This window comes from Streptomyces sp. NBC_00887, from assembly GCF_045207585.1.
The window spans coordinates 1-53,405 of record NZ_CP108791.1 but is presented as its reverse complement, the minus strand read 5'-3'; the positions used below and the strand labels follow the sequence as shown (position 1 = coordinate 53,405).

The 53,405-nt window shown below is 68.1% G+C and carries 43 protein-coding genes and 14 pseudogenes; 29 read left to right on the top strand and 28 right to left on the bottom strand.

What is annotated here, in order from left to right; genetic code table 11:
* Positions 1–511: GNAT family N-acetyltransferase (locus OG844_RS47085; protein WP_331726406.1), on the bottom strand; the 511-nt coding region annotated here is incomplete at its 3' end.
* A gap of 389 nt (positions 512–900) precedes the next feature.
* Between OG844_RS47085 and OG844_RS47080 the strand changes: the two genes are divergently transcribed.
* Complete coding sequence (locus tag OG844_RS47080) at positions 901–1,422, top strand: pyridoxamine 5'-phosphate oxidase family protein (RefSeq protein WP_331726404.1); 522 nt, start codon at positions 901–903, stop codon at positions 1,420–1,422.
* Positions 1,407–2,516, top strand: coding sequence for a serine hydrolase domain-containing protein (locus tag OG844_RS47075; protein ID WP_406396544.1), 1,110 nt, complete (start codon positions 1,407–1,409; stop codon positions 2,514–2,516). The genes OG844_RS47080 and OG844_RS47075 overlap by 16 nt, the downstream gene beginning before the upstream one ends.
* Positions 2,517–2,554: 38 nt before the next feature.
* On the opposite strand, the pseudogene OG844_RS47070 reads toward OG844_RS47075, so the two are convergent.
* Positions 2,555–2,675 (bottom strand): annotated as a pseudogene (locus OG844_RS47070) (IS5/IS1182 family transposase); the annotation flags it as partial.
* A gap of 232 nt (positions 2,676–2,907) precedes the next feature.
* Here OG844_RS47070 and OG844_RS47065 point away from each other — a divergent pair.
* Positions 2,908–3,393, top strand: a complete 486-nt coding sequence (locus tag OG844_RS47065) for a hypothetical protein (RefSeq protein WP_331726402.1) — start codon at positions 2,908–2,910, stop codon at positions 3,391–3,393.
* A 344-nt stretch (positions 3,394–3,737) separates the two neighbouring features.
* Here the strand turns inward: OG844_RS47065 and OG844_RS47060 are convergent.
* Positions 3,738–4,256, bottom strand: a pseudogene (locus tag OG844_RS47060) (GNAT family N-acetyltransferase).
* 441 nt (positions 4,257–4,697) lie between these two features.
* Between OG844_RS47060 and OG844_RS47055 the strand changes: the two are divergent.
* Positions 4,698–6,065 (top strand): MFS transporter, encoded by a 1,368-nt coding sequence (locus OG844_RS47055; RefSeq protein WP_406396542.1) that lies wholly within the window; start codon positions 4,698–4,700, stop codon positions 6,063–6,065.
* Positions 6,066–6,359: 294 nt separating this feature from the next.
* On the opposite strand, the gene OG844_RS47050 is transcribed toward OG844_RS47055, so the two are convergent.
* Complete coding sequence (locus tag OG844_RS47050; RefSeq protein WP_331726398.1) at positions 6,360–7,262, bottom strand: hypothetical protein; 903 nt, start codon at positions 7,260–7,262, stop codon at positions 6,360–6,362.
* 138 nt (positions 7,263–7,400) lie between these two features.
* Here OG844_RS47050 and OG844_RS47045 point away from each other — a divergent pair.
* A pseudogene (locus tag OG844_RS47045) lies at positions 7,401–8,152 on the top strand (transposase family protein).
* A gap of 179 nt (positions 8,153–8,331) precedes the next feature.
* Here the strand turns inward: OG844_RS47045 and OG844_RS47040 are convergent.
* Positions 8,332–8,811, bottom strand: a pseudogene (locus OG844_RS47040) (diadenosine tetraphosphate hydrolase).
* Positions 8,812–10,035: 1,224 nt separating this feature from the next.
* On the opposite strand from OG844_RS47040, the gene OG844_RS47035 reads away from it, so the two are divergent.
* Both OG844_RS47035 and OG844_RS47030 read left to right on the top strand, forming a co-directional pair.
* Entirely contained in the window at positions 10,036–11,769 is a 1,734-nt protein-coding gene (locus OG844_RS47035; RefSeq protein WP_406396540.1) for a hypothetical protein, read from the top strand.
* A gap of 32 nt (positions 11,770–11,801) precedes the next feature.
* Positions 11,802–11,954 carry a hypothetical protein gene (locus OG844_RS47030; protein ID WP_406396539.1) on the top strand — a complete coding sequence of 51 codons (153 nt, stop codon included), beginning with the start codon at positions 11,802–11,804 and terminating at the stop codon, positions 11,952–11,954.
* Positions 11,955–13,138: 1,184 nt separating this feature from the next.
* Here the strand turns inward: OG844_RS47030 and OG844_RS47025 are convergent.
* The 4 genes and pseudogenes from OG844_RS47025 to OG844_RS47010 all read right to left on the bottom strand — a co-directional run bounded on the left by OG844_RS47025 (position 13,139) and on the right by OG844_RS47010 (position 16,737).
* The gene (locus OG844_RS47025) at positions 13,139–13,738 is read right to left on the bottom strand and encodes a hypothetical protein (RefSeq protein WP_406396537.1); all 600 of its coding nucleotides are present in this window, start codon (positions 13,736–13,738) and stop codon (positions 13,139–13,141) included.
* A 272-nt stretch (positions 13,739–14,010) separates the two neighbouring features.
* A pseudogene (locus tag OG844_RS47020) lies at positions 14,011–14,329 on the bottom strand (transposase); the annotation flags it as partial.
* Between the two features lie 139 nt (positions 14,330–14,468).
* Positions 14,469–14,963, bottom strand: a complete 495-nt coding sequence (locus tag OG844_RS47015; RefSeq protein WP_331726390.1) for a GNAT family N-acetyltransferase — start codon at positions 14,961–14,963, stop codon at positions 14,469–14,471.
* 460 nt (positions 14,964–15,423) lie between these two features.
* Positions 15,424–16,737 carry a hypothetical protein gene (locus OG844_RS47010; protein ID WP_331726388.1) on the bottom strand — a complete coding sequence of 438 codons (1,314 nt, stop codon included), beginning with the start codon at positions 16,735–16,737 and terminating at the stop codon, positions 15,424–15,426.
* Between the two features lie 685 nt (positions 16,738–17,422).
* On the opposite strand from OG844_RS47010, the gene OG844_RS47005 reads away from it, so the two are divergent.
* Entirely contained in the window at positions 17,423–17,872 is a 450-nt protein-coding gene (locus OG844_RS47005) for a spore-associated protein (RefSeq protein WP_331726386.1), read from the top strand.
* 873 nt (positions 17,873–18,745) lie between these two features.
* Here the strand turns inward: OG844_RS47005 and OG844_RS47000 are convergent.
* From OG844_RS47000 to OG844_RS46990, 3 genes are all read right to left on the bottom strand, one after another.
* On the bottom strand, positions 18,746–19,324 hold the full coding sequence (locus OG844_RS47000; RefSeq protein WP_331726384.1) for a dihydrofolate reductase family protein: 579 nt from the start codon (positions 19,322–19,324) through the stop codon (positions 18,746–18,748).
* 649 nt (positions 19,325–19,973) lie between these two features.
* Positions 19,974–20,195 (bottom strand): hypothetical protein, encoded by a 222-nt coding sequence (locus OG844_RS46995; protein WP_331726381.1) that lies wholly within the window; start codon positions 20,193–20,195, stop codon positions 19,974–19,976.
* Positions 20,196–20,640: 445 nt separating this feature from the next.
* A complete protein-coding gene (locus OG844_RS46990; RefSeq protein WP_331726379.1) occupies positions 20,641–21,345 on the bottom strand; it encodes an SDR family oxidoreductase in 705 nt (234 codons plus the stop codon).
* Positions 21,346–21,424: 79 nt separating this feature from the next.
* Between OG844_RS46990 and OG844_RS46985 the strand changes: the two genes are divergently transcribed.
* Positions 21,425–21,784 carry a helix-turn-helix domain-containing protein gene (locus OG844_RS46985; RefSeq protein WP_331726408.1) on the top strand — a complete coding sequence of 120 codons (360 nt, stop codon included), beginning with the start codon at positions 21,425–21,427 and terminating at the stop codon, positions 21,782–21,784.
* A 132-nt stretch (positions 21,785–21,916) separates the two neighbouring features.
* Here the strand turns inward: OG844_RS46985 and OG844_RS46980 are convergent.
* The 3 genes and pseudogenes from OG844_RS46980 to OG844_RS46970 all read right to left on the bottom strand — a co-directional run.
* A pseudogene (locus OG844_RS46980) lies at positions 21,917–22,051 on the bottom strand (AAA family ATPase); the annotation flags it as partial.
* A gap of 53 nt (positions 22,052–22,104) precedes the next feature.
* Positions 22,105–22,485: an FKBP-type peptidyl-prolyl cis-trans isomerase gene (locus tag OG844_RS46975; protein WP_331726377.1), complete on the bottom strand. Its 381-nt coding sequence runs from the start codon at positions 22,483–22,485 to the stop codon at positions 22,105–22,107.
* 254 nt (positions 22,486–22,739) lie between these two features.
* Positions 22,740–22,962, bottom strand: a pseudogene (locus OG844_RS46970) (hypothetical protein); the annotation flags it as partial.
* A 317-nt stretch (positions 22,963–23,279) separates the two neighbouring features.
* Between OG844_RS46970 and OG844_RS46965 the strand changes: the two are divergent.
* Together OG844_RS46965 and OG844_RS46960 are read left to right on the top strand one after the other, a co-directional pair.
* Positions 23,280–23,678: a hypothetical protein gene (locus OG844_RS46965; protein ID WP_406396533.1), complete on the top strand. Its 399-nt coding sequence runs from the start codon at positions 23,280–23,282 to the stop codon at positions 23,676–23,678.
* 52 nt (positions 23,679–23,730) lie between these two features.
* Positions 23,731–23,832: pseudogene (locus tag OG844_RS46960) on the top strand (IS5/IS1182 family transposase); the annotation flags it as partial.
* A 35-nt stretch (positions 23,833–23,867) separates the two neighbouring features.
* On the opposite strand, the gene OG844_RS46955 reads toward OG844_RS46960, so the two are convergent.
* Entirely contained in the window at positions 23,868–24,293 is a 426-nt protein-coding gene (locus tag OG844_RS46955) for a hypothetical protein (protein ID WP_331726413.1), read from the bottom strand.
* A gap of 312 nt (positions 24,294–24,605) precedes the next feature.
* Here OG844_RS46955 and OG844_RS46950 point away from each other — a divergent pair.
* Positions 24,606–24,932 (top strand): annotated as a pseudogene (locus tag OG844_RS46950) (transposase); the annotation flags it as partial.
* Between the two features lie 336 nt (positions 24,933–25,268).
* Here OG844_RS46950 and OG844_RS46945 read toward each other — a convergent pair.
* Positions 25,269–25,385, bottom strand: a pseudogene (locus OG844_RS46945) (serine/threonine-protein phosphatase); the annotation flags it as partial.
* A gap of 347 nt (positions 25,386–25,732) precedes the next feature.
* Between OG844_RS46945 and OG844_RS46940 the strand changes: the two are divergent.
* The 5 genes from OG844_RS46940 to OG844_RS46920 all read left to right on the top strand — a co-directional run bounded on the left by OG844_RS46940 (position 25,733) and on the right by OG844_RS46920 (position 31,305).
* Entirely contained in the window at positions 25,733–25,984 is a 252-nt protein-coding gene (locus tag OG844_RS46940; RefSeq protein WP_406396546.1) for a DUF3253 domain-containing protein, read from the top strand.
* 213 nt (positions 25,985–26,197) lie between these two features.
* The gene (locus tag OG844_RS46935) at positions 26,198–26,539 is read left to right on the top strand and encodes a hypothetical protein (protein WP_331726371.1); all 342 of its coding nucleotides are present in this window, start codon (positions 26,198–26,200) and stop codon (positions 26,537–26,539) included.
* 318 nt (positions 26,540–26,857) lie between these two features.
* Positions 26,858–28,558, top strand: coding sequence for an alpha-glucosidase (locus OG844_RS46930; RefSeq protein WP_331726369.1), 1,701 nt, complete (start codon positions 26,858–26,860; stop codon positions 28,556–28,558).
* A gap of 57 nt (positions 28,559–28,615) precedes the next feature.
* Complete coding sequence (locus OG844_RS46925; RefSeq protein WP_331726367.1) at positions 28,616–29,614, top strand: TIGR03885 family FMN-dependent LLM class oxidoreductase; 999 nt, start codon at positions 28,616–28,618, stop codon at positions 29,612–29,614.
* Entirely contained in the window at positions 29,611–31,305 is a 1,695-nt protein-coding gene (locus OG844_RS46920; RefSeq protein WP_331726365.1) for an alpha-amylase family protein, read from the top strand. The genes OG844_RS46925 and OG844_RS46920 overlap by 4 nt, the downstream gene beginning before the upstream one ends.
* Positions 31,306–31,374: 69 nt before the next feature.
* Here OG844_RS46920 and OG844_RS46915 read toward each other — a convergent pair whose 3' ends face one another.
* Positions 31,375–31,974, bottom strand: a complete 600-nt coding sequence (locus OG844_RS46915) for a snapalysin family zinc-dependent metalloprotease (RefSeq protein ID WP_331726363.1) — start codon at positions 31,972–31,974, stop codon at positions 31,375–31,377.
* Between the two features lie 578 nt (positions 31,975–32,552).
* On the opposite strand from OG844_RS46915, the gene OG844_RS46910 reads away from it, so the two are divergent.
* Positions 32,553–33,698 carry an SMI1/KNR4 family protein gene (locus tag OG844_RS46910; RefSeq protein ID WP_331726361.1) on the top strand — a complete coding sequence of 382 codons (1,146 nt, stop codon included), beginning with the start codon at positions 32,553–32,555 and terminating at the stop codon, positions 33,696–33,698.
* Positions 33,699–33,891: 193 nt separating this feature from the next.
* On the opposite strand, the gene OG844_RS46905 is transcribed toward OG844_RS46910, so the two are convergent.
* From OG844_RS46905 to OG844_RS46890, 4 genes and pseudogenes are all read right to left on the bottom strand, one after another.
* Positions 33,892–34,371: a hypothetical protein gene (locus OG844_RS46905; protein WP_331726359.1), complete on the bottom strand. Its 480-nt coding sequence runs from the start codon at positions 34,369–34,371 to the stop codon at positions 33,892–33,894.
* A gap of 542 nt (positions 34,372–34,913) precedes the next feature.
* The gene (locus OG844_RS46900) at positions 34,914–35,303 is read right to left on the bottom strand and encodes a hypothetical protein (protein ID WP_079403197.1); all 390 of its coding nucleotides are present in this window, start codon (positions 35,301–35,303) and stop codon (positions 34,914–34,916) included.
* 124 nt (positions 35,304–35,427) lie between these two features.
* A pseudogene (locus OG844_RS46895) lies at positions 35,428–35,595 on the bottom strand (IS5/IS1182 family transposase); the annotation flags it as partial.
* An 89-nt stretch (positions 35,596–35,684) separates the two neighbouring features.
* Positions 35,685–35,999, bottom strand: coding sequence for a hypothetical protein (locus tag OG844_RS46890; RefSeq protein ID WP_406396532.1), 315 nt, complete (start codon positions 35,997–35,999; stop codon positions 35,685–35,687).
* Between the two features lie 334 nt (positions 36,000–36,333).
* Between OG844_RS46890 and OG844_RS46885 the strand changes: the two genes are divergently transcribed.
* A complete protein-coding gene (locus OG844_RS46885) occupies positions 36,334–36,993 on the top strand; it encodes a DUF4328 domain-containing protein (protein WP_406396530.1) in 660 nt (219 codons plus the stop codon).
* Positions 36,994–37,063: 70 nt separating this feature from the next.
* On the opposite strand, the gene OG844_RS46880 is transcribed toward OG844_RS46885, so the two are convergent.
* Positions 37,064–37,606, bottom strand: a complete 543-nt coding sequence (locus tag OG844_RS46880; protein ID WP_406396529.1) for a hypothetical protein — start codon at positions 37,604–37,606, stop codon at positions 37,064–37,066.
* 476 nt (positions 37,607–38,082) lie between these two features.
* Between OG844_RS46880 and OG844_RS46875 the strand changes: the two genes are divergently transcribed.
* Positions 38,083–38,244: a hypothetical protein gene (locus OG844_RS46875; protein ID WP_331726339.1), complete on the top strand. Its 162-nt coding sequence runs from the start codon at positions 38,083–38,085 to the stop codon at positions 38,242–38,244.
* Here the strand turns inward: OG844_RS46875 and OG844_RS46870 are convergent.
* The 3 genes and pseudogenes from OG844_RS46870 to OG844_RS46860 form a co-directional block, all read right to left on the bottom strand.
* A complete protein-coding gene (locus tag OG844_RS46870) occupies positions 38,228–38,665 on the bottom strand; it encodes an FhaA domain-containing protein (RefSeq protein WP_331726337.1) in 438 nt (145 codons plus the stop codon). The two genes, OG844_RS46875 and OG844_RS46870, sit on opposite strands and share 17 nt — an antisense overlap.
* 23 nt (positions 38,666–38,688) lie before the next feature.
* A complete protein-coding gene (locus OG844_RS46865; protein WP_351169038.1) occupies positions 38,689–38,835 on the bottom strand; it encodes a hypothetical protein in 147 nt (48 codons plus the stop codon).
* A gap of 465 nt (positions 38,836–39,300) precedes the next feature.
* Positions 39,301–39,495, bottom strand: a pseudogene (locus tag OG844_RS46860) (transposase); the annotation flags it as partial.
* Between the two features lie 110 nt (positions 39,496–39,605).
* Here OG844_RS46860 and OG844_RS46855 point away from each other — a divergent pair.
* From OG844_RS46855 to OG844_RS46835, 5 genes and pseudogenes are all read left to right on the top strand, one after another.
* Complete coding sequence (locus tag OG844_RS46855) at positions 39,606–40,433, top strand: helix-turn-helix domain-containing protein (protein ID WP_331726335.1); 828 nt, start codon at positions 39,606–39,608, stop codon at positions 40,431–40,433.
* A 723-nt stretch (positions 40,434–41,156) separates the two neighbouring features.
* Complete coding sequence (locus tag OG844_RS46850; protein WP_331726333.1) at positions 41,157–41,945, top strand: hypothetical protein; 789 nt, start codon at positions 41,157–41,159, stop codon at positions 41,943–41,945.
* A gap of 722 nt (positions 41,946–42,667) precedes the next feature.
* A pseudogene (locus tag OG844_RS46845) lies at positions 42,668–42,928 on the top strand (M23 family metallopeptidase); the annotation flags it as partial.
* Positions 42,929–43,069: 141 nt separating this feature from the next.
* Positions 43,070–43,537: pseudogene (locus OG844_RS46840) on the top strand (peptidoglycan-binding domain-containing protein); the annotation flags it as partial.
* Between the two features lie 347 nt (positions 43,538–43,884).
* The gene (locus tag OG844_RS46835; RefSeq protein ID WP_331726331.1) at positions 43,885–44,637 is read left to right on the top strand and encodes a helix-turn-helix transcriptional regulator; all 753 of its coding nucleotides are present in this window, start codon (positions 43,885–43,887) and stop codon (positions 44,635–44,637) included.
* A gap of 127 nt (positions 44,638–44,764) precedes the next feature.
* Here OG844_RS46835 and OG844_RS46830 read toward each other — a convergent pair whose 3' ends face one another.
* On the bottom strand, positions 44,765–45,919 hold the full coding sequence (locus OG844_RS46830; protein WP_331726329.1) for an ISL3 family transposase: 1,155 nt from the start codon (positions 45,917–45,919) through the stop codon (positions 44,765–44,767).
* A gap of 186 nt (positions 45,920–46,105) precedes the next feature.
* Complete coding sequence (locus OG844_RS46825; RefSeq protein ID WP_331726327.1) at positions 46,106–49,879, bottom strand: helix-turn-helix domain-containing protein; 3,774 nt, start codon at positions 49,877–49,879, stop codon at positions 46,106–46,108.
* Positions 49,880–50,105: 226 nt separating this feature from the next.
* Between OG844_RS46825 and OG844_RS46820 the strand changes: the two genes are divergently transcribed.
* The 4 genes from OG844_RS46820 (at position 50,106) to OG844_RS46805 (ending at position 52,881) form a co-directional block, all read left to right on the top strand.
* On the top strand, positions 50,106–50,225 hold the full coding sequence (locus tag OG844_RS46820) for a lasso RiPP family leader peptide-containing protein (RefSeq protein WP_331726325.1): 120 nt from the start codon (positions 50,106–50,108) through the stop codon (positions 50,223–50,225).
* A gap of 264 nt (positions 50,226–50,489) precedes the next feature.
* The gene (locus tag OG844_RS46815) at positions 50,490–52,205 is read left to right on the top strand and encodes an asparagine synthase-related protein (RefSeq protein WP_406396526.1); all 1,716 of its coding nucleotides are present in this window, start codon (positions 50,490–50,492) and stop codon (positions 52,203–52,205) included.
* Positions 52,202–52,462 (top strand): lasso peptide biosynthesis PqqD family chaperone, encoded by a 261-nt coding sequence (locus OG844_RS46810; protein WP_331726321.1) that lies wholly within the window; start codon positions 52,202–52,204, stop codon positions 52,460–52,462. Before OG844_RS46815 ends, OG844_RS46810 begins: the two co-directional genes overlap by 4 nt.
* The gene (locus tag OG844_RS46805) at positions 52,459–52,881 is read left to right on the top strand and encodes a lasso peptide biosynthesis B2 protein (protein ID WP_331726319.1); all 423 of its coding nucleotides are present in this window, start codon (positions 52,459–52,461) and stop codon (positions 52,879–52,881) included. Before OG844_RS46810 ends, OG844_RS46805 begins: the two co-directional genes overlap by 4 nt.
* Positions 52,882–53,405: the final 524 nt, after the last annotated feature.

Sequence of the window (53,405 nt, the reverse complement as noted above, 5' to 3'; positions counted from 1 at the left end):
GGATGGCCGCCGCATCCGCGGAGAGATCGATGGTGAAGGCCACCCGATCGAGTCCGGGGCCGTCGTAGTCCGGCGTCACCGCTGAGGCCGCGAAACCGAGCCGCGTGTGAAATGCCCGCGACGCGACGTTCTCCGGGCTGGTGATGCAGTGCACGTAACGGCGCCCATGGGACTGAGCGAGCGCGAAGAAGGCCCGGTAGAGGGCGCTCCCGATGCCTTGACCATGCAGCGCCGGGTCGACGCCGGCGAAGTGCACATACGCGGTATCAGGCTGTGTCTGCGACAGGAAGCCGACCAGGAAGGCGCCTACCTCTCCACTGTCGTGTTCAACCAGGAAACTGGTGGTGGTGAAATGCTGGAAGTACAGCTGGGGCAGAAGCAACGCCCGTTCCGTCGACCCTGCCGTCCCTTTGAGGCCACCCCACCAACGGTCCAGTACGGCGAGTACCCGGAAATGGTCTTCGTTGGCGAGGTGCCGAGCCGTCAGGCCGGCGGGAAGATCGTCGATCATCTGTTCAGTGTGTCATCCGCCCGACGCGCTGCGCAGACCTGGCTGGAAATGGACATCAACTCACGAACCGCCTTCTGAGGACTCGTGGCGTTGGTTGCGGCGTCGGAATGCTGTTGTGCGACAGAATCGGCTGTGGCGGCTGTGGCGGCTGTGGCGGCGAGCTGCTGAATGGCCGGCCGCAACGACGGATTGCACAGAGCCCTAGGTTGCGAGCCCGTGAGCGACGGGGCAACGGCTGGTTCGTGCACGCGCAGACCGATGAGTTTCCTGGCGAGTTCAGGTCGTCATGAAGACCGCACGTAACACCTACCGGAGGGCATGACGGGCCGACTTGTTGGCGCTGATTCACGAGTGTCGGTTGGCCGAGCATGCTTCATCGAGGATGTGACATGTTGGACAGCGAACCGGAAGCCGTGCTGGGGCCGTTCTCGTCCCCCAACGCGCGAGCGACGTCGTGGGCGTCGGCGTTGGCGGTCCTCGGTGAGGCGGAGGTGTTTTGGCTTTCTACGGTGCGGCCTGACGCAGGCCCTCACGTGACGCCGTTGTTGGCGGTGTGGAGTCTGGGTGGCATGTGCTTCACCACGGGCGGTCAGGAGCGCAAGGCGCGAAACCTTGAACGTAATCCCCGCTGCGTCCTGACGACCGGGACGAATGCCTTGACCGGTGTGGACGTTGTCATCGAGGGTGTCGCAGCCGTGGTGGATGAGCGCTCCGAGCGTGAACAGGCTGTCGCGGACTTCGAGCGGAAGTACGGCGCGCATCTGACCAACCCGGCGGGTTCCTGGTACGGGTTGGGCGACGCCGTCATCGCCGGCGACACCAGGCTGTATCGAGTTGCGCCGACTGTCGGATTCGCTTTCGGCAAGCTGCCGACGTCCAGCCAGACTCGCTACACGTGGCCGAGCCGGTGACAGGGGTGCCCCCACTGCAGCAAAGGGTCCAGAGTGTCCTCGATGAACTCGTCGACACCGGAGCCGAAACCGGCTTGCAGGTTGCCGTTTACCACCACGGGGCTCTTGATGTCGACGCGGTCGCCGGTGTCGCCGACGGCATGACCGGGCGCAAGGTGACTCCGGAGACCCCGTTCTTCAGCTTCTCTGCCGGCAAGGTCATGACCTCGCTGATCGCTCATCTACTCGTCAGTAACGGCGCTGTCGGATACGACACGCCAGTGGTCGACCTGTGGCCGGAGTTCGGTGCCCACGGCAAGGCGACGGTGACTCTTCGACACGTCCTGACCCACTCGGTCGGCGTGCCCGCGATGCCTCGGGGTATCTGCCCTGCCGACCTGACCGACTGGTCACGGGTCTGCACCGCGATCGCCGACGCGGAGCCGCGGTGGCAACCCGGGACCAAGACGGGGTACCACTCGTTCACCTTCGGCTTCCTCGTCGGCGAAGTCGCACGCCGGGCCACGGGCAAACCGATGCGGCAACTCCTGAACGAGTGGATCGCCGTGCCCTTAGGCCTCCAGGGTGACCTGTACTTCGGTGTACCCCGAACCGACTTGCCCCGACTGGCACGACTCGAAGACTCCGCACCGCGTCCCGTCGCCCCATACGACGGCGATGCCATTCTTGCGCCCTGGGAAATGCAACCGACCGCGGCCATGGGCAACAGCCACGACATTTTGCAAGCGGACATCCCGTCGGTCGGCACCTTCACCGCGCGGGGAATCGCTGCCATGCATGCCGCGGTGCTCGACGGTCGGCTCATGGATTCACACCAGCTCGAGGAGGTGACGGCGGTGGCCTTCGAGGGCACCGACCAGGTCTTCGGCAGCCAGGCACGGCTGGGCCTGGGCTATCCACTCGGCCGCATCGGTACTCGGCCGGACGAGGCACCCACCACATTCGGCTGGATCGGTGGTGGCGGCAGCTACGTCTATGCCGACAGCGTCACAGGCACCTCCTTCGCCATGACCAAGACACGTCTCACACCCCACTTCAACACCGCGCAACGACTCGCAGACGTGATCACAGCCGGGGCCGACCCACACGCTTGAGTATCGACACCAGAGGCTGTGCCGTACGGGGCTTGAGGTTATGAGGTGAGGGGCAGATTGTGTAGGCGGGTGGTGCCGAGCACGGCCTGGTAAACGCCGTCGCCTTTGAGGGCGCCAGGCACCCAGGATTTTCCAGTTCTTGAGCCGGGACGCCTTGTGGTTCCATCTGGGCTTGGGCCCTTGCGGTGGATGGTGCGGCTCCGATCGGCTGCCTGCCCGAACCCTGGACTCTCCGCTTACCTGGGGCAGCCGTGAGGGAGTCGGCAATATCGCTGTTCCGGACGCTGCGGATGCGTCCGGAAGGTGGCAGAGGTTCACCATCTGCCCAGGGCAGTTGCTCCTGGAGGTAAGTCGCTGTCGTGTTCGAGTAGTGCAGCCGTAGGATCACGCCATGACTGCCCATGCCCCGCTCACCCGAGAGTCGTTCCGGCGCCTCCATCCGATCGGCGCGCCCCGGCCGGTGTCCCAGTTGCCGGATCGTGTCTGGACTGACGAGGACTGGGACCGGATCCAACGCGGATATCGAGCCCGGGACATGGATGAGAAGTGGAACGTCTTCGTCGAAGGCGATGTCCTTTTCATGCACCGGAGTTGGACCGGTCACGGCGTCTATGAGGCGTCCTTCGCCCCCGTGATCGGTGGGGGCAGGAGGATCACTTCCGTTGTGGTGGAGGCTGATGTGAAGCGCTATCGGAGGACGGGTGACGAGTACGACCGTCTGATGATGGAACTGATCATCAGCGCGATCATCCTTGGAGAGCCCGCCGCCGACCTCCGGGCCGGCCTCGTGGAGTTGACTGCCCGGGCGTCAGAGAGAAGCGATCTTCCCGCGGGCGTGGTGGAGCACAGTGTTCTGGGCTTGCGCTCGGGATCGTAGGCTCCGCAGCCTGGCGAGTGTTCACAGAAACCATGTGTCCTTGTCGACCGTCCACTCGACGTGCTTGGTTGCTGCGCCGGCGGACCGCTGTTCCCCCCGAGTGGGCTCCGGATCTGGGCCAGCCAGGGGCCCCAGGGAAATTTTGCGACCCTGACCAGTTCGACCAGCATCGTTCGATCATGCAGCCTTCGGGTGTCTGCCGGAACCTGTGAAGTTTCGGCACTGCCTGGCGCAGGTTCGCCGTATGCGCTTTGGCGGAGGTCTTGTTCGAGGCCATGGAGATGGATCCCTTTTGCAGCGCGTCGGGTATCAGGTCATTGGAATTGGTCGGGCGGCAGGTCCGCCTACTCGGTAGTCCAGTTCCTTGACTCGATTCGGTAAAGCAGACTGGGCTGCCCGCCCCCATCCAGCCATGTTTTCGCTCGCACTGCCCCGATTTTCTGAGCGCCACACTGCAAGCGAATGTTCCCAGGCGCGATGAGGGAAACCACACTCCCGACAAAACGAAAGGCGTGCCGCAGCATCAGGTACTTGATTTCTCCGTTCCACGCCCCGCCCCAGTGCGATCGGGCCAGGAACGTCCAGCCATCTCGACCTCGTCCCGTTCCTCGTCATAGCCGTGGTATCGAGAGGAACCGATGATCCGCCCGTCCACGACGTCGACCACCGTCAACGCACCATCAGACTCCACCGCTTCCTGGAAAACCTCCTGAAGGGAGCCTCCCGGTGCCTTTCCCTGTCCGGGCGCTGTTCCCAGATCAGCGGATCCGCCGCCGAGGCCCGCATACCTGAGAGCCGTCCTCCCGGAGCGGCCGGACGCCGACCAATTCACCACAGAGGCTCGGCTGAGGAGCAAAGGGCATCTTCTTACTCTACGTCACCAAGGCGCCCGAGCAGGTCATCACCACCGCCAAGTTCGATGTCCAACGGTCATCTGATGGAACCGAAAGCAGCTACTCCGCAGGATTCACGGGCAAAGGATGAACAGTCAGCAGGTGGGCGATGATTTCGGCGTGGCTGCCGCCGAAGTCCGGATAGGCCAGGGTTGACTCGTTCAGTACCCCAGAGTGCCTGCCCGGCCCTTGGGCGACAGATTCACGCACCCGTCGGCGGCGAACGGAGGCCGTGGCGGTGAAGAAGACCGGCCGGCTCTCGATGAACTTCCGCAGCCTGCCGCCGATGCTCTCGTGGGCCTTTCCAATGAAACGCCGCGTTGCAGACCGTCCTGCTGCAACTAGGACTACAGACGCCGGGGCTCCCCGGTACGGGGTGTCGTGACTCTCTCTTGCGAAGGTGGGATGGCGGTGGCAAGGCCCCGGTCCGTGGTGCCGCTGCTCGCGGTCTGCGCGGGCTACTTCATGGTCATCCTGGACGTGACCATCATCAACGTCGCCGTTCCCGTCGTCGGCCGGGAGCTGTCGGCCTCGCTCACCGCAATCCAGTGGATCACCAACGGCTACACGCTGGCTTCCGCCGGCCTGCTGCTCACCGGCGGCGCGCTCGGGGACCGGCTGGGCAACCGCCGGATCTTCTGCACCGGGGTCATGGTGTTCACTGCGGCCTCGGCCGGCTGCGGGCTGGCCCAGCACACCGGAGCCCTGGTCGCCGCCCGGCTGCTGGAGGGAGTCGGCGCGGCACTCATCGTGCCCGGCTCGCTCGCCCTCCTCCAGCAGGCCTACCCCTCGCCCGCCGAGCGCTCCCGCGCCTTCGGACTCTGGGGCTCGATGGCCGGCATCGCCGCCTCCGCAGGCCCTCTCCTCGGCGGACTCCTCGTCACCACCGTCGGCTGGCGATGGGTCTTCTTCATCAATCTGCCCATCGGATGCGCCTGCCTGCTGCTGACCTTGCGCCACGTAGCCCCCTCGTCCCGCCAAACCGGCCGCTCCCTGGACTGGCCGGCCCAAGGCGCGATCTTCGCCACGGTGGCTCTGCTGACCGCCGTCCTGAACGAGGCCGGACGACGCGGCTGGACAGACCCACTGATCCTCACCGGTGCCGGCCTGTGTGTGCTGGCCGCCGCCCTGTTCGTCCTGCGCGAGCACCTGGCCCGCACTCCCGTACTGCCGCTGCGACTGTGGCGCTCCCGTGCACTGAGTGGTGCGGCCGGGATCGGCCTGTTGTTCAACTTCGCCTTCTACGGCATGATCTTCACCGCCAGCCTGTACTTCCAGCAGCATGAGGGTCTGAGCGCACTGCGCACCGGCCTCGCCCTCTTCCCCGCAGTCGCCATGACGATGTTCGCCTCCATCCTGTCCGGGCGCCTCGCACGACGCACCGGACACCGCCCGCTGGTGGTCTCCGGCATGCTGCTGGCAGCTGCGGGCCTGGCCGGCTGGGCAGCCGCCGGGACGGACCCGGGCTATCCGCTGCTCGTCGCACCGATGATGGCGGCCGGATTCGGCACTTCCTTCGCCCTCACCGGCTCGACCACCACGGTCATGACAGCCGCACCCGAAGGCTTCTCCGGTACCGCCTCCGCCCTGTTCAACACCACCCGTCAAGTAGGCAGCGCCGCAGGCGTCGCACTGGGCGGCTCACTGCTCGCCGCGACCGGTGACTTCACAGCGGGGCTGCGAACCAGCATGGTCATCGGCGCGCTCGCTTATCTGGCAGCCGCCGCCCTCGCGCTCTCCTGCATCCCGTCGCAGGAGACCCACCACACCACCGGCTGAAGTACCGCCGACCAGTCACCGACGCGACAGCAAGCCAACCCACTCGGAGTTCCCGGTCACTCAACGTGAACACCTCCAAAGACATTCCTAGGCCGCCTTGCCGAAGCCGATGTCGCCGCTACAACCGCCCTGGCACAGTGAGCCTTTCCAACCTCATACCTGTACTGCTCATCGGCCTGCTGGCGACTGAACCGATCTGTAGCGGGGTCGTGACCAGCAGATCCGCAGTCTGTCTCGGCGGCCCAGTCGCTTCGCCGAGCATGGTCAGCGGCTGACAGCCGGGTTAGCAAGGGCTTAGCCCTCCGGCAGCTCCCATGAGGCGAACCAGTGGGGGAACGGTCCGGCGGAGGGCGGGAAGGCGAACGGCGGGGTGCGGTCGGTGAGCAGGCGCAGCACGAACTCGCCGGTGCCGCAGTCGAAGCGCTGCCACTCACCGTCCAGGTACTGCACCAGAACCGGCCAGTCGTCGGGATCGGCCGGTCCGGTCAGCCAGTGGAAGGTCAGCTCCTGCTCGGAGGTCCCCCATATGAGTACGCCGCCGGGCGCGGGGTGGACCGGGTATGGCCGGTACAGGTGGGCGTACCGCGCCATGTCCTGGCCCCAGGAGACTAGATCCGTGCCCAGCGCACCCGGCACCAGCAGGTCCAGGTACTCGTCGAAGCTGCCCGCGCCGAAGGCGTCGACGATGTTTTTGTAGTCACCGGGCAGCGCGGTGCCCAGCGCTGCCTCCGTCGCGGCCCAGTCGACGCCGCACCGATCGGGCTCCGTCCGCCCGGTGGCCTCCCGCAGCAACGCCACCCACCCGACCCCGGGCGGGCGGGTGAACGCGCGCCGGGCGAGGATCACGACGCGGCGCGGGCCATCGGCTGTGGCCGTCACGCCGTATCCGAACCAGTGCTCGGCCAGCACCCACCCGCGCAGCTCCAGCAGCCCGCCCTCCCCGCCGATGGGGAGCCCACCCTCCCCGCCCACCGGCGGACCGTCGGGCACCCCTGCCGCCCTACCCCCGACGACCCACGCACGTACCGGCAGACCCGCCCCGTCAACCACCTCCGCAGCGACGCGCTCCAGCTCGGCCAGATCCTCCGCGTCACTGGGCACACAGACATGCCCTGCCCCATGAATGGGCAGCGGGCAGTGCAATTCGGGCGCGCGCCAGGCGTCGTTCAGACGGGCGCGCAGAGCTGAGGCGTCCACGCGGCGAAGTGAACAGCACGGCACTGACATTGAGCCTTTTCAACCTGCATCAGCAGTACGCCGTTGGGCTGACAACAGGATGAAGCCCCTGGTAGGTGGGTTCTCAACCAAGATCACCAGTCTGTCAGGAGCTTACGCGTGCTTGTCTACCCGTCCGGTATCGACCTGTCCAGCCGCACTCTGCAGCACCTATCCGCCTCCTCGCAGGCCACCGTCTACGGATCGGCTCCCGCTGGCGTCGCCTGACCTGTGGCCGGCAGGCCGTGCTCGTCCTGGCCCACCTGCGCTGCGGCGACACCTACGCGCGCCTCGCAGCGGGCTTCCGCATCGGGATCGCCACGGCCTACCGCTACATACGCGAGGCCGTCGACCTCCTGGCCGCTCGGGCGCCCACGCTGGAACAGGCCATGGAGACCGTGCGGAAGAAGGCGTACGTGATCCTCGACGGCACCGTACTGCCGATCGACCGCATCGCCGCCGACCGCCCGTACTACTCGGGGAAGAAGAAGCACCACGGGATGAACGTGCAGGTCCTCGCGGATCCAGCCGGCCGTCTGATCTGGGCCTCGGACGCGCTACCCGGGGCCGTGCACGATCTGACCGCGGCCCGGACCCACGGCATTCCCGCCGCCCTCGCCGCCGACGCCACCAAGTGCTGGGCCGACAAGGCGTACCAGGGCGCAGATCCTGCGGTCCGCGTCCCGTTCCAAGGCAAGAATCTGCACGGCTGGCGCCAGCGTCACAACCGCGATCACGCCAAGATCCGCGGCCTCGGCGAACGTGCCATGGCCACCCTCAAATGCTGGCGTCTCCTGTGGAAGCTCCGCTGCAGCACCACCCGGATCACTGCCATCGTCCGAGCCGTAGTCGCCCTTGAACTCGCCGCCTGATCAAGACGAAAATGGCTCAGTGGCTCGCCAGGCCCCCCGGCACCACCTCGGCGACCCTGCAGGACGGAACAACGTGAACCCCGGACGTACGGCGCGCCCCAGCCAGCATCGTCCCGCTCGGACGCCTCCAGTGAGCTTCGGTTGACCGTCACCGATCACCGATCACTGGGCCCACAACGTCAACTCGTCGAGCGCAGCTGGTCCAGTTCGCTGCCGATCGCCTCCCGCAGCACGTCATGACGGGGACCGAGCCTGAACACCTGGTCAGTTCACCGTTCACGCGGATAGAGCCACACAGGCTTTCCCACCACATCGGCCGGCTCCCACTCGTACCGCGGCCAGACATACGCATGCAAGAACGGATCCGTATTCCCCAGGATCTCCAGGTTAATCCGCCGGAAAGTCGGGTCCAGCCGCCGACAGGCACGCTCGACCGCTTCACCGAGCTGGTCCATGTCAGACAGGAACGACAGCCGCTTCGACTTCCGCAGGTCCGACAGCCGCTGTACATCTGGTTCGTCCACGAGCAGAACCGAGTATCCCGGCAGGAACTGAACATCCCCGATCACCGCGAACCCCGACGTCAACCGCCGCAATACGGTCGGGTTCTCACCCCTGAGCGCAGTCCCGACCCGATCCACCCGCCAGTCACCAGTCATGGCCAAAACCTATATAGCGGTGATCAAGGATCGCTCTTCGCTTCCCCATCCTCCCCACGCAGTTCGCTCATCCAGGTCGCCGGGAGCCGCCGAGCGAGCGCAGGGCCTTGTCACACGTCGGACACCGAAACCTACTGACGCCCGCCGGGTAAGACGACTGACCGGGACGAGAGGGAGAGTACGAGTGCCGCTCCATCCCCTCCGTGGACATACCGCAGAACGTCTTGCCACCGGGGTCCCCAGGGACGTCAGGATCAGCCGGGGCGGCATGCACGGCCTCCGCACGCGTCACCGCTTCCCCGGGCCCGAAATCGTCACCCAGCGCCTTTCGCAGCTCTGTGAAAACGGTGATCTTCATGCATCCACTGTCCGGCCGTCCTGCAGAACCCGCACGGCGAGCGCCTGGTGCCGGCGTGAGCGGGTGCGTGAGCGGGTGCGGGTGCGGCGCGGAGTCGGGCCTACGGTTGCGAGAGACTGGTGAGGGGACCGGGTAGCGACACGCCGTGGTGAGTCTTGGGCTCTCACCACGGCAGGCATCGAGTGGCTGGTGGCCTGTTGCTTCCGGAGCGGTGGGGGTCGTCCCGGAAGCCACAGAGGGCTGGCGCCGTCCAGCGGCTGGGCTGGCTGAGGTAGCAACCGTCCTCATCTTCCCGCCCGGCGGAGTGCCAGTGGTGCAGACGCGCGAAAGGCCGATGCGCACATCACCGCACCGGCCCCGGCGAAACTGCTACCCGCCACGGCGTGGCCAAAGTTCCGCATGACCGTGTCGGGTTGGTCAGGCTCCATGCGCGACCACCGGAGTGTCAGATTCGACTCCGCCATCGTCATCCGATGACCGTCGTTTGCTCTCATCCTGGCTTCGACAAGCGCTCCCGGGTGCACCTGATCACCCCCGCACCGTGCGCTTCCGCTGCTGGCAGCGCGACGGAACGCGGGCATGGGTGCTGACCGCGCTACAAGTCCTCGCGGAAACACCCGAGATCCGTTGGGGGCGGTCCGTAGCGGTCTCCGGGGCACGAGAGGGAGCAGCGGTACGCGGAACGGTGGCATGGCCCATTCCATTCTGGAGCCGACGCAGAGTCCGTGCTGCACCCATGGGGCCGACTCGAGCTGCCTGGGCGGGACCGAACGACACGGCAGCCCATGACGTGTACGCAGTTGAGGGCCGGCTGCGTCTGGGGCGAGGGCCTTGTCCCTCCGCGAGTCGGCGGGGATCATGATCGCGTGCACCACCGAGAGGAACTCCACGAACTGCTCCTATGCGCCGGACTCACGGTCGTCGAGGACGTGCGCCCGGGCAGCCTGTTCCCGCCGGAGGCCGGCTGGCGGATCGCGCGGGGGATCCCGGCGCCGGACGGTGCGGCCCGGGAAGCGCTCGACGCCGCGTGGTGGTGCCGCCTTGCAGATGCCGACGGTGAGTTCCTGGTGGCCGTCCTCGGACATCGGATCGGCGGCAACGACTCCTGGTGGACCCGGGTCCGCTACGCCGACGGCGGTGTGCCGGGGCTGACCGGCGACCCTGGGTTCGTGGCGCTCTCCCCCGACGGGCAGGTGCTGCTGTCGGAGGTGCCCAGCGTGGAAGGGCCTCGGGTGACGGCCCTTGACCGACTGCCGGAGCGGCTGGATGAGGCTGCCGCTGCTGCCGGGAGCGAGACGGAGGCCGAGCGCGCCGAGGTGTGGGCTGCGGTGCCCGGCCGGCCGGCATGGCCTTTGCACTGGGCGGAGGGGATCGGGTTCAACCCGGCCGCGCCGGACGAGCTGCTGATCCGGCTGCTGGATGTGGAGGTCGGCTTCCTGCACGGTTGCGACCGGCCTGCCGTACTCGACGCCGCCGTGTCGCATACTGATCCCCGGGTGCGCTCGAGGCCCGCGGACACCTTCCGGCCCAAGCTCACGTCCGACCAATGGGTACGCCTGATCCGCGCCGAGCCGTCGCCGGGCCGGCGCGTGCCCTGGGCCGAGAATGCCTGCGCCTGGGGCGTCGAACTTCCCGGTGACCTGTACGACGACCTCCTCGCCGGCCCGGCCCGCGCTCAGGCCGCCGAACTCCCAGGGCTCCCCGCACACCACCTCCCCGGCCTCGCGGCCGACGCCGATCCCCGGGTGCGGGCAACTGCCTGCGCCCGATGGGAAGACCTTGCCGCGCCGCTGCGAGCGCGACTGCTGGCAGACACCGATGGCGCGGTGCGTACGGCGGCTCTGCTCGCCCACCACACCCGTGTCCCCATGCCTCGCGAGGTCTTTGCCGCGCTGCCCGCGCCACGGCGGGCACTTGATCAGTGCCGTCTCTCGCCCGTGCTGGAGGCGGAGCTGGTCCGGGACGGGGATGCGGAGGTACGCCGAGCGCTGGCCGCCAACCCGCGGCTCAGTGCACACAGCGTCGCCGTCCTGGCGGAGGATCCATGCGACGACATCCGCTCGGCCGTGGCACTGCGGCCCGACCTCGACGAGGAGAAGCGTGCCGCAGTGCGCTACGACTTCGACGTGACGCCGATGTCGCGCACTCTGCCCTGGGTCGAGGGCCTGCACGGTGACGCCGACGCGATGCGTCGCCTCGCCGTATCGTCCCATCCGCTCATCCGCCGAGCGTGGCCCGTGCCCGGCATCTTCCACCGGACGTCGTGGAGCGTCTGGCGCGGGACGAGGACCGCACGGTCCGCCTCTTCCTGGCCGAATCGTGCGAGGACGCGTCGGCCGAGATGCTGCTGGAGGTCTGGCGCTGGTGGGACGGAAGCTTCACTCACCCCGACCGCCCCCGCAGCCACCCCAACTTTTCTCGTACGGGCCTGCTGCGCTACGTCGGCGACCCCTGTGGGCGGATGCGCCGCCTGGCCCTGGACGATCCGGAGTCCATGCCTGCCGACGTCGCAAGTTTCGCCCGCGACCCAGAAGCCGAGGTGCGCCGCCGAGCAGCCGAGGACCCCCGGCTGTCACCGGCCGACGCGGTGCGGCTGCTGAACGACCCGTCGGCTGAGGTCCGCGGGACCGCTATGCGCAATCCAGGGCTTCCGGCCCGCGTCCTTGCCGCGCTGCTGCACGACCGCGACACGGCATGCGCGGCGGTCATGAACCCGGGGATCCCGGTCTCTGCCCTGTACCGCATCCTGGCCGAGGCGGCGGAAGCAGTGGCAGCCCGGCGCTGAACGCCGCCGCCTTCATTGCAGAGCGAAGCAACATTCGTTCTGCGATGCCAAAGCCGGTGCCTGGGGCAAAGCCGTTCAGCCTCACCGACGAACCCCTGTGGCCCAGCTGTAGCGGCAGTCGTCCGCTGACTTTGCCGTCAGTGTTGCCATCAAACTCCGTAGGGCCCTTATCGACAGCGATGGCTCAGCGAATTGAATCACAGCGAACCACTTGATACTGGAGGCGCCGGAGGAACGAGCTTCATTTGTCCGTCGTGCAGCTTGATATCGCCAGAAATCGCAGATTGCAGTGCCTTCGAGCCTACCCGATACTTGGCCTGGAGAATATGATCACCCGCGCAGGGGCCCAGTCGGCACAATTTGTTGCCGGTGAGGCGGAAAAAATATCCCAGATGTCGCCGATGAACGCGTTCATCTCTGGTGCAGTGGCACCATCCATGGTCGCCGCCCAGCGGCCGGCCTCGAGGCGGTCACCCTCCCTGACTCGACTACGAATCCACTGAACTACCGGGCCGGCTTGAGGGCCCCGAACCGACCCGTTACTACGTACTTCAACGGGCAGGATTGGATAGATCACAGGATTCCAAATCGAGGCAATCGTCCCAGTCTTAGTTAGAGAATCGCGTACAGGCGGAGAATCTGGGGAGTCCCAGGCGACAGAGCCGTCGAGGACCTGGATCTCTGGGTGACTGCGACGCAGAGCCGTGAGGAGCTCTTCCTCGTCTTGAGGCAGGAGGAGGATGGGGGACTGCCTACTTCGAGCCGCAAAGTTTTCCGCAGATAGAGGGCCGCCGAGCAAAATTGTCCATGCCGCAATTGAGGAATGCCAGTTCCCGGAAGTGTCCCACAGGCCTGAGCCGTTGCATCGCCCTCCACCAGGTCGCGGCCGAGGGGCATTCCGTCGGCTGGAGGCCACAATTGTTGTACAGCGTGACAGAGGAGCTTTTGCCGGGAACCAAGGCGTATTCGGCAGTCAGGCTCGAGAGTTCGGCTAGTTCGTCGCCTCTCAATCAGCAGGATCCCTATTTGCTCTTGACGGTCTGCTCGTCGGATGCCGGTCTACGAAACCGGATCCTCACCAGGCAAGACCTGGGCCACGGAAAAAGGGCGCGGCTGACCCGCTGCGCCCCGCCCCGGCGGTGGGGGAGTGGCACCCTTGCGGTATTCAGGGAGCCCGTGAGGGCTCAAGGCGACGTGGGGTGCTTTGCGGAGCCGGATGAACGGTCTGGAGCGGTCCGGGTGTGGGCGGCGGCTGCTGATGAGGAGGTGAGGACGAGGAAACTGCTGAACGCGTAGAGCATGGCTGGGCCGGCGCTGAAGATGCGGAGTTGGCTTTTCAGCGCTTCGTAGTACTCGGGTTCGGTGAGTTTCACTCTGGTGCTGTGCTGAGGGTGCGCGGTCTTGTCCCAGTGGGTGTAGTAGTAGCCCGCCGCGTCTGCTTGCGCATCCTTGGCCGTGCTTGCACCGGTTGCGAAGCCAAGTGCGGCAAGGATGATGATCGACACGTAGGTGATCTTGAGGGCGAGTGGCACTACCAGGACATACCGAATGAGCTGAATGCCGTTGTTCCAGCCCATCAGCTGCGCACTGGATCCGCTGATGTGGGCCCGGACGAGCGCGACGATGAAGACCGGGAACAACGCGACGAACAAGCCCACTACGAGCCACCTCGGCGCGGTGTAGTCGCCGGGCAGCCAGGTCGAGGCCATACACAACAGAGCGAACCCGCAGAGGACCAACGCCAGCCCGAAATGAACCCTGTAGCTGCCTCGCAGCTCCCCCATGCCGGTTTCCTCCCGCAGCTCCTGAATCGGTGCACCATAGCCTGGAGCGTCTCCAGGTCGAAGTTGGCCAAGCAGGTGACCTCTGGCTCGCGGATCTCCAGCCGGTCAATGCCCGAGTCCTGCGCGAAGGCGGCGATCGCCTCCAAGTAAGCCACTTCGACCGGCCCATGGTCGCTCACCGTGTTGTCGGCACCGCTGTAGCGGCCGTGCTCGTCGCGGTCGACGGGGTTGTATCTGGTCATTCGGTGGGCGAAGGACGGCGACACGCTGCTCCCGGCGCTGCCGGTGTACTGGCGCTGACGCCGACGGTGTGCGTGCCCTCCTTCACGTCCCCGGTCTCGTCGATCACCAGCACTGCACGCTCGTCGTGCAGATGCTCCAGGACGTACTCACGCACGTCATCACGCACGGCGTCGGCATCCATCGGGACCGGCCGAGCAGGTGCTGCATGCCGTCCGGAGTGACCTCTCCGGCCCACTCGGTGATGCTCCAGCAGTTTTTGCGTGGCAGGTCCGACAGCAGCCCCAGCACCAGGTCCCCCACCCGACGCCGGTGTTCAACCCGGGTGAACCGGCCGGCTATCCGACTCATCAGGCCCTCGAACCCTTCCTGCCAGCAGGCAGGGGCAACGCTGTGACCTGCGGCCACCGCAAGATCGTTAGTCTTCACACACCGATGATCAGCGGTGGCCGGAGTCTTCCCGTAGCCAACCCACGAGCAAGATCAAGGTCTATGGCTGGAGGCCGCGCTGGTACCAAGTGCCTGACTTGCCGCCGAGATCGGCCGGGGTGGCAGGGCCAACCGGAACGAACCCGGCCTTGGCCAAGACTTTCTGGGACGCGGCATTGTCGTGGGAGGTGGCGGCCCGCAGTGTGCGCAGGCCATGCCTCGCGGTCGCCATCCCGCACAGCTCCCGGACGGTCGCGGTCGCCACGCCGCGGCCGGCGACCCGCTCCGCAACCCGGTAGCCGAGTCTGGCAATGCCGTCCTCCAGGTCGTACAGGTTGAACCTGCCGAGTAGCGAGCCGTCCTCGGCGACGAGCACGTAGAAGGCGCAGATGCCGGCCTCCTGCTCGGCCAGCGAGGCGTTGTACCGGTCGGTGAACTGGTCGAAGAACTCGTCGCCGCGGTCGGGGACCGAGGCAGCGAAGTAGGAGCGGTTCGCCAACTCGAAGGCCAGGACCGCCGGGGCGTGGCCGGTATGCAGCCGCTTCAGATCGGGCATCGGCCGACTGTACCCAGATCATGCGCTGAGGCCACCTGAGGTTCCGCCAGCGGCAGACAGCCCCAAGACAAGGGCACCTAGAGATCTACGGCTGGACTACTAAACAGCATCCTCATGTCTCAAGGGGGCGACGACAGGTGCAGCCCGCGCCAACCGCTGGCGTCGCCTTCACCAGGAGGCAGGCCGCTTGCGGATCACCCTGAACCGGCGATAGCGCCACACCCGTTGCGCTTGTTGGAGCCGCCCGTAGTCCCACTGAGCTGCGGAGAGCCGTTCCGGCCCGCCTCGCGCCACAGTCGTTCACCTGGATACTTTGGGGTATTCGCACGTCGGCGCATGGGGATGGCACCTGTGCTCGAGTCTCGGTGTGAGCGAGCGCAGTAGATGGCCCGTCTGGCCAAGTACACGCTCACTTTTGCGCGAAGGGGGAGGCCGGGTACTCGCCCGTGGTCTGAAGGGCTCAGATGCGGTACGTGCCTGCGGGTACACCTTCGACAACCCCGTACGGGGTCAGGGCGATGACGCCGACACCACGCGAGACGGTCTGCGGGCCGATGCTGAGAGGGCTGCCCCCAAGATGTTTGGCGATCTCGGGTGCGAGATCGAACGCAGCCCGTTTCCATTCGTCCGCATCGTCCTCGGATTCCAGCGCGGGGTCCCCTATGGGCTGGAGGCCGAGTTCCTCTCGGCGAGTCCGCTCGAACGGCAGGGGATCGCCCAGGGTCAGCAGTTCATCCTCGCCTTCGCCGGTCTCGCAGTAGCGTCGGATCACCTTGCCGTGTTCGGTGACGAGCCAAGCGGAGCCGTCGCCCTGAGCGCCGTAGTAGTACGCCTCGGCGCGTCCGTAGCGTGAGCTGAGCAGAGTGCAGAGCCTCAGGACGTCCTCCTCCCGCTCTGCGTCGCAGGGGTCGCACCACGCGCCGAGCACGAAGGTCCAGCCGTCGAGTTCAGGGGTGACGAAGACCCTGGTGAAGCCGTCGTGACCACCCGGACCGGCGTCGTGGCCGTCAGAGTCCACGATGTCGTTGCCGAGCGCGAAGGTCACCGGTCTCGGATCCGTCAGTCCCAGGGTGGTGATGATCCCGGCCTGATCCCCGCTCGGAACCGCGATCCAGTGATTCCAACATGCCCACAACGCCGTCGGCCGGTCATTCGCGAGTTTCACGCGGATAAGCCGCTCGATTGCCGCCACGTCCTGTGCAGGCAGCACGGTCTCACCGCCCAGCGCCGCGAGGACGGACAGCGCCCCTGCACGCTGCCGGCCGGGGCCCGCCCGTCGGACCTGCTGGAGGAGAGGAACAAGGCTTGCCTTGATCTCCTGGCCACGGATCATCAAGGTGTCCTGCGCCTCTTGGGCGACCTCAGGATCGGTATCGCCGAGCAGCGGCAACAGAGCGGGAACGGTCGACAGGCCGGCCCCGTCGCAGAGCCGGATCCCGAGCACCGACTGGCGGCGGACAAACGGCGAGGGATGCGCCATCGCGGTGGCGTACTGATCGAGGAACCCCGCGCCCAATCGTGTGTACACGAGGCCGACCTTGTCTCGCACCTCCACAGTAGGCGCGTCGAGGAGTCCTTGGACCAGGTGGTCGAACGCCGCGCCCCCGATGCGCTGCAGCACGGGAGCGGCCTCCCGCCATTCCACGGGCGACGATTCATCCGCCAGCTCACGCACAATGGCCTTCGCCGCCGCCTCCCCGCCCCTGGCCAATACTTCCGCCGCTGCAACGCGCCGGTCCGGGCAAGCCAAGTCCCTCACCAAGCCGACATTCATCAAGCCCTCCCAGTGTTCTTCCGCCCGATTACGGCATGGTCGCGCATGGGTACGACAACGCCACCGCCGCGCGGCGTCACCCACATGTTTCACCACGTTCGGAGCGCCCCGGCCCCGGCTCCGTACGGTCGCGCTGCACCTTGCGGTGGGCCCGGCTCGACAGATGGCGGGGCCTCCCCGCCGTGAGGCATGGAGCAATGCGTGCGCAGGTCAAGCAGAACGCTCCGACCGGCCAACCATCGCGCTCGGACGTTCCGTCCGATGGCTGTTTGGCGGTCGCCGTTCTTGAGGTGGATTATCCGGGTGAGCGGGATCCGTATGTGGAGGGGCGGGGGCTGCTTCTGGTGCCTGCGCTCTTTTGCCGGCGGTGGCCTATTGCTTTGGTTGATGTGTCTTTGCGGCCGGTGCTTTGGTCCGGGCCCGCCTCGCCCGTGCCGTGCGGACGGCCCCGGTACCGGCTTCGGTCCGGCCGGGTGCCGGCTCGTCTCGTCTCGCCCGTGCTGTGCGGGCCGCTTCGCCTCGTATCGCTTCCTGCCCGGGGGGGGGGCTTCTCTGAGTGCTGTGGTCGGGTGGCTCTGTGCGTGGTGTGTGGGTGAGTTCGGCATGGACGCGGCACAACCATCCGGACGGCTCGTGGGTCACATCAAGTGTGAGCAAACCGCTCTCCGAGGCACAAGGGGGAAATATGAGAATGACGCGCAGTATCGCAGCTGCTGGGGCTTTGACTGCTCTGGCGGTGGGTGCTACGACCGCGCTCGGTACGACTGCCTTCGCCGCACCGAATGTCACGCCGCGGACTGTGTGCGGCAGCGCCTACAAGACCGTCAACTCGGTTCCCGTGGGCTCGCTGGGCACCGTGTACCTGACGTACAACTCCACGAACGGCAAGAACTGCGTCGCGACGATCCGCAACAACCCCGGCGCCGTGAAGAACATGTCGACGTACATCTACGTCCCCGCGACCGATGAGTGGGCCGGCGACTACGGGGACTTCACCTCGTACGCCGGACCGGCCTACGTCTACGGCAGGGGCTACTGCGTCAGCTGGGGCGGCAACATCGACAACATCTACGTGTCGGTGGAGAACTCCAACTGTGCCGCCCTGAGGGAGCGCCGGGTCACCGAAGTCCGCTGACCCGTCACTGCACCGCGCTGTGAATCCCCGCGCCACCGCCACCCGCAGTCCGGCCCCGGCGAACACCGCGGCTGACGGCTGGTCGGCTGACGGCTGTCAGGCCGGCAGGTGTGAGCCGGAGGCGGCGGTGCGGGACTTCGCAGTGTGCCGGGCCGCCGCCCGCCGATACCGGCCCGGCAGTACCCCGGGAGGTGCCGCAGTCAGGGCCGCCCCACGGCCCACAGCCGCCCCCCGCCCCACCCCGTTGCGGTTCTCGGTATGCCGCTGCGCCGGAGTGAGCTCGAACCTGATGTGTCATCACACGCGGATCTGACTGCGCGGCCATCGTGTCGTCCCCGGATCCGAACAAGACCAAGGACCGATCCACGCGTCCCTCCTGAAGGCCGGCCTCGGCCCAAGGTGACGTTGCGTCACCTGGGACCGACTCTGTTGATCTCCCTTTTCGCGGAATGTCCACCGGAGCCGCGCCATCCCGCCCCTGCGCACGGGGCGCCTCCGACCCTCTGCGCCCAACTCCCTGAGCCCTTCTGCGTACGGGTCTCTGTGCTGGATTCCTCTGCCACCGAAAGGTTCGACGCCGAACACGGCGTCGCCGCCACCGGCGCAGGCGCCGCCCCGCACCTCTGCGCAGGCGCTGCTCCGCTCCTCCGCGCACGGGGCGGGTCCGCCCCCTGCGCACGGGTCTCGGCACCCGCCCCGTGTGCCCGGCCTTTTGTGCTCGGCGCTGTCGGCTGACTGTCGGGCGGCCGCCCCGTGACCAGGGTGGTCTGCCGCTTGTCACCGGGAGTACCGTCGCTTGGCCCGGTTGCGGAATGGCCTCCCGGCGGGGATTGGTTTCGTGGGTGGGGGCTGGTTTCCCGGGTGGGCCGCGTTTTAGATGTGGAGGGTGGGCCGGTAGAGGAGTTCTTGGATGTTGCTGTCGAGTGTCCGGTGTTCGGTCAGTTCGAGGTCGAAGTCGGCGCCGTCTTTGAAGACGGGGTCGAGCCCGGTTCGACCGGTGATCACTGGGAAGAGTGTCACCTGGACATGGTCGACCAGGCCGGCGGCCATCAGGGCCCGATTCATCGACAGGCTGCCGTGGGAGCGCAGCGGCACCTTCGATTCTTCCTTCAGCCGGGCGACGATATCGACTGCGTCGCCGCTGACCACGTTCCCGTCCGGCCAGTCGAGGGGCCCGTCCAGTGTGGTCGATACCACCGTCGCGGGCAGGCTTCTCATCCGTGTGACCCATGGGTCACGCACTTCGGACTCCTCGGTGCTGGAGGCGAGCATCCGTGTGAACAGCCGGTAGGTGTTCGCTCCGAACACCATCCGCTGCTCCTGGGCGTACAGGGCGAGGCGGTGAGCCAGGAGTTCGGGGCCCTGCTTGCCCCAGTAGCCGGTCCAGTTGCCGCCGGCAGCGCCGAAGCCGTCGAGGCTGGAGAAGACGTCGAACGTATAGGTAGCGGTCATCACGTTCTCCTGGAGTGTGGTTGGTGGCGTTCTGGCGGTACGGGCCGGCAGTCACGGCGGGGCCCGCCGCTTGCGGACTCCCGGTGCCCGGGCGCCCCGGATACGCCCCCTCAGGGCTCCGCCACGGGCCGGGGGCGGGCCGGGTGACCGGTCCCGTTGCGGGCGGGAAGGAGCAGGCGGCACGCCTGTCCACCGGCATGACCTCGTGCGGTCTGCGGCACCGGTGCCTGAGCTGTGCGGGGCTGGGCAGTCAGCCCGTGGAGCCCTCTCCTGCTGGTGGCGGGACTCCTGTGATGATGTCCCGGCCGCAGGCGGGCAACGGCCCGGCGCACCGGGTTCGTGCCCGGACCACCCGACCGGTCGGCAGGGGGGTCGCGCGGGTGGAGGGACGGCACTGGGAAGCCCTGTCCTGCGGCATCGGGCGGCGGGGGTTCGGAGTACTTGTTCTGCCTTCCGTTTCCTGGGCAGGAGCGACGCGGCAGACCCACGATGACCATGGCCCGAGTTGTACAGGTCCAAGGGAGCCACGAGGTGCGCAGGAGGCCCGTGGGGTGCACGCGCGCGGACCGGGGGCGGATCGTAGCGACAGGATTCCGCTCTCTCTCTGGACCGACAAAAGATTCGACGTGACCAGCGTCTTGCCAGCCGACTACGCGAACTGCCGGACGAACAACTGCCCGCTTGGGGGGAGTTCGCAGAAGATCTTCTCGCGCAGCCAGGCGCGCATCGCGGCCTTGTCGTTGGCGAGGTTCACGGTGTGCGGGCTGTGTGCGGGCAGTCCCAGGGTTCCGGCGATCGCCGCGTAGGGGAACTGGTCCGACTCGCCGAACGAGCCGATGCGGGTGAACGGGTCGACCTTGTGCCCGGCCATGGCCAGGTCGCCATTCCTGCTCGGGGCCTCCTTGCGCAGGCAGATGACCCGGGCGTTCTCACCGGGCTTGCGGATCCGGCCGATGGAGGTGCTGTCGCAGATGACCGTGGTCCGGGTCCCGGGCCTGGCGCGGCGCAGGCGGGGGGAAAATCGCGGCCTGGGCCGACGACGAGAATGTGCTCGGACATGGTCTGTCTCCTGGGTGACTGGTGTGAAGTGGTGGCCAGGCCTGTGTGGGAGCCGCGTGGCGGCCGGGAACGAGGGCGCCGGGCGGTCGGGTGTTCCAGGGCCGGGAAGATCCGTCCATGGCCGGGCCCGGGAGTCGGACATGTGCTGTCCGGCGTGAAGGACTGAAATTGAGTCCTCGGGACTGCCGGCTCAGGGGCGACGTCCGGATGCTGCCGGGTTTCAGTCTCGCGAGCCGAAAGCACTCGGCGGCGCGGCGTCAGCCGGTTTTGTGGCGGGAGCCGCCCTCGATGTGGATCGTCTCGCCGGAGATGAAACCCGCACGCAGGAGCCACATCACCGTCTCGACGACGTCGTCGCTCTCGCCGTGGCGTGCGACGAAGGTCTTGGCCGCGCTCTTGCTCAACAGGTCGGCCTTCTTGTCACCGAGGCGATCCCATGCGCCCGAGTCCACGACACCGGGCGAGAGGGCATTGACCCGTACCGGCGCGAGATCCGCGGCCAGGTGACGCGCGGCGTACTCGACCGCACCGTTGGTGACCCCCTTGACGAGTGATCCCGGCCCGGGGCGCCAGCCGACGACACCGGAGAACAGCACCATCGACCCGGTCGGGCGCAGGACCGGCGCGAAGTGCTTGGCCACCAGCATCGGGCCGACCACCTTCGCCGTGAACGCAGCCAGTAGCTTGTCCCGGTCCAGCTCGGTCGCGCGAACATCGTGCGGCGCCGAACCGGTCGTCACGATGTGGTCGATCCCGTCCTTCAGCCGTTGCGCCGCGGCCGCGAGCGTCGCCTCGTCCTGCAGATCGACCCGCACCGCCATGGCGCCGATCTCGCCCGCCACCACCTCGGCCGCAGCCAGATCGCGGGCACCGACGACCACGTCGTACCCGTCCTTCACCGCACGCCTCGCCACGGCCGCGCCGAGCGCCCGTGCACCGCCGATGACCAGGATCCGTTCCATGTTTCCCACTCCCTCTCGTACGATCGGGTACAACGGTATGGATTTGATACCGGTATCTTCAACGAAACTGGGAGCAGCGATGGGGACGGCGTACAACGTGATGGCAGCGACCTGCCCGAGCCGCACGGTGCTGCACCGTATCGGCGCCCGCTGGACCGTGTTCGTCGTCAACGCCCTGGACGGCGGACCTCGCCGCTTCGGCGAATTGAAGGGACATATCCGGGGCATCACCCCCAAGGCCCTGACCGAGACGCTGCGCTCCCTGGAAACCGACGGTCTGATCAGCCGCCACGAGTACGACGAGAACCCGCCCCGCGTCGAGTACGCCCTGACACCGCTGGGCCGCTCTCTGCTCATCCCACTGCGCGCCGTACGGCTCTGGGCCGAGGAGCATGTCCCGGACATCGAGGTGGCCCGGGCCCGCCAGTCGATGGTTTGACCCATGAGCCGCTTCGTGCCGAGTCCGTGCGTATCCATGGCCGACGCAGCCTACTGGAGCGTCTCGGGCCGACGGCCCGTCGCCTGGGCGGAAGCTGACAGGCCGTGGCCCCGGAGTCTGCAGCGGATAGCCGATCCATTCGCAGGTGGCGAGAGTACGGACGGTGGCCGCATCGATGGTGGAGTTGGCATCGAAATCGAACGTCCGAAGCGACCTCTCCCGCTGAAAACCCGGTGCCGTGATTCGTCGTTCAGAGCGGAGGCGGGCCCCGATCGTCGACGGCCTTGGTCCCGGGCGGAGACACCGGGTAGCAGAAGGCCTCAGACTGCGACGGAGAGCAAGTCCACCACGAAGACAAGTGTTGAACCCGCCGGGATCAACGACGAGGGCGACTGGTTGCCGTAGCCGAGACGCGGGGGAACGACGATCTCGCGCCGACCGCCGACCTTCATCCCTCTGACCCCCCGGTCGAAGCCCTTGATGACCTTGCCACCGCCCACGGCGAACTTGAACGCCTGGCCCCGATCCCAAGAAGTGTCGAACTCCCTTCCGGACTCGAAGGTGACCCCGACGTAGTGAACCCGGACAACCCTGCCCGGCTTCGCCTCAAGCCCGTCCCCGACGACAAGGTCGCGGACTGTCAGCTCGGTGGGAGCGTCACCGTCCGGAAGGTCGATCTCGGGCTTCGTCAGTTCACTCATCGCAGCCTCATTCGCTCGCCGCCCAACAACTCTCAAACAGACCAGTCAGGCGCATGGTCACTCCATGCAGTAGATCATCATGCCGCGGGGGTCGACGTCGTTGAGGACCAGGCGGTCGGCGGGGTGCAGGAGAGCCGGGTCAACTCGGCGCAGGTCGGCGGCGCCTCCGGACGCCATCAGCAGGATGCGGTGGCCGTTGGCGCGCGCGGGGGCCGTGCTCGGGACGTCCTTCGCGTATCCGGTCCCCGGCGCGCGAGCGCCGCCCAGGTCCATGTCGAAGCCCGCGTCACGCAGGGTGCGGATCTTCTCCTCCTCCTTGACCTTGGTCTCGATGTCGGGGTGGTCGACGTCGAGAATGACCATCTTGGCCGCGCGGCGGGTCGCACCACCGGACTTGATCGTTCCGGCGGACGCGTCTGCGCCCCGCAAGAACCTGACAGGACCGGAAGCGTTGCCGCCGGAGGAGATGAGCTCCTTGTGGGGTATGGGACAGGAGACAGCCGGGAATAGCCGGCCGCGACAGGCTGAATCGCTAGCGCGCTCCCCGCGATCCATGCCGCAGCCGAGATGCAGCGGTAACCCCAGACTCCAGTCCCCGGACCACGCGCGATACCCGGCAAGGCCGTCGCGTGGTCCGGGGACTGGTTGCCCATGCCCAAACGAGAAGGAAGGAGCCCCACCAACTGGGCCCCGGCCCGCTACGGCCAGTTGACGTAACGAATGCGCGCACTGGCGCGTCTCTCACTGAGTAAGGCCTTGGAGCGGGCCCCGGTTTTCATGGGAGAGATCAGCGCGTGACTGTAGATTCGACGTCCCGTTCCACCAGCACTCTCAACCACCCGCACACTTGGGTGGTCGCGGCCGAGGTCGTCGTCGACGACTCGGTCGCACGTGTTGCCGACTTCCGCGGCTCCTTCCGGACCAAGGAAGAGCAGCGCATCGACGCCGTGGATACCTACTGCAGGGCCTGCCGCCGCCCGTACGCGGACGTCTCCACGAGCGACTGCGCCGCAAGCGTCGACAACCGGCATCTGATCGGCGGCGACCAGAGTGTTCGGGCCAAGCGGAAAATGCCTGCCCCGCCGCCGGCCGGAGCAAAACTCGTACCCGGCGGCAAGTTCACCCGGTACGGCCTCAAGGCGTACGTCTCCGGAGTATCCCGACCGCCCGTGTTAGGGGTCCTTGCAGAATGATCTTTGTGTGGCACGGTGGAGGGGCAAGTGATCTTGTTCGTTGGGGGTGAGGATGCTTCGGTCGAAGCCGTGGGAGGTCGGTGACGAGTTGTGGGCGGTGGTCGAGCCGTTACTGCCCCGGCATGAACGGCGCTACCGGCATCCCGGCCGCAAGATGGAGGCATCCCTTCGAGGGAACTACGGGGTATGTCACTGGAGTTCGGCAATGTGCCATGTGCCGTCGACGTCCTTCAAGACCAGCCGCGAGAGTCCCAGGGGGTTGCTGTCAAGGTCGACGTACCCCGTGACTCCTGAAGTCTTGGGGAACCGTGTGTCGGTACCGGCGAGCTCGTTCTGCTGGGCGGGAGCCAGAGGTTCGAGTAACTTTCCAACGGCTGCGGGGCAGTCCGCTACCCGGTACGTGGCGGCGAGTTCGGCTTGAGCTGTTCTCGTCATGGCGGTGCACGCGGCATGCCCGTCTGCCGTGCTCAGGTGACCGAGATAGTCGGCAGCGGTCTCTTCAAGAGGGTTCAGGCTCCTGCTCAGGGCAAGGAAGAGGCCGACCAGAAAGGCAGCGAGCACCGCTACACCGGCTATCACCGCAACTCGGATACGAACCGTGCTTGTTGAGGACATGCGGACTCCCATACGCGCGACGACAATCTCCGCAGAGCTTAAGGGGCTTCCTGTAAGTGAGCGTTTGGTTCGCATATCAGGTGTTTGGCTGCGGTTCTGAGCGGTCAAGCGTGATCGCCTGAGCGATGATTTGCCGGGGAAGTGCCTTATGCGGCAATCCGGAGACCAGTAATGCGCCGGGTTTCTAATGAGAGATCCCGTCTCATTCAGAAGCAACCTGGTTCATGCAGGTCTGCGAACCCGCGCCCCGGTGCCCCGAATGCCCCGCCACACGCCCTGCCCAGGTCGGCCGCCGCCACGTACCCAGGCATCATGCAGCCCTCACAGTCCTACCCCAGCGACCTGTCCGACGCCCGCTGGGAACTCATCCGCCCCACCCTGGAAGCCTGGCGCCGAGCCCGCGCCGGCATCCGCAAGCCCACCCACGACCTACGCACCCTGATGAACGCCATCCTCTACGTCGACCGCACCGGCATACCCTGGCGCTACCTCCCCCACGACTTCCCACCCCACCACACCGTCTACGGCTTCTTCGCCCGCTGGGAAGCCGACGGCCTCTTCGACCAGCTCACCAACATCCTCCGCGGCAAAGTCCGCAAGGCCGAAGGCCACGCGAGCCACCCCGCCGCGGCTGACCTCCTTGCCCTGTTCGCAGACGGCCGGCCTACTGCTCGTCACAGAATGAGATGGGGTATGCCGAGCCTCGATCGCGGCCAGGGTTGCTACCGGCTGAGTACTGCGTCCCAGACGTTGCCGCCGTCGGCCCAGGTCCACAGCCACCGCCACAGTGATGCGGTCGCATGACGCAGCCCGTCGTGAGGACGCTGGCCCCACGTCGGATCCCAACCCCCGGAGTCGTAGAGCAGCACCGGGTTGTCGACGGCGAGCAACGAGACGTACCACTCCATCGAACAGCCGCCTGAGCTCAGGTGTAACCATGACGCCGGGAGCCCTTGTATGCGTCCGCGTTCGTGGATATCGCGCGCTGAACCGGGCGCGCAGATTGCGCGCCACGACATCGAGGGAGTCCACCGGCGCGGCGTCTTCCGCCGCCGCCATGACCTCGGCCAGCCCCATTCCGTCACGCGCCACATCAGCCTCCGGAAGTCACGGGCTATCCTCCCCGCTCACGGTCGGTACCGGCCTGGTCGGGAGGCTCGATCAAGCCGTGACGGCACCCACCCGAGGATGTGGTTGAGGATCTCCGCCCGACTGCGCAGACGCTGGAATTCGATGATGCCAAACGCTCCCGTGCTCGTGGTGGGTGGGCCGGGGAAGCCACAGAAGGCCACAGCTGCTGGCGCAGTCCGTCAGCCTGGCGCGGGGGGAGAGTACAGCCAACGCTTCAAGGGCGGCAGTGGGTGCGCGTGCGCGAGAACAGCCTCTGGCCGTCCGCTCCAGGGTGCGACACTGGGGGAGTGGAGGACGACGAGCGGCAGATGGACCGACGCTTGGAACGGACCATTCTGGAGCTGTTGGAGCGGCGTGACCCGAAAGCCACGATCTGCCCCTCCGACGCCGCACGGGCGGTGTACGAAGGGGAGGGCGACGGCTGGCGCGCGCTGATGGAGCCGGCACGTCGCGCGGCCCACCGGCTGGTCGAGGCCGGTGAGGTGGAGATCACGCAGGGTGGTAGCCCCGTCGAGCCCTCGAAGGTCCGCGGCCCGATCCGCATCCGTCGCGCCCGCTGAGGTCCGTCCCGCTCGTGTGGCACCCGGCCGGACGGGTGCCATGAGGCGCCCCTGACCTCCGGCTCAGGGAAGCGGACAGATCGCGTACGCGCCGAAACTCACGGATACGCGCGGAGAAGCAAGAACGAGGCGTCCTGGACCAGGGGGGGGAAGATCGCGGTTGACCGCGTGTCCTGGTGTCGTCCGTCCGAGCCGCAGGACAGCATCGACCGGATGAACCCTCCTGCGGACCCGGAGCGGACTCCGGACGGCAGATACGTGGTCGTCGACCACCGCCGATGGCGTGCGACGGATCCGGAGATCCCCGAAGACGTCGCCTCCCGCCTACGGCATCATCTGATGGCGGCGCGCCGCGGGGTGGCTGCCGCACGCCGCGCCGCTGACGCGAAGGCTGAGGGCCGGGCGCGGAAACGCGTGAACACCGCGAAGGTGGCGCTCGGTGAGCGGGGTGATCCCTGGTGGGAGCAGTCTGCCGAGGTTCGCCGTCTGCGCTGGGAGAGGGGGCTCCACGAGCTCGACCAGGCTGAGCGGGAGGAGGGCGGGCGCGCACCGTGAGGCGGGTTGTCTCCTTGGGCGTGGTACGAGGCTCCAGCTCGTGGTGCACGGAGCGATCAGGTCCCTGGACCCCTGCCAATTCGAAGCGGACCGCTGTGCCCTCCGGCACGGGACCGCTGAGGGGCGAGGTCCGACATACCTCGCGCGGGAGTTCGCCGAGAAGGCGTCGGCCGGTGCGCGCAGGGATGGGCCCCAGCGGGTCGGTTCGTCCCGGGGGAGCCGGGGCGCTCGGCAGGCGATGCCGCCCTGACCGGTATGACCTCAGCCCCCGGGGAAAGGAGACTCACGTTCCCCACCCCGGGCGAGAGGAGTCCACCGATGGCAGCCGACGACATGGGGCACGCCGAGGACGCGTGGTGGCGGTCCGCGGTGGTCTACCAGGTCTATCCGCGCAGCTTCGCCGACTCCGACGGTGACGGCGTCGGCGACCTGGACGGCCTCACCGGACGCCTGGACCATCTGTCCGGGCTCGGCGTCGGCGTGCTTTGGCTGTCGCCCGTCAACCCGTCCCCGCAGGCCGACAACGGGTACGACATCAGCGACTACCAGGACATCGACCCCGTCTTCGGTGACCTGGCGGCCTTCGACCGGCTGCTGGGCGCCGTGCACGAGCGCGGGATGAAACTCGTCATGGACCTGGTCGTCAACCACACCTCCGACGAGCATCCGTGGTTCCAGGAGTCACGCGACCCGGCGAGCCCGAAGCGCGACTGGTACTGGTGGCGTCCGTCACGTGAGGGACGCGAACCCAACAACTGGGGCTCCTTCTTCTCCGGTTCCGCCTGGGAGCTGGACGCGGCGAGCGACGCGTACTACCTCCATCTCTTCTCGCCGAAGCAGCCCGACCTCAACTGGGAGAACCCCCGGATGCGTCGGGCCGTGTACGCGATGATGCGCTGGTGGCTGGACCGGGGCGTGGACGGCTTCCGGATGGACGTCGTCAACCTCATCTCCAAGGACCCCGCCCTCCCCGACGGCGAGGTGCACGAACAGGGGCCGTACGGTGACGGCTCGCCCTACTTCGTCTGCGGACCCCGCATACACGACTACCTTCAGGAGATGCACCGCGAGGTGATCGCCCGGTACCCGGGCCGGCTGCTGACCGTCGGGGAGATGCCCGGGGTGACGGTCGAGCAGGCCCGCCTGTTCACCGACCCGGCGCGTGCCGAGCTCGACATGGTCTTCCAGTTCGAGCACGTAGGGCTCGACCACGGGCGGGGCAAGTTCGATCCCCGCCCGCTGCGGCTCACCGACCTCAAGGCCTCGCTCGGCCGCTGGCAGTCCGGCCTCGCCGACGTCGGGTGGAACAGCCTGTACTGGAACAACCACGACCAGCCCCGGGTGGTCTCTCGGTTCGGTGACGACGGACCGAGCCACCGGACCCGGTCCGCGACGATGCTCGCGACCGTGCTCCACCTGCACCGGGGCACGCCGTACGTCTACCAGGGCGAGGAACTCGGCATGGCCAACGCGCCCTTGCGCACCATCGAGGACTTCAGGGACATCGAGTCCCTGAACCACTACACGGAGACGCTGCGCGCGGGGGCGGAACCCGAAGACGTCCTCCCGGGACTACGGGCGATGGGCCGCGACAACGCCCGCACACCCATGCAGTGGGACGCGTCCCCGCATGCGGGGTTCACCACAGGCACCCCGTGGATCCCCGTCAACCCGGACCACACCGAGGTCAACGCCGAAGCGGCCCTCGCGGATCCCGACTCCGTCTACCACCACTACCGTCGGCTGATCGCCCTCCGGCACCAGGAACCGGCCGTCGTGCACGGCGACTTCACGATGCTGCTGCCGGACGACGAGCGGATCTACGCGTTCACCCGCCGGTACGGCCGCACGGTGCTCCTGGTCGTCGGGAACTTCACCGGCGACACGGCCTCCGCCGTGATGCCCGCCGGATGGGACGGCGCCGAACTCGTCATGGGCAACGGTCCGTCGGTCCCCCCGCGGCCCGGCCGCCTGGTGCTCGCCCCGTGGGAGGCGCGGGTGCACCGGCGCAACGACTGAGCCGAGCGGGCGGGGACGGCGACCGATGATCCCTCCGGTGCCGGGTACGCGGATCCCATGACCGTCTATGGATTCCACGCCTCCCACGAACAAGTACCTCCCGCCGACCTGCTGGCAGCCGTCGTGCGCGCGGAAGGCGCGGGCTTCACCGCCGCGATGTGCTCGGACCACTTCTCACCGTGGAGCGTCCGGCAGGGTGAGTCCGGCTTCGCCTGGTCCTGGCTCGGCGCGGCGCTCCAGGCCACCGACCGGATCCCCTTCGGAGTGGTGAACGCCCCGGGCCAGCGCTACCACCCGGCGATCGTCGCGCAGGCGATCGGCAGCCTCGCCGCGATGTACCCAGGCCGCTTCTGGGCGGCGCTGGGAAGCGGTGAGGCGTCCAACGAGCACATAACCGGCGACCGTTGGCCGCGTAAGGACGTCCGGAACGCGAGGCTGCGCGAGTGCGTCGACATCATCCGGGCGCTGCTGCGCGGCGAGGAGGTGAGCCACGACGGGCTGGTGACCGTGGACCGGGCCAGGTTGTGGACCCGTCCGGAGACGGTGCCGCCGTTGGTGGGGGCCGCGTGCAGCGAGGCGACCGCGCGGTGGTGCGCGGAGTGGGCGGACGGCCTGATCACGGTCAACGCGCCGCGCGAGACACTGCGCCGGATCGTGGACGCCTACCGTTCGGCGGGCGGCGCCGGCCTGCTGCACCTCCAGGTGCACCTCAGCTGGGCCCCCGACCTGGAAACCGCCCAAAAACTCGCCCACGACCAGTGGCGCACCAACGTGCACGGGCCGCCGGCGAGCTGGGACCTCGACTCTGCCGAGCTGTTCGACAACGTCAGCGAGCACGTCTCACCGGACAGGGTCGCGGAGTCCGTCAACATCTCCGACGACCTCGGCCGGCACGCGGCCTGGCTCAAGGAGTACGCCGACCTCGGCTTCGACGCCGTCATGCTGCACCACGTCGGCAAGGAGCAGAGCGCCTTCATCGACGCGTTCGGCGCGAAGGTGCTGCCGCAGCTGGACGTCACCCGGCCCCCGGCCGCCGTCGCGGAGGGTGTCCGATGAGGCTGACCCGCACCTCCGACCTGTGGTGGAAGAACGCGGTCGTCTACTGCCTGGACGTGGAGACGTACCAGGACTCCGACGGCGACGGCACCGGCGACTTCGCGGGCCTGACCCAGCGCATCGACCACCTGGTGCGCCTCGGTGTCACCTGCGTGTGGCTGATGCCGTTCTACCCGACGCGGGAACGCGACGACGGCTACGACATCACCGACTTCTACGCCGTCGATCCCCGGCTCGGCACGCTGGGCGACTTCACCGAGTTCGTGCGCACCGCCCGCGACCGGGGCATCCGTGTCATCGCCGACCTGGTCGTCAACCACACCTCCGACCACCATCCGTGGTTCCAGGACGCCCGCTCCAGCCGCACGTCGAAGTACCGCGACTGGTACGTCTGGTGCGACAGCCCGCCGGAGGACGGCCCCGAGGGTGTGGTCTTCCCCGACGTCGAGAAGAGCGTGTGGGAGCACGACGAGACCACCGAGCAGTACTACCTGCACCGGTTCTACAAGCAGCAGCCCGACCTCAACGTCGCCAACCCGGCGGTCCGTGACGAGATAGCGCGCATCATGGGCTTCTGGACGCAGCTCGGACTGTCGGGATTCCGGGTCGACGCGGTGCCGTTCCTGCTGGAGACCGACGGCCAGGAGGACGCGGACCAACTGCCCGACCCGCACGAGTACCTCGCCGACCTGCGGGCCTTCCTCGGACGTCGCAGCGGTGACGCGGTGCTGCTGGGCGAGGTGAACCTGCCCTACCCGGACACTGCGAAGTTCTTCGGCGACTCGGAGTCCTCCCGCGGTGACGAGCTGACCATGTGCTTCGACTTCATCGGTATGCAGCAGATGTACCTGTCGATGGCGCGGGGCGAGGCGGCCCCTCTGGCGGCGGCCCTCCGGGAGCGCCCCGCGGCGCCCCGCGACGCGCACTGGGCGACGTTCGTCCGCAACCACGACGAGCTCACGCTCGACAAACTCGACGACGACGAGCGCGCCGAGGTGTTCGCCGCCTTCGGCCCCGACAAGGACATGCAGCTCTACGACCGGGGCCTGCGCCGCCGCCTGCCGCCGATGGTCGACGGCGACCGGCGGCGCGTGGAACTGGCGTACAGCCTGCTCTTCTCCCTGCCCGGCACACCGGTGCTGTTCTACGGCGAGGAGATAGGCATGGGCGAGAACCTCGCCGCCGAGGGCCGGCAGGCCGTCCGCACCCCGATGCAGTGGACGCCCGACAAGAGTGGCGGTTTCACCGCGGAGGAGGGAGTGGAGCTGCCCAATCCCGTCGTGACGGGTGCGTTCGGCCCGACGAAGGTCAACGCGCACGACCAGGCGCACGACCCGGCTTCGCCGCTGGGTCGGATGCGGACGCTGATCGAACGCTACCGGGAGACCCCCGAGCTGGCCTGGGGCGACTACCGGGTCATCGACGCGGACGATCCGGGCGTGCTGGTCCACCTCAGTTCGCTGGAGGGCGGCGCGGTGCTCGTGCTGCACAATTTCTCCGAGCGGTCCGTCACCGCCTCCGTCGAGGTACCGGGACTGAGGGGCGGCCGGCTGCTCACCGATGTCTTCACCGGTGACACCCTCAAGTCGGCGGCCGCCGGCCTCGTCGATGTCGCGCTGGACCCGTACGGCTACCGGTGGCTGAGGGTCAACACCCCCCTTGACGACCCGGATCGGGCGACAGCGGTGTGATCCGACGCGCGCGAGGTGTCCGGCCGCACGGAGTGGGCCGGGCACCTCGCGCGATGGTCGTCCCGCCGGCTAAGGCGCGTCCACCAGAGTGCGGCCGTCGGCGGGAACGAGCGAGGCGAGGCCGCCGGCGTAGGCGGACTCGACGCGGGATCGTTCAGTCGCGTTCGGAACCGCGTTCGTGCAACTGGTGCCCGCGGCCGACCCTGACATCAGCTGGGAGCACGGGCCGGGCTTGGTGTCGGGCAGGCCCAGGCTGTGCCCCATCTCGTGGGCGGCGATGCGGGTCTTGTCATAGCCCTGGGACACCGCCTGGCTGCCGAGTTCGACACGCACCTGACCACCCGGGCGCACCGGTCCGAGTGTCGCCTGCGGCCAGCCACTGGTGGCGACGATCTGGATCTCGGCCCGGGTGCCGGGTGCGGCTTCGACGAGCCTGACGTTGCTGACGTTCCGGTTCCACGAGGCGACTCCGGCGGCGATCGCCGCTTCCCAGCCGCCTGCGCGGCTGTCGTCGTAGCGGAGTGTCACTACGGCAGCCACGCTTGTTGCTGCGGTCAACTCCGGTGCGGGTGCGGGTGCGGGCGCGGGTGCGGCGTGGGCTGCTGTTGCTGTGGCCAGGGCGACCGCGAAGGCGGCGCCGGCCGCCTTCAGCCATGAGGAGTGCGGCATTGCTGTCCCTTCACTCGTGGGGGACTCGGCTCGCTCCGAACCGAGAGCGGGGAGGGGCTGCGACCGGCGGAGTGGCCGGTCGCAGATTCTCCGGGGGCCTCAGAACTATGCCCATCGCTCCGTACTTATCATGCCCCTGTCATCAAGGAAGGGCCGGAAAGGAGCGGTGCGGACCGCGTCCGCGGTCCGGAGCGGGCCGCCTGCGCCGTCTGAGACGGCGCTCATGACCACAGATGAAAGCGGTGCGTTCGGACACACGCCCGATGAAGTCCTGACGATGCGGCGTTAACCCTGCCCGGACGATTCTTCAGTGGAGGTACGGATGCATCGTTCCAGAGGCCGGAATGTGTCGTTCCTTACTGAGCTTCTTCGAGTTGGCCACCGATCGGCTGATTGTGACTGAGCGCTTCACTTGGCGAGTGAGCGCTTGAGTGGGTGGCTGCAGCGTCCGGTGCCGGCAGCTGGGTGAGCCGGGACAAGGGCCCACTCGAATTTGTCGGCCAGAACGCCGACACGGCGGGCAAGGCCGATGAGCGACGATCAAGCTGTTGTCAGTGGCTGACTCTAGGGTCGGCCCTATGACAGCAGAACTGGTCCATGCCTCATGGACTCGCATCGACGCGTGGTTGCGCGAGCACGCGCCCCGCACTTTCGCCACGCTTCGGCCGCCCGCCAGAGACGAGGAGATCGCGGCAGCGCAAGAGGAACTGGGTGTCACCTTTCCTCCGGACCTGGTCGCTTCACTCCTCCGACACAACGGGGCGCTGGAGGGACCTGAGGCTTTCCGGTTCAGCACGGGCGACCGGCTGCTCGGAGTGAGCGGGATCCTCGGGGATACCGGGTTCATGCGTGGCTTTGACCAAGGCATCGACGGGGAGGTCGAGGGCTACTGGCTTCGCAGCTACGTAAAGGTCGGTTCCTATGACGTGACGTCGGACGGTCTCCTGGTGGATTGCCGTACTGGGCGGGACTCCTTCGGTGCGATCGGGCGGTTCTTCGACGAGACCGGCACCAGTTTCGGGCAGGCCGACTCACTGGGTGGGTATCTGGCCGAATTGGCCGGCAAGCTTGAGCGCGGCAAGGACGGTGGTGTCGTCACGTTCAACGGCCGGCTGTTCTGGGAGGGGCCTCTGGCTCCCAGGCCGGAGTGCAGTGCCGACGATTCCCTTCCCGCGCCGGATGAGAAGCTGCCGGAGCTGGATCTGTCCCACAGGCCCACCGACCTCTTCCACGCGAGCTACCTGGACGGGCATGAGGAACTCGGTGCACTGATCGCGATCCTGCCGTATGAGCAGGTGGTTGAGGCCGCGCGGAAGCAGTTGCGCAGACTGGCGGTCGAATCGGGTCTCAACAAGTACCCGGAGGTCAAGTCAGCCCTGGACGCGTGGGAGTGCGGTGTGGCTCCACCGCGGCCGGACCAGACCGGGCCGCTCGCTTTGCGACTCCGCGCGGTGCTCGTGCAGGCCAACACCGGCCGAGACGTCACTCGCAGGTGGGCCGCGGAGAAGATAGCCCTCGGGATCTGGGGGTCCCCCTACAGGTCCGTGTGCGAGAGCGCGGAAATCCGCAGTCATTTCACTGTCGACTGGCGTGGGGATCTGCATGCGGACCTGGGCAATCCTCCGCTGCCGCCGATACCTGACGAGCGCTTCTGGGGGGCTCTGCGCAACCCCGCCATCGACTCCAGTTGGTACGCAGCTCAGTACCCCCAAGATCAGGACTGACCATGGGGGTTTCGGTTCCGCGTGAGCGCTTCATGTGGTGGGTATCGGCAGATGAAGCGCTCCTTACCTTGTTGGCGGGTTGATTCCGGTCCTTCGTACGATCGGGAGACCCGGGGGCCTGGATGTGGCTTTAAACGTCCGCCCTCGGACGAACGGTGACTGTGGCTCACCGTGGGTGCGGTCACGATGGAGGTCAAGCCCCGTTCGTTGGCCTCGTCCACCTGGTGATCACCCGCAGCTCCCGTTGAGGTGCGGGCCAGATCTGCAGGCGGATGCCCTCGGGGGCGAACCCTTCCGGGTCCGCGGCTGCAACCGCCAGGCCGCTGCGGGAGACACGGACACGCATCCATCCGGCCGGGACGTCGAACCGGGCAGCGTCAGGCAGGTAGTCGCTGCACCTCAGGATGGTCAGGCGCCCGGAAGGGACATGGACGCTCGCCTCCACCACATGGTCGAAGTGGGCAGAGTCGTCCTTGGGCTCGCCCTCCAGGATGTCCACGGCAACGATGACGTCCATGTTGTTGACCGCGCTGAACGCCAGGATGTCCTCCGCGGTGGCGAGGGCATCGAACAGAGCCTGTGCCGTCCATGCGCCACCCACATCACTGTCGGAGTGCTCGTCCCTCACATGGATCTGGTGGTAGTCGGCGAAGAGTTCCAGATGCGTCGTCACCAGGACCTTGTCCCCCCAACCAGGTGAGGGGAAGAGCGACCCTGGGGATCTTCACGAATCCTCATCAGCACCCCTTTGCCGTGTTCGTCCGCCGCTCTTGACGCCGAGCTGCACGCCGCTTTGGCCGCTTTCGACGCTGCGGCCGCTCCGTGGCGTGAGGCCCTCGAGGACCTGGACAAAGACGTCCTCGCCGAGGCCGCCGCCGAAGCGCGGGCCTTCGGCGCCGGCCCGGCGGCCGCCGTCGACGAGCTGGTGCGCGGCCTGCTCGGGCAGTTGGCCGACTGGCAGCAGTCGATCGGCGAGCTGGGCCGCGCGCTCACCACGGCAACTGAAGGCCGACCGCTACCCGGCTGGTCTACCGACGCCCGGCCGCACCGAGGACATCGGGTGGCGCCAGGCCCGCACCACGCTGCTCGAGGCCGTCGCACGCCACCACCACGCTCACCTGCTCGCCGCCATCGTCGAGCTCGGCGGTGAGCTGAAGCTCCCAGCTACCCGTAACGGGCGCTTCAGGGGCGCGGTCCTCCCAGAAGGCTGCGCGGTCAGCGCCGGCCGCCGCCGATGCGGCGGTCGTCGGCCAGCGCGGTCAGCGGGCCGAACTCGCGGGCAAGCTGGTTCCACGTCAGAACCTCGCCACAGCGGGCCGGGAACTCCTTCGGGTTGAACTCGGGCATGGTCCAGGTGCCAGTGCCCCGGTCCCGCAGCCACAGGTCCCCGTCACCGTCGACCACAGTCGGCGGGACCGGTACGGGCTCGGCCTGATCGGTGGGCTCCCAGGTGACCCGGCCCGGGTGGGAAACGCGGCGCAGCTCGGTGGTGGCCAGCCGCGCGGCCAAGTCACGGGTGGACTCTTCGGCGTCCTTGACCGACGCGAGTCGGAATGCGTCGTCAAGTACAGGCAGGGCTGGATTCTTGCTGCGCTTTGAACTCATACGCTGACTACCTCCGGTGGGGGCGTCACATCCGTTATGGCACCCCGTAGAGGAACACGGTATCCGAGGCGAGAGCCGGGCCGGCCACGACCACTGTCCAGGCGGAGGCGCTGGCACACCGGGCGGCGGGGGCTAGGACCCGGTCCGCCAGCGGCAGGCACCACGGGCGCCCTCCACCGGGGCCGTTTCCTCCCCGCTCCCGTACTACCTTCACCAACTTCTCGAACCGGCCCATTCGCAAGCCGGTGAACGTCTCCACCCACAACGGCTCAGCCCGCAACACCCCACCCATACAAGAGGAATGCCCTATCTCAGGTGTTCTGCAACAACCTTTAGGGCGTTTCTTTTGGATCATCTGGAAACGGCCCGCGCTGTTGCATGTCAGGCCAGCTGGAAGCCGCTCCGGAAGACACCGCCGTACTCCCCAGGCGTCTCCCAGCAGGTGTAATGGCGGCCAAGGAGGTCGGGCAGGTCGATCTCCAGTTGCTCCGCCAAGTCGGCGGCACCGGTCTGGCGGATCCGAGAGGGGGCATCGGCAGCTTGAAACAGGGCCGAGGCGCCGCGCAGTTCGACTACCACGTACTCCACACGCTTGCCCGTGCTGCCGACTACGGGTTCCTCGTGGTGCTGCTCATGCCGGGGATTCACAGTCTGCCCGCAGAGCCCGCAGCGCAGGTCGTCCTGTGATGTATCCACGGCAGGCATCGTACAGCTCGCTCGAATACGTGTGGCCACCAGTCATCCTCACCCCAGAACGCCCGGGCATCGGCTCGCCGAACGCCCCACTCCCACCACTGATCCGAATGAAGCGCCCCAGCCCTGCGCTTCGGTCGATCGTCTGCTGAGATCTGGGGTCGGCCGCCGCTGTTCGTGCTTGTTGGTTTCAGCCGCTGATGTCAGCCCACCGTGGTGGTCTTGACCTGGCGAGACGCTGTGGCATCAGCTCCCTGAGAGTTAAGATCCGCTGCCGACCTGCGGGAAGTCCGAATGGGCGGCTTCCAGGGGGTGTGAAGTGGCTGGAGCAGTCAGGGTGCCGCGTGTGCAGGCCCGGTTTGCCTGCGGCGCGCTGGCCGCGCTCGCGCTGGTGACTGTCGCGGCCGGGCTGGCAGCGTGGCACAAGTACCAACTGCTGGCGGGACCGCTGGCGCCGAGACCGTACGTCGACAACCCATTGGTCGAGGTCGACACGTATTTCAGAAACCTGATGGGCTGGCGGACGGGGCTGTTCCTCGCTGCCCTGTTCCAGTTCAGTATCTGGCTCGCCAACACGCGCGATCTCGCGGATGTGCTCTGGCACCAGGGGCAGCGCCGGCACAGAGCGTGGCTGGTCTTCGGCTGGGTGATTCCGCTGGGGCAGCTCTTCATACCCAAGATGTTCGTCAACGACCTGTGGGCTGCCAGTCGGCCGGAATCGCAGCGCCGTCGCGGACATCCCCTGCTCACGGCATGGTGGCTGTCCGTCCTCGTCGCGGCGAACGCATACGACGATGCCCCCAAGGCACTGAAGGAGGCGGCCACCGCTGGCCAGGCTCGCCATGCCCTGCGCCAGATCATGTTCAGCGATGGTCTGGACATCTGTGCCGCTGCGCTATCGATCGTCGTCGTCTGGCAGCTCATTCGCAGGTTGGAGCGCGCCACACTGACTGCGATGGTGCCCGCTGAGGTCTGCCCGACGGGCCAAGATTCGTAGATCTAGCCAGAACGGCCAGCGACGGCCATCAGGCGCTCCCCCGGCCGAGGGTGCGTGGACCAGCCGCCGACTACGTGGGAGAGGCGAAAGGGTTCCCGTCGAAACCCGTTGGGCCGCTCCACTGCGCCCCCGGAAGCAGGACTGGCGTCCAATCCGGGCCGCGGTGGTCCAGCCACCACCTGCCGATGGTGCGTTCCTTCTCCTCGAACTCGCGATCCCAACAGAGGAACCCGGTGATCGGTGCCCGAAGGCGAGTACGACGGCCACCCGCTTCATAGATCACAACGATTTGGGCCCCCTGGAAGCGCTCGACGCGGATGGCCTGGACGTTCGACCACTGGATGGTCCGGCGGCGGAGGCTGTGCACGATGGCTGTCGACTCCGTGAGAGTGACGCCGAAGTACTGCCAGAGGATCAGCAGCACGAGCGGCAGGGCTCCCCACGTACCCAATGACTCGGCTATCTCAGACCCGTCGAGCTTCCCGGCCACCCAATCGACGACCCTCGTGCCCACGGCGACGACAAGGAGGGGCAGAACAGGCAGTACCCGTTGGAGACGCGTATACCGGTAACGGATGCGCTCCGGCTTAGCCTCGACCTGCAATTGCTCCACCAATACCCGCCCCTCACACAATGCAGCCACCGTCGGCACGTGATCGCCAGGGCAGCATCGCGGACCGGGGACGCGCTGTCCATCGCCTACGGCGGCCGACCGAGCGGGCCAGCAGGGTCATTCGGCTTCCGCCGCCCCCATCTCAACCCATCACTCACCCCGGCTTCCATCCCGTCCGCCTTCGACCCACACACCGTGGAGCGGTCGTGGTTCAGGGCGTCAAGGTGGAGCGCCACCGTACGAACGAACGCCCTGGGCCGCGACTGCTCGGCTTTGCCTGGGTCGAAGGTGGCCGGGATGGGAGCCCACGACGCTCACCACGAATCCGTCGGCACCCGCGAGCGGCGCCCCTCCCATCCCGGAGTCTGAGCGGCCCCTGGCGGAGGCATCTCTTTGGCCCGCGGATCGTTCTCGACCCATGCCCTCGGGCCTATCGACTGTGGGCGCGCGTCGGCGGCGGCAGCGCCTCCTGTGTCGTGCTCGCCACGCAGATCGAGGCCCAGGTGTGGCTCCGTGGACTCATGCTGATCGCAGTAGGTGTGGTGCTCGTGACGGTCGCCACCACAAGGCCGGACGAAGCGATCGGAACGACCGGCGCCGAGGAGGCGGCCGGCGCGGGCGTTACCGAACCGAAGTAGACCGCCCACCGCACTTTCGGTCGTCCGGAAAGGCGTCCGCGCGTACGTGGGGCATAGGGCTGCTGCTCACCCGGTAGGGGTCGCCCGACGGGCGATCGGCGGGGCTGACGCGCAGGGTGAGCGGCCCCACCCACTCGTAACCCATGCGCTCGCCATGGCGAGCCAGGTCATCGGTGAGAGCCTCCCCCACGTTGCCACCGCTCCGCCGCACCAACTCCTCGTGCACCCGGGCGTCCAGTTCCACGTCGTAGGCGTTCGGCGCGACCACTCTGCTCTCGCTGCACACGATGGCCCGGGAATCGCACTCACGTCGCAGCGCTTCGAGCAGTTCGACGGGCTCGTGGCGGCGAGCCCGGGAGACCAGAGCACCTTCCCAGCGCTCCAGGGCTCGTTCCCAGCGTGTCAGTCCTCCCTTGGCCATCGGCCTGCCCTCCCGGTCCCCCCTCACCGGCGCCCGCGCAGCCGACCTAGGAGGCCGCGGGCCTGGGAGCGCTTGCGCGGGTCGGCGGCGACTCGTCGGGCCAACACGGTGGCCCGACGTCCCTGCGGGCTGCGGGTGAACTGCTTGATGCGCATGACCAATCCGGACATGATTCCCTCTCCTTCACACTGTGTACCGTTCGCCTACCCGATGCCACCGTGGCGATGTGTGGCGGAGCGCCGAGAAATCGGACGGCCGAAAGCGGCGCGCAGCCGGGCAGTCACCACGTCCTCCTCGCCTCGCGGGTCCCCGTAACGGAGTAGGCCTGCTGCTGGGCGCCCGCTTCGGCCTCCCATCGGGCTGAGGCCCTCCTTGCGGCTTCCTCGGCTTCCTGGGCGTCGATGAGGCAGGCCGGGCACAGTGCGTCACCCGCTGCGGGGATCAGCTGCCGGCACGAGGGCTCCCCGCAGTCCTTGAGTCGCCCCGTGCGGCCTTCAGCCGCCGCTGGGGGGCGAGGCGGAGTGGATGCTGCCTGAAGATCCTCCCTGCGGTCAAGAGCTGGTGTCTGGGGCCGGCTCCACGAGGAGATCTTGCACCGCTTGGACGACGCCGGCCAGCTCGACCTGTCCCGGGCCTACCCCGAAGCGCGGCGGCAGGGCCCGCCAGGCGCATCCACTGACCAGGACGTAGATGATTGCGGCGAACAGCGTCTCATCAGGCGTGTCCTGCGTCCCGCCGCCCTGCGGCCGCACCTTCGACGGTGGGATCAGCGGCTCCGCGATCTCCCACAGCCCGTCCGGAACGATCCAACTCCACGTACCCCGCCCCATGCTCAGACCAACGAGCCCAACGACTCGACTCCCTTGCGGGCGATGCGCACGCCGATGTGCTTGCCCCATAGCCACTTCCGCAGGTGGGGGCCGTCATATGCCTTGTCTGCGTGGAGACGCTGGGGCTGGAAGTACCGGCCCCGGTTAGAGCCGCCTACCTGCCCGACTTCCTCACCCCGCACGAGTCCGCGGACGGACTGGAGCCGGGGCTCACAGCGATCCGCAACACCCCTCCCGCCCGCGTCACCCACGAGATGGACCTGCTGGCCCGGATCAGCGGCGCCCCCAGCTGGGCGCCCAGGCTGGCGGAACGCGACAGTCTGGACGAACTGGTCCAAGTCCTGCGTGCCTACTACCACGCCGTCATCGCACCCCATGACGACCGCATGTGCGAATCAATCGCGGGCGAACGCGGACTCCTTGCCCGTGCGACCCTCGACAGCGGCATCGGCGGACTGCTCGCCGGCCTCTGCCCCTCCATGCGCTGGCGCCCGCCGGTGCTGCACGTCGACTACGTCGAGGACCGCGACTTGCACCTCGAGGGACGCGGACTGCGCCTGGTGCCGTCCCATTTCTGCTGGCAGCTACCGATGTCCCTGGCCGACAACACCATGCGGCCGGTGCTGGTCTACCCCGTCCACGGCGCCCGGCTCCCCGAGCCCGCACGACCCGATGTCGCCCTGGGCGCACTGCTGGGCAGAACCCGGGCCACAGCGCTGCGCACTCTCGCCCTCGGCTCCACGACCTCGGAGCTCGCCCGCACCCTGGGCGTGTCTCCCGCCACGGCCACGCACCACACGACGGTCCTGCGCGACGCCGGACTGATCACGAGCCGACGTGTGCAGAACACCGTCCTGCACATCCTCACGCCCCTCGGGGCGACGATGCTCCGCGGCCCCGCATCAGCGCCCTGCGCGGCGAGGTCCGGCCGACGCTAGATCCAGCTCCGACAGTCCGAGACGGCATCGACTTCCTCAGTGGCCACAGCCAGCACCAGGAACCGCAGGAACGGGACATTCCACCGCCTGGCGAGGCACTTTCGACCGTGCTCGAAGGTCGTGGTGCCCGGGGGACCCGCGATGCGACTGTTTCCCGCAGCACCACCCGGGCCGGCGACAACCGACAGCCCACCACGACCGAAACAGGGGACAGCCATGCTGAAGAGATCTCGCATCCACCGGACACTCACGGCCGGAGCACTCACCTTCGTCACGGCCGCGACCGGTATCGCCCTCGCACCCGTAGCGTCAGCCGCCCCCAGGCCTGTGTCGGTTCGTCGCTGACCACCGGCGACTACGAGGGAGTCGGCACGGTCCGCGACAAGCCGCCAGCAGCACCTGCGGCGACCTCAACCTGACCTACTCCTACAACAGCACATCCGCAATCTACGACTTCTACGCGGGCCGTCTGCGCCGCTCCAACGGCACCTGGTTCACCTGTTCCGCGGGGTACGTCTACGCCGAGGACGGTTACCACAGCATCAACGACGAGGACTACTGGCTGTGCACTGACGTCGGCGACAACACACCGTTCACCGTGGCTAGTTGGAACGGTTCCGGCGACACGGTCACGATCACCCACTGACCGCGACACACCGAGTCCGGGGTGCCGCAGGCGCACAGCGGCCGGCGGTACCCGGGGCGATCCCAGGAAGGACGGACGTGACCCGCAGGACTCTCGCGCGCACCGCCGCTGCGGCAGCCACCGTGCTACTCGCCGCCGCGTGCAGCACGGCCGTCGGCGCGTCCGGCGAACAGCAGCCCGCCCCGCAGGGGCCCGGGCGCCTCACCCACGCCCTGCCGGACGACCCGGTGCGCATGGTCCTGCCCTCGACGGGGGCCGAGACCCGGTGGAGCCAGGGCCTGAACGTCTTCGGACAACAGGTGGCCCTGGCCGCCGCCGACGAGTGCGCCCGTGAAAGCGGCTTCGGCCTTACCGAAGAGATCCCTCTGGCGTTCATCCCGTTTGGTGACCTGCCCGACCTCGAGTTCCTCGACCGACACGGCTTCGGGCAGAGCCCCGATGTCCCCGCCGGCGCAGCAGAGCCCGCTCCGGCCCGGTCCGGCGGCGCAGCAGAGGTCGGCCGCTGCCGCACCGCAGGGGCGACCGCCGCCGAGCAAGTGACGAAGGTCTACCAGCCGCTGCGGCAGGCGTGGTTCGGCGAGCTGGCCACCGCGGCAAAACGTACACCCGCCGCCGTCCGGGCCCTTCGGGACCTGCCCGGCTGTCTCACCGACCAAGGCTACGCAGTCGCCGACCAGAAAGCCTTCTTCTCGCTCGTCGACCGTCGCCTGATGAGCGCCCCTGCCGCCGACCTCACCCGCGTGAACAGCAAACTCGGCCACGCCTACGCCACCTGCATGCGCCCGCCCCGTCGAGGCCGCTCGCGAGCCGACCCGCCGGCACCTGCGGGAACGCTTCTTCGCCAAGCACGCCGAGGAGATCCGTGACCTGCGCGCCGCCCTTGTCCCGGCCCTCCGCCATGCCGAGAAGCGCTACGGCGTGCCGCTCGCCTTCCCGGCGCCGTGATCCGCTGAGTGCGGCGCATCTGCCGAGCCACCGCCCCACCGCCCACCGCGGCGCAACTCGACCGCCACCTCCCCGGCCAGGACACCGGCGCGCTGTGCCCGTAGCCCTGACCCTGGCACGCCGCCAGCACGGTGTGCTCCCCGGTAAGCGGTCCGTGGCTGGCACCACCGCCCAGGGCGACCGGGTGATCTTCGGGAACACCGTGGCTATCCCGACGCAGAGCACGCTCAGCGCACTGGTCGCTCCCTGCCGGAGAGCTCACGATGAGGGCCGTCCATGGCTGCCCCCGCCTCGGCCCTCATCGTGACCGCCATGCGGGCGACACACCGCGACCGAACGCGGCCGTCTCGCAGCGCCCAGCCACAGCGGAGGGGCACCTGCCGTCCCATCGCCGCCCGCACACCCCGCTCCAGATACGCATGAACTCGGCACCCAAGAAGGAGACACGTTGAAATCTTTCATCCGCACGCTCAGCCCAGGGCTGCTCGGCAGACTGCTCGTGGCTGTTGTCGCCCTCGTCGTCCTGCCCTGGCAGGCCGCGGCGCCGGCCGCCGCGGCGGCCCCGCCCATCGCCTTCCAACTGCCCTTCACCTGCGGCCAGCAGTGGCGACTCGACACCTGGGCGCACGCGCCCGCGCTCGACATGGTTCGCGAGCCCAACCAGGTCGGCACAGAAGGAGCACCGCTGCTGGCTCCGGCCTCCGGCACGGTCCGGCAGTCCTTCTACCACTCCAATGCCGGCAACGTGATCCAGATCAACCACGGGCAGCGCTACTTCACCACATACCTGCACCTGCAGAGCCGCGATGTCAGCGTCGGCCAGACGGTGCAGCGCGGCCAGCTGATCGGCCGGGTCGGCAGGACGGGGCCTACCTCGAACAACCACCCGCACCTGCACTTCGAGCTCGCCTATGACGCCGACAACAACGGATCCGCCACCTGGGGCAACTCCACCTCCGAACGGATCCGCCCCTGGTTCAACGGCGTCGAGTACGGCCAGGCCAACGGCCAGACCTGGCGGAACGTCACCAGCAACAACTGCGGCGGCACACCAGCGCCCACCTGCAGCGGCGTCAACCTCGACTTCACTGCGTACCCCCTCATCCAGCAGGGCTCCACCGGCAGTCTGGTCAAGGCGGCGCAATGCCGGCTGATCGCCGCCGGACACAATCCGGGAGAACCCGACGGCGACTTCGGGCCCAACACCGAAACGGCGACGATCGCCTTCCAGTCCGCCCGGGGCCTCACGGCCGACGGTGACATCGGCCCCAGGACCTGGACGGCCCTGCTGTCGTACGGCTCGACACCGGCGCTGCAAGACGGCTCGACCGGCGCGGACGTCAGCCGACTGCAGCGAGCACTGACCGCGGCACTCGGCCGCACCGTGGGCATCGACGGCGACTTCGGCCCCAACACCGAACAAGCCGTGCGCGACTACCAGACCACCCGCAGCCTCGGCGTCGATGGCGACGTCGGCCCGCAGACCTGGGCAGCCTTGCAGGCCGGACGATAAACCACCCTCGTGGGCGGGGAAGCACGGCAACTCCGCCCACGACCGGCGTCGGATCGGCCGCGAGGACATCCGGTTCAGAGAATGGAGGCCGGCGTCGCGGTGATCCTGGAGAGATCTTGCACGAGGCCATGCCGCAGAACCGAAGCTGAGGCGATCGTGCGGGTGCCGCGTTGCGCGGGGGACCACATGGAACTACTCCTGCGGGCGCGGGGACGACGCGCGGCAGCGGTCGCGCTCGGCGCTTTGGTGCCGACCCGAGCCGCCCGGCTCTTGAAGAGACCACCGCTGACCGGCACCCCTGGTTCATACCCAACGACCTGTTCTACGGGGTCGGATCAGCCCCTGACATGGCCTACTGGTTCTACCTCCGCTCCCGTGCTGTGAGAGGCCTTCAGGATGTCAGTCGAAAAAGCCACTCATTCGTCAGTGGCGATCCGGAGTCGATGGGCCTTTCGCCTTGTCATCGGCTGCATCAGGCACGGGTGGTGGTGGCGCTTTTACTGACAAGAAGTGGCGTTTTCGCGCTGTCATTCAAGTGGCGTCTCCTATACGTCTCGAGGCCTCGACCATGTCGATGCCCCGGCGTGGAGGGCGCGGACCGCTCCGGCGGTTTCAGGCTTCCCGCCAGCAAGTCGACGCGCCGCGTGAACAGCTCGCGTCTTGTTGGTCAGAGCCTCCGGGCCGGACAGCGCTCCGTCCCCGGTCCTCCCGAAGCAGCGGAGCGACCGGGAGCCTTGTGGGACCTCGCCACTACCAGCAGGCCCGCCTGCGCCACAGCCGCGGCGAACAACCACCCAGCCCGGCGACAGGGGCTGCCCACACTGCCGACCGGCGAACGGATCCGGGAGCGCCGTCTCCGTATGGGCCGAACCCAGGCAGCTGTGGCCGGCCCGTGCGGGATCACCACGGACTACCTCTCCGAGATCGAGCGTGGGCTGAAAATCCCGTCCAGCCAGGTGATCGCTCGATTGTCGACCGAGCTCCAGGTCCCGGTGGGATACCTCCTCGGCGACGTCCAACCGACCCGGGCCACCTCGAAGCCCATGGCCGGGGCCGATGTCGTGCGCGCCCTCCGGCCCGACCGTAGAGCTGCCGCTTGATCTTCTTGATGCGGTTCACGGCACCCTCGATACTGCCCGAGGGCCGTTTCCACTGGGATGAGCAGGCTGACGAGAGGCATCGCGAACGGCTGCATGGCGAGCTGGTCGCCGAGCGGGCTCCCGTCACCTACGGCATGGTCCGAGCCCACATCGCCACCTTGCGCGGGGCTCCGTCCGAAGCGCCGCCGCGGGTACAGGGAGGGGCGGCCGCCGGTAGAAGCCGATGGTCCAGCCTGCTGGGCCGGGGGCGGTTGTCGCGGATGGTGTCCTGCCAGCGTGCGGCGTTCGCGTACCGGAGCACGGTGTTCAGGCCCCAGCCCAGGTGCCGGGCGATCGCCCGGCGTGAGTGGCCCTGGGCGAGCATCTCGTGGACCAGGGCGTGTGCGGCCTTCTTCCGTTCGGCCCGCCGGCCGATGGGTGCCGAATCGTCCTGGGGCCGGCCGGAAGCCCGTCCGGTGGCTGCCGGCTGCATGCCGCTGGGCGTCGGGTTGCGCAGGCAGTCGCGGTGGGCGGCGACGCAGGTTTCCACGGCCCGGCCGAGGCCCTGCCACAGATGGAACCGGTCGGCGACCTGCAGAGCGTCGGGGGCTCCGCGTCGGGCGCCCTCGGCGTAGGCGCCGGCCCGGTCCCGGCAGATGATCTCCACGCCGGGATGGCGGTTCAGCCAGGCGGCTAGCGGCCCGGCTTCCCGGGTCGGGAGCACATCGACCACCCAGTGGTCTTCGACGCTGGTCAAGACGGTGGAGTAACTCTGGCCGCGGCGGATCGCGAAGTCGTCCACGCCCAGCACCCGCGGCGTGCTGAACCGTGGATCGGGCAGTGCCATGACCCTGCGCAGTAGGGTCATCCGTCCCGCACCGAAGCCGAGATGGGCCGCCAGTCGAGCGCCAGCTCGCCCTGCCAGGGCGAGCCCCACTTGCCCAAGTGCGTGGTTGAGCCGCGTGGTGAACCGCGCGTGCGGGACAGCCAGCCGGGAGAACGGCTCGGCGAAGGTCCGGCGTGGGCAGTCCGCAAACCCGCAGATGAAGCGTCGGACCGTCAGCCGGATCACAAAGCCCTGGTCAGCAAGCGGAAGGTCCCTCAGCCTGCGCTGGTAACGGTCGTGGACTCGGCCCGAGAAGCGGCCGCAGTCCGGACATGCGGCGCCGCCCGCACGGCCTCTCGCCACCACCTCGACCGTGCCGAACGCGGCCGTAACCGCTTCGACCTCCACCTCGCCGATCCCTTCGAACACCAGTGAATCCCAGAACAGCGCGTCGGTCTGCATGGCCAGCACCGACACCGTCCACAGCCGACCACAGCAGCGAATGGGAGGAACCTGAGGGAGCGTCACTTCCGGCGGTCAGGTGACAAGGCGTACGCCGTTTCGCACGAGCCAGTCACTCGCTATCGAACAACGATGTCACGCTCCGCGACGGCTCCCCAAGATCTGTGCCAGAACCCACTACTGGCCATGGCAGGGGGTGGTTCAGTTTGGGCATGGGGTGTGTGGTGGCTGGTCGGGTAGGTATACCGAGCGTTCCTGAGCGGTGAGGTCGCGGTTGACGGTGCGGCAGATCTTGCTGATGGCTGCGTCGGGGGTCGGTAGTGCCACGTTCCACAGACGTGTGGTCTGGTCTGCGCTGCCGGTTGCCAGGGTGCGGCCGTCCGGGCTGAAGGCCATCGCGAGCACGGCGTCGGTGTGGCCGGCGAGTGTGGCAAGGATGCCGCCCGTGGCGGCGTCCCACAGCCGTACCGTGTGGTCGTCGCTGCTGGCGGTGGCCAGGGTGCGTCCGTCAGGGCTGAACGCCACGAAGAACACAAGACTAGTGCGCCCGGGCAGGCTTCTGCGGAGGCGACCTGTATCCGCGTCCCACAACTGCACCATGCCATCGGAAGGTGCCGTGGCCAGGGTCCGTCCGTCCGGACTGAACGCCAGGGAGAACATGGGGTTGGTGTGCCCGGACAGGTCTGTGCGGTGGTGCCCGGTGCGGGCGTCCCACAACCGCACCCTGCGGTCTTGGCCACCAGTAGCGAGGGTGTGTCCGTCTGGGCTGAACGCCACGGCGAGCACAGTGTCGCTGTGGCCGTGCAGCTTCTTGAGGAGGCGCCCTGTGTCCGTATCCCACAGCCGTACCGTGTGGTCATCGCCGCCACCGGTGGCCAGGGTGTGCCCGTCAGGGCTGAACGCCACGGAGGCCATTGTTCCACTGGTCCGATTGCCAAGGCTTGTGCGGAAGGTGCCGGTGTCGGCGTCCCACAACTGCACCATGCCGTCCGAGAATGCGGTGGCAAGGGTGTGCCCGTCCGGGCTGAAAGCCACCGAGACCACCATCGAGAAGTCCACGTTCTCACGCTGCTTGGCCAGCCTGCCGCGGATCCTCCCGTTGGCCGTGTTCCACAACCGCACTATGCCGTCGTTGCTCGCGGAAGCCAGGGTGCGCCCGTCCGGGCTGAAAGCCACCGAGGCTATTGCCGCGTGAGGCCCAGAGAGTACGGCCTGAGCCTGACTGGCCGTCATGTCCCACAGGCGTACGGTCTGATCTGCGCTGCCGGTGGCCAGGCTGCGGCCGTCCGGGCTGAACGTCATCGAGAGCACGGTGTTGCTATGCCCTGCAAGCGTGGTCAGAGCTCCGCCTGTGCTCACGTCCCATAACCGCGCCGTGCGGTCCTGGCCACCACCGGTGGCCAGGCTGCGGCTGTCCGGGCTGAACGCCATCGAGACGATACTGGTGGTCCGTTCGCCAAGGCTTCGGCGGAGGCTGCCTGTGTCCGCGTTCCATAGCTGCACCATGCCCTCAGAAGGTGCGGTGGCCAGGGTGTGTCCGTCTGGGCTGAACACCACCGAGACCGTCCCGGTGGTCCGTTCGCCAAGGCTTCGGCGGAGGCTGCCTGTGTCCGCGTTCCATAGCTGCACCATGCCCTCAGAAGGTGCGTTGGCCAGGGTGTGTCCGTCTGGGCTGAACGCCACCGAGACCGTCCCGAAGGTCCGAGGGCCGAAATCTCTGCGGAGGCTGCCAGTGTCCGCGTTCCATAACTGCACCGTATTGTCGGCACGGGCGGTGGCCAGGGTGTGTCCGTCTGGGCTGAACGCCACCGAGACCGTCCCGAGGGTCCGAGCGCCGAAACTTCTGCGGAGGCTGCCTGTGTCCGCGTTCCATAACTGCACCCCGTGCTCGCCGCCGGTGGCCAGGGTCTGCCCGTCCGGATTGAAGGCGACGGATTTCACAGATCCGGTGGATGGAGGCAGGCTTTGACGGAGGCGGCCTGTGCTCGTGTCCCACAACCGCACCGCGTTGCTGCTGCCCGACCGCACCGCATTGCTGCTGCCCAACTGCCTCGTGCCACTGTCACCAATTGTGGCCAGAGTGTGCCCGTCGGGACTGAACGTCACGGCGACTACTGCGGAGCCGGGGTAGGCAGTGATGCGGCGCTGGAGAGGCATGGTGGCAGCGGTGTTAAGGCTTTCCACGGCCTGAGATGTTGGGCTGCTTTGGTAGGCCCGGATGGCCAATAGCGAGGCGAGATCAGAGTTTGTCCCTATGAGTGAGGCGGATTGAGCGGCGAGCTGCCGGGACAGGGCCACCTGCTGCGCGGTATTGGCAGCCTGCCGCTGCCGGTCACTGACCCGGCTCTGATTCCACGCGATCAGACCCGCGGTCACGGCAAGGACCAGGAAGACGGACAGGGTGGCACTGAGCGTGCGCAAGCGCCGGGTGGTACGCGCTGCGGCACGCTCCTCCTGCTCGCGCGCAGAAAGACCAGCAGTGAGGAAGGCCTGCTCCAGGTCGGTCAAGTCTGCGGGGTGCGCACCGCTGAAGTGTTCCTGAGCTGTCGCGAGCCGGCTGCCCCGATACAGCGCACCCGCCTCCCGCCCCAGCTCCTCCCAGGCGCGTGCCGCTTCCGTCAGTTTGCGGTGCGTGCGCAGGCGCTCACGGTCCTCCTCGATCCACCCGCGCAGCCGCGGCCAGGCGGTTAGCAGTGCTTCGTGGGCGATCTCGACGGTGTCATGGTCCAGGGTGAGCAGGCGCGCTGTGGCGAGGGCCTCGATGACGGGGCCGATGTCCTGCTGGCCGGTGTCCTGGAGTTCGGTGCGGTCGGCGGGGCGTCGGGTGTCGGGGGTGCCGTCGCCGGGAGCGACCAAACGCAGCAGCACCCTTCGGGCCGCGGCCGCCTGGGGCTGGGTGAACTGGTTGTAGAGGTCTTCGGCGGTCTTGGCGATCGCGCCGTCCAGAGCCCCGGCAGCCTCGTAGCCGTCCAGGGTCAGGGTTTTGCCCCGGCGGCGGCGCCAGGTTTCCAGCAGCACGTGGGAGAGCAGCGGCAGCCCACCCGGCGCGTCGGTGACCTCGGTGACGAGCCGGGCGGCCAGCGCACGCTCCACCGTCAGGCCGTCGGCTGCGGCCGGCTTCACGATGGCCTCGCGCAGTTCCGCCGGGCTCATCGGACCGGCCAGCACATTCGCGTCGCCCAGTGCGTCGGCCAGGTCGCGGTGTTCGGCGCAGCGGCCGTAGAAGTCGGCGCGCACCGCGATGAGGACCCGTAATCGGCTGCCGGGCGTCCGGGCGGTCAGGAGCAGATCCAGGAAGCGGGCGCGCTCGGCCGAGTCCTGGCAGAGAGTGAAGACCTCCTCGAACTGATCCACGATCACCAACGTGTCCGCCCCGGCGCTGTCGGGACCGGTGCCGGTCGGGTCGAGGAGGTGGGCATGGGCGCGCGCGGGGCGCTCTCCGGGGGTCAGGATCCGGATCGCCGCCGGACGCAGGCTGGCATCCTGCGAGTTTTGCAGGGCGGGGATCAAGCCCGCGCGCAGCAGTGAGGACTTACCGCTGCCAGATGGCCCGAACACCGCCGCGAACCGCCGACCCCGCAGCAGATCCAGCAAATCGGCGGTCAGCCGCGCACGGCCGAAGAACCGGGCGCTGTCGCCCGTCTCGAACCGGGCCAGCCCCCGATACGGCGACTCCCCGCCCTCCCCCTCCTCTGCCAAACCGGCGGCGGTCTCCTCCACGGCCTGCTTCCACCGGGCCTCCCACTCCACCGCATCACCCCCGCACGCCGCCACGTAGGCCAGCACCACTGGCAGCGTCGGCAACTGCTCACCGCTGGCCGCCTGCGACAACGTCGTCACCGAATAACCCGCACGCTCCGCCAGCACCCGGTAGGTGATCCCGCCCGCCTCGTCCCGCAGCTTGCGCAATTCGAACGCGAACCGCTGCACCGGACCCGCCTCCGGATCCACCGGCACCTCACGACGCCCCGCCATCTCCCCCACCCCCAGCCGCCCCCACACAAGGGCTGGCGGCGGCCAACCTACGCACTCCCACCACACCCGCCAAGATCACGACCGGCCATTGTTCGGCCGCCACAACACCCCTGCCAAACAATGCGACAACCGCTCAACTCGGTAATGCAACGCCGGGGAGCCCACCAGCGCCCCGGCACGGTGAAGGAAAAGAAGAGCACTATCCAACTCGAGGAGATGACCTTCCATGACCACAGAGACCTCATACGAAACGCCCATGCTCGCCGAGATCGGTGACTTTGCCGACGTCACCCGCGCCACCTACCGCGGCTTCTGGGTGGACTTCATCGGCGGCTGGTGGTTCTGATCCGCCCTGGGCGGAGCTGAGCACCTGCTCTGAACGCTCCTGAGCGGCGGCTGGCACGGAGACGATCCGTGCCAGCCGTGCGTCTCCCCTATCTCTTACTCATTTACTGAAGGGACCGGCATGGAATTCTTGGTACTTCCCGACCATCCGGGCGGCGCTGCAGCCCTGGCGCTCGCGCCAGCTGCCGGACCCCCACTAACGAAGGTAATTGAGCACCACTCGGGGCGGCCGTGGATTGTGGGCTGCTGGAACGAAGAGGACGTCGTGGTCACCGCTGCGGGCCCGCATCGCGTCGCTCTGCTCGGCCGCACCAATGCGGACGCAGCCGTCCTCACCCGGCGGCTGTGCAACGTCCGGTCGGTCCGCGACCTCGACGGCCTAGCCGCAACGGCCGCTGGAAGCTTCCACCTCGTGGCGTCGATTGACGGAGAGGTGCGCGTCCAGGGCACGCTGTCGGCAGCGTGCCAGGTCTACTACGCCACGGTTGCCGGAGTGACCCTGGCCGCCGACCGCCCCCAAGCGCTGGCCGACCGGCTCAGGGCCGGCATCGACGAGGAACAGGTGGGGCTGGCGCTGCTGTCACCCTTCGGGCCGCCGTGGCCGTTGAGCGAGCGGGGCCTGTGGCGCGGCGTGCGTGCTCCCCGGACCGGGCATTGTCTTGAGATCGGCCGGGACGGCACAGGGCGTACCCGTCAGTGGTGGACTGCTCCGGATCCGGACCGCCCGCTGGGCAACGGCGACATGATCCGGCAGGCGCTGACTGAGGCGGTGGCGACCTGTACTGCGGGCCAGGAGGTCGTCAGTGCCGACCTGTCCGGCGGCCTGGACTCCACCAGCCTGTGCTTCCTGGCCGCCGCTGATCGCCACGACGTCGGCCTTGTGACAGTCCACTACCAGGCGCTGGGCCGGTCCAGTGACGATCGATACTGGGCCCGCCAGGCCGAGGCCGCTTTGTCGGGAGCCCGGCACCTTTTGGTCGCCCCCGGTCAGGCCCCGGACTGGTACGCGCCGCTCGCCCACGCCGTCCATGACCGAGAAGGCCCCCTGCCGTTCGTACGGTCTCGCGCGACCACCGAGCACTTGGCCCGGCTTGCCGCAGCGCACGGCTCGCGACACCATCTCCAAGGCATCGGCGGTGACGAGCTCTTCCACCCCAGCCCGATGGCTCTGCACGCCCTCGCCCGACGGCACCCCCTCGCCGCCCTACCCCATTTGCGCGCCCTGCGCTCCATGCGCCGCTGGTCCCTGCCTGCCACCGCCCGCACCCTCGCCTCCGCACCCTCGTACGCGCAATGGCTGTCCGCCTGCACCAACTCCCTTGCCGACGGACGAGATTGGGGCTCCGGAGCAGACTGGGAGCCGCTGCCAAAACTCCCGCTCTGGGCCACCCCGCACGCCGCGGCGACTGTCCGGCGTCAACTCCTCGCCGCCCTCGCCGCCACCCCGCAGCCGCTGGCTACCCTGCCCGTCCAGCACGAGATGATCCGACTCACCCGCATCAACGGCAGCGCCACCCGCCGCAACTCTCATATCGGCGCTCATACCGGCGTCACTTTCCACGCACCCTTCACCGACGACCGCGTCCTTGAGGCCATGTTGGCGGTACGGCTGGAGGACCGGATGGCCCTGGGCCAGTTCAAGCCCGTGCTCGGCACGGCCCTGCGCGGCATCGTCCCCGCCGGCCTGCTCAGCCGCACGACCAAGGGCGACGCGAGTGCCGAGCTCTACGCGGGACTGCGCCGTCGGCGCGGCGAACTCCTCAAGCTCATGGACGACTCCCATCTGGTCCGCATGGGCCTCGTCGACGCCGACGTCCTACGCACCGTCCTGCGCGCCCTTCACACCGACACCCGGCCCCTGATGCCCCTGGACTCCACCCTCGCCTGCGAATTGTGGCTGCGCACCCTGTCCCCGGCTGACACCGCCCGGGACACCGCCGTCCTCATCCCAGCCCCACGAATTGTCAAGGAAATACGATGACCTTCGCCCTGGCACCTGACGTGTCCGTCACCGACACCGAGTACGGAACGGTCCTGCTCAACGAACGCACCGGCCGTTACTGGCTGCTCAACGACACCGGCGCCATGGTCCTGCGCGCCCTGCTCGACGGTACGTCTTCCCAGGGCATCGTCGCGAGCCTGTGCCAACGTTTTCCCGACGCTGGAACTGCCCAGGCTGAACAGGACGTCGAGAACCTGCTGCACGCCCTTCGCGTTGCCAAGGTGGCCGCGTCATGAGCGGCCAGGTCCTGACTCTCGAACCGTCCACCGCCGTGCGGTGGCACCAGCGCCCCGCCGCCCTGGCCACAGTGGCCGCCGCCCGGCTGCTGGCCCGCGTACCGCCGCGACGCCTGCGCCAGGTCCTCGAACTCGCGAGCCGGGGCGCCCGTCCAGCCGACCTGCCCCAAGCGGTGCGGGCCCGCAACGCCGTCGTGTCCGTCAGCGTCGCCATCGCCGGGCCGCGCTGCCTAGAACGCTCCATCGCTACCGCGTTGCTGTGCCGCCTGGGCGGCACCTGGCCACAATGGTGCACCGGCGTGACCACCCAGCCCTTCGCCGCGCATGCCTGGGTCGCCGTGAACGGCACCCCGGTCGGCGAGGACCCCGACGCCGTCGCCGACTTCCACCTGGTGATGTCCGTTCCGGCCCGCCAATGACCCCCCGCATACCCGATGGCCTTGGTCAAAGCCGCAGGCACCCGCATCCTGGCAGCGGGCTGACAAGCGAAGCTCCCCGTCCCCGCGGCGGATGCGATGGGTGCGTATGTCCTTGACCTGGCCGGAGCCTTCACACGGAGCGCGCCCTGCCGAGCCGTTGCCACCTGTTCTTCGCTGCGCAGGCGTGACCGCCTGGTGCGCGGCGAGTGCCAGGTGGAAGCCGGGTGAGGCCATGTCGCGGGTCTTCACTGGCGCTTTTGGCGCGGTCGGATCCGCAGCCGGGGTGGTGCCCGCCGCCGGGGCAGTCGGGGCGGCCGTCGCTCCGACGGGCAGGGCCCGGACCGTACGGACTGCTTCCGGGCCCGCCGCGTCGTTGGCCGCGCGGATGATCCGGGACGTGATCAGGCGCAGCTGGGTGGCGTGGGCGGGCGAGTCGGGGCGCAGGTCCAGTGGCCCGGTTTCTGCGTGGAAGGCGACGGCCTGGACGTGCTCGGGCAGTTGCGGGTGAGATGGCGGCCGCGGTG

Excerpts from the sequence above, each read along its gene's own strand:
- OG844_RS47080 (WP_331726404.1), top strand. The coding sequence starts at position 901 with ATGTTGGACAGCGAACCGGAAGCCGTGCTGGGGCCGTTCTCGTCCCCC.
- OG844_RS47065 (WP_331726402.1), top strand. The coding sequence starts at position 2,908 with ATGACTGCCCATGCCCCGCTCACCCGAGAGTCGTTCCGGCGCCTCCAT.
- OG844_RS47030 (WP_406396539.1), top strand. The coding sequence starts at position 11,802 with ATGCGCAATCCAGGGCTTCCGGCCCGCGTCCTTGCCGCGCTGCTGCAC.
- OG844_RS47025 (WP_406396537.1), bottom strand. The coding sequence starts at position 13,738 with ATGGGGGAGCTGCGAGGCAGCTACAGGGTTCATTTCGGGCTGGCGTTG.
- OG844_RS47015 (WP_331726390.1), bottom strand. The coding sequence starts at position 14,963 with ATGCCCGATCTGAAGCGGCTGCATACCGGCCACGCCCCGGCGGTCCTG.
- OG844_RS47010 (WP_331726388.1), bottom strand. The coding sequence starts at position 16,737 with ATGAATGTCGGCTTGGTGAGGGACTTGGCTTGCCCGGACCGGCGCGTT.
- OG844_RS47005 (WP_331726386.1), top strand. The coding sequence starts at position 17,423 with ATGAGAATGACGCGCAGTATCGCAGCTGCTGGGGCTTTGACTGCTCTG.
- OG844_RS47000 (WP_331726384.1), bottom strand. The coding sequence starts at position 19,324 with ATGACCGCTACCTATACGTTCGACGTCTTCTCCAGCCTCGACGGCTTC.
- OG844_RS46995 (WP_331726381.1), bottom strand. The coding sequence starts at position 20,195 with ATGGCCGGGCACAAGGTCGACCCGTTCACCCGCATCGGCTCGTTCGGC.
- OG844_RS46990 (WP_331726379.1), bottom strand. The coding sequence starts at position 21,345 with ATGGAACGGATCCTGGTCATCGGCGGTGCACGGGCGCTCGGCGCGGCC.
- OG844_RS46985 (WP_331726408.1), top strand. The coding sequence starts at position 21,425 with ATGGGGACGGCGTACAACGTGATGGCAGCGACCTGCCCGAGCCGCACG.
- OG844_RS46975 (WP_331726377.1), bottom strand. The coding sequence starts at position 22,485 with ATGAGTGAACTGACGAAGCCCGAGATCGACCTTCCGGACGGTGACGCT.
- OG844_RS46955 (WP_331726413.1), bottom strand. The coding sequence starts at position 24,293 with ATGTCCTCAACAAGCACGGTTCGTATCCGAGTTGCGGTGATAGCCGGT.
- OG844_RS46940 (WP_406396546.1), top strand. The coding sequence starts at position 25,733 with ATGGACCGACGCTTGGAACGGACCATTCTGGAGCTGTTGGAGCGGCGT.
- OG844_RS46935 (WP_331726371.1), top strand. The coding sequence starts at position 26,198 with ATGAACCCTCCTGCGGACCCGGAGCGGACTCCGGACGGCAGATACGTG.
- OG844_RS46930 (WP_331726369.1), top strand. The coding sequence starts at position 26,858 with ATGGCAGCCGACGACATGGGGCACGCCGAGGACGCGTGGTGGCGGTCC.
- OG844_RS46925 (WP_331726367.1), top strand. The coding sequence starts at position 28,616 with ATGACCGTCTATGGATTCCACGCCTCCCACGAACAAGTACCTCCCGCC.
- OG844_RS46920 (WP_331726365.1), top strand. The coding sequence starts at position 29,611 with ATGAGGCTGACCCGCACCTCCGACCTGTGGTGGAAGAACGCGGTCGTC.
- OG844_RS46915 (WP_331726363.1), bottom strand. The coding sequence starts at position 31,974 with ATGCCGCACTCCTCATGGCTGAAGGCGGCCGGCGCCGCCTTCGCGGTC.
- OG844_RS46910 (WP_331726361.1), top strand. The coding sequence starts at position 32,553 with ATGACAGCAGAACTGGTCCATGCCTCATGGACTCGCATCGACGCGTGG.
- OG844_RS46900 (WP_079403197.1), bottom strand. The coding sequence starts at position 35,303 with ATGAGTTCAAAGCGCAGCAAGAATCCAGCCCTGCCTGTACTTGACGAC.
- OG844_RS46870 (WP_331726337.1), bottom strand. The coding sequence starts at position 38,665 with ATGGCCAAGGGAGGACTGACACGCTGGGAACGAGCCCTGGAGCGCTGG.
- OG844_RS46865 (WP_351169038.1), bottom strand. The coding sequence starts at position 38,835 with ATGTCCGGATTGGTCATGCGCATCAAGCAGTTCACCCGCAGCCCGCAG.
- OG844_RS46835 (WP_331726331.1), top strand. The coding sequence starts at position 43,885 with ATGGCCTACTGGTTCTACCTCCGCTCCCGTGCTGTGAGAGGCCTTCAG.
- OG844_RS46825 (WP_331726327.1), bottom strand. The coding sequence starts at position 49,879 with ATGGCGGGGCGTCGTGAGGTGCCGGTGGATCCGGAGGCGGGTCCGGTG.
- OG844_RS46820 (WP_331726325.1), top strand. The coding sequence starts at position 50,106 with ATGACCACAGAGACCTCATACGAAACGCCCATGCTCGCCGAGATCGGT.
- OG844_RS46810 (WP_331726321.1), top strand. The coding sequence starts at position 52,202 with ATGACCTTCGCCCTGGCACCTGACGTGTCCGTCACCGACACCGAGTAC.
- OG844_RS46805 (WP_331726319.1), top strand. The coding sequence starts at position 52,459 with ATGAGCGGCCAGGTCCTGACTCTCGAACCGTCCACCGCCGTGCGGTGG.